This is a genomic window from Haloferula helveola (assembly GCF_037076345.1).
Classification (GTDB): Bacteria; Verrucomicrobiota; Verrucomicrobiia; order Verrucomicrobiales; family Akkermansiaceae; genus Haloferula; species Haloferula helveola.
In genome coordinates this window covers 2,364,173-2,421,843 of the sequence record NZ_AP024702.1, presented here as the reverse complement: position 1 = coordinate 2,421,843, position 57,671 = coordinate 2,364,173, and the positions used below count along the sequence as shown (strand labels likewise).

At 64.1% G+C, this 57,671-nt stretch carries 49 protein-coding genes and 1 other RNA gene (2 of these 50 running past the window's edge); 32 read left to right on the top strand and 18 right to left on the bottom strand.

Features of this window, described 5'->3' with window-relative positions; genetic code table 11:
- From HAHE_RS08890 to HAHE_RS08870, 5 genes are all read right to left on the bottom strand, one after another.
- A protein-coding gene (locus HAHE_RS08890) for a hypothetical protein (protein WP_338690304.1) crosses the window boundary here: on the bottom strand, nt 1-434 show its beginning. It extends 748 nt beyond the left edge of the window; only the first 434 of its 1,182 coding nucleotides appear in the window; its start codon is at nt 432-434; the stop codon falls past the left edge of the window.
- Nucleotides 435-565: 131 nt separating this feature from the next.
- Entirely contained in the window at nt 566-1,231 is a 666-nt protein-coding gene (locus HAHE_RS08885; RefSeq protein ID WP_338690303.1) for a hypothetical protein, read from the bottom strand.
- 14 nt (nt 1,232-1,245) lie between these two features.
- A complete protein-coding gene (locus HAHE_RS08880; RefSeq protein WP_338690302.1) occupies nt 1,246-2,232 on the bottom strand; it encodes an alpha-ketoacid dehydrogenase subunit beta in 987 nt (328 codons plus the stop codon).
- A 48-nt stretch (nt 2,233-2,280) separates the two neighbouring features.
- Nucleotides 2,281-3,363, bottom strand: coding sequence for a pyruvate dehydrogenase (acetyl-transferring) E1 component subunit alpha (gene pdhA / locus HAHE_RS08875; protein WP_338690300.1), 1,083 nt, complete (start codon nt 3,361-3,363; stop codon nt 2,281-2,283).
- A 44-nt stretch (nt 3,364-3,407) separates the two neighbouring features.
- Nucleotides 3,408-3,980 (bottom strand): DUF6580 family putative transport protein, encoded by a 573-nt coding sequence (locus tag HAHE_RS08870; RefSeq protein ID WP_338690298.1) that lies wholly within the window; start codon nt 3,978-3,980, stop codon nt 3,408-3,410.
- Nucleotides 3,981-4,060: 80 nt separating this feature from the next.
- On the opposite strand from HAHE_RS08870, the gene HAHE_RS08865 reads away from it, so the two are divergent.
- Together HAHE_RS08865 and mnmG are read left to right on the top strand one after the other, a co-directional pair.
- On the top strand, nt 4,061-4,450 hold the full coding sequence (locus tag HAHE_RS08865) for a cytidine deaminase (protein WP_338690297.1): 390 nt from the start codon (nt 4,061-4,063) through the stop codon (nt 4,448-4,450).
- 159 nt (nt 4,451-4,609) lie between these two features.
- Nucleotides 4,610-6,484, top strand: coding sequence for a tRNA uridine-5-carboxymethylaminomethyl(34) synthesis enzyme MnmG (gene mnmG / locus HAHE_RS08860; RefSeq protein ID WP_338690296.1), 1,875 nt, complete (start codon nt 4,610-4,612; stop codon nt 6,482-6,484).
- Nucleotides 6,485-7,086: 602 nt separating this feature from the next.
- On the opposite strand, the gene HAHE_RS08855 is transcribed toward mnmG, so the two are convergent.
- Nucleotides 7,087-7,506 carry a thioesterase family protein gene (locus HAHE_RS08855; RefSeq protein ID WP_338690295.1) on the bottom strand — a complete coding sequence of 140 codons (420 nt, stop codon included), beginning with the start codon at nt 7,504-7,506 and terminating at the stop codon, nt 7,087-7,089.
- Nucleotides 7,507-7,648: 142 nt separating this feature from the next.
- Between HAHE_RS08855 and HAHE_RS08850 the strand changes: the two genes are divergently transcribed.
- From HAHE_RS08850 to HAHE_RS08830, 5 genes are all read left to right on the top strand, one after another.
- Nucleotides 7,649-9,454 (top strand): hypothetical protein, encoded by a 1,806-nt coding sequence (locus HAHE_RS08850; protein ID WP_338690294.1) that lies wholly within the window; start codon nt 7,649-7,651, stop codon nt 9,452-9,454.
- Between the two features lie 51 nt (nt 9,455-9,505).
- Nucleotides 9,506-11,278, top strand: a complete 1,773-nt coding sequence (locus HAHE_RS08845; protein ID WP_338690293.1) for a S16 family serine protease — start codon at nt 9,506-9,508, stop codon at nt 11,276-11,278.
- 116 nt (nt 11,279-11,394) lie between these two features.
- Nucleotides 11,395-12,915, top strand: a complete 1,521-nt coding sequence (locus HAHE_RS08840) for a trypsin-like peptidase domain-containing protein (RefSeq protein ID WP_338690291.1) — start codon at nt 11,395-11,397, stop codon at nt 12,913-12,915.
- 63 nt (nt 12,916-12,978) lie between these two features.
- Entirely contained in the window at nt 12,979-14,319 is a 1,341-nt protein-coding gene (locus HAHE_RS08835; protein WP_338690289.1) for an OmpA family protein, read from the top strand.
- Nucleotides 14,320-14,338: 19 nt separating this feature from the next.
- On the top strand, nt 14,339-15,175 hold the full coding sequence (locus HAHE_RS08830; RefSeq protein ID WP_338690286.1) for a M23 family metallopeptidase: 837 nt from the start codon (nt 14,339-14,341) through the stop codon (nt 15,173-15,175).
- Nucleotides 15,176-15,177: 2 nt separating this feature from the next.
- Here the strand turns inward: HAHE_RS08830 and ffs are convergent.
- Nucleotides 15,178-15,272, bottom strand: an RNA gene (gene ffs, locus HAHE_RS08825) — signal recognition particle sRNA small type.
- A 241-nt stretch (nt 15,273-15,513) separates the two neighbouring features.
- Between ffs and HAHE_RS08820 the strand changes: the two genes are divergently transcribed.
- From HAHE_RS08820 to HAHE_RS08810, 3 genes are all read left to right on the top strand, one after another.
- Entirely contained in the window at nt 15,514-16,140 is a 627-nt protein-coding gene (locus tag HAHE_RS08820; protein WP_338690283.1) for a hypothetical protein, read from the top strand.
- Complete coding sequence (locus HAHE_RS08815; RefSeq protein ID WP_338690281.1) at nt 16,137-16,835, top strand: glycosyltransferase; 699 nt, start codon at nt 16,137-16,139, stop codon at nt 16,833-16,835. Before HAHE_RS08820 ends, HAHE_RS08815 begins: the two co-directional genes overlap by 4 nt.
- Before the next feature lie 75 nt (nt 16,836-16,910).
- Nucleotides 16,911-17,609 carry a sialate O-acetylesterase gene (locus tag HAHE_RS08810; RefSeq protein ID WP_338690279.1) on the top strand — a complete coding sequence of 233 codons (699 nt, stop codon included), beginning with the start codon at nt 16,911-16,913 and terminating at the stop codon, nt 17,607-17,609.
- 2 nt (nt 17,610-17,611) lie between these two features.
- On the opposite strand, the gene HAHE_RS08805 is transcribed toward HAHE_RS08810, so the two are convergent.
- A complete protein-coding gene (locus tag HAHE_RS08805) occupies nt 17,612-18,637 on the bottom strand; it encodes a helix-turn-helix transcriptional regulator (protein ID WP_338690278.1) in 1,026 nt (341 codons plus the stop codon).
- Between the two features lie 307 nt (nt 18,638-18,944).
- Between HAHE_RS08805 and HAHE_RS08800 the strand changes: the two genes are divergently transcribed.
- From HAHE_RS08800 to HAHE_RS08785, 4 genes are all read left to right on the top strand, one after another.
- On the top strand, nt 18,945-22,640 hold the full coding sequence (locus HAHE_RS08800) for an HYR domain-containing protein (protein ID WP_338690276.1): 3,696 nt from the start codon (nt 18,945-18,947) through the stop codon (nt 22,638-22,640).
- 433 nt (nt 22,641-23,073) lie between these two features.
- Entirely contained in the window at nt 23,074-27,501 is a 4,428-nt protein-coding gene (locus tag HAHE_RS08795) for an immunoglobulin-like domain-containing protein (protein ID WP_338690275.1), read from the top strand.
- A 137-nt stretch (nt 27,502-27,638) separates the two neighbouring features.
- Nucleotides 27,639-28,583, top strand: coding sequence for a hypothetical protein (locus tag HAHE_RS08790; RefSeq protein WP_338690274.1), 945 nt, complete (start codon nt 27,639-27,641; stop codon nt 28,581-28,583).
- The gene (locus HAHE_RS08785) at nt 28,564-29,388 is read left to right on the top strand and encodes a hypothetical protein (protein ID WP_338690273.1); all 825 of its coding nucleotides are present in this window, start codon (nt 28,564-28,566) and stop codon (nt 29,386-29,388) included. Before HAHE_RS08790 ends, HAHE_RS08785 begins: the two co-directional genes overlap by 20 nt.
- A gap of 232 nt (nt 29,389-29,620) precedes the next feature.
- Here the strand turns inward: HAHE_RS08785 and queA are convergent, their stop codons facing one another.
- From queA to HAHE_RS08770, 3 genes are read right to left on the bottom strand one after another with little or no spacing between them, the layout of a single operon-like run.
- Nucleotides 29,621-30,652 carry a tRNA preQ1(34) S-adenosylmethionine ribosyltransferase-isomerase QueA gene (gene queA / locus HAHE_RS08780; RefSeq protein ID WP_343218207.1) on the bottom strand — a complete coding sequence of 344 codons (1,032 nt, stop codon included), beginning with the start codon at nt 30,650-30,652 and terminating at the stop codon, nt 29,621-29,623.
- A 44-nt stretch (nt 30,653-30,696) separates the two neighbouring features.
- On the bottom strand, nt 30,697-31,398 hold the full coding sequence (locus tag HAHE_RS08775; RefSeq protein WP_338690271.1) for a methyltransferase domain-containing protein: 702 nt from the start codon (nt 31,396-31,398) through the stop codon (nt 30,697-30,699).
- A gap of 42 nt (nt 31,399-31,440) precedes the next feature.
- Nucleotides 31,441-33,498, bottom strand: a complete 2,058-nt coding sequence (locus HAHE_RS08770; RefSeq protein WP_338690269.1) for a glycosyltransferase — start codon at nt 33,496-33,498, stop codon at nt 31,441-31,443.
- 131 nt (nt 33,499-33,629) lie between these two features.
- Here HAHE_RS08770 and HAHE_RS08765 point away from each other — a divergent pair, with 131 nt between their 5' ends.
- From HAHE_RS08765 to HAHE_RS08750, 4 genes are read left to right on the top strand one after another with little or no spacing between them, the layout of a single operon-like run.
- Nucleotides 33,630-34,856, top strand: coding sequence for a Glu/Leu/Phe/Val dehydrogenase (locus HAHE_RS08765; RefSeq protein WP_343218206.1), 1,227 nt, complete (start codon nt 33,630-33,632; stop codon nt 34,854-34,856).
- Nucleotides 34,853-35,824, top strand: coding sequence for a 2-enoyl thioester reductase domain-containing protein (locus tag HAHE_RS08760; RefSeq protein WP_338690265.1), 972 nt, complete (start codon nt 34,853-34,855; stop codon nt 35,822-35,824). The genes HAHE_RS08765 and HAHE_RS08760 overlap by 4 nt, the downstream gene beginning before the upstream one ends.
- A gap of 3 nt (nt 35,825-35,827) precedes the next feature.
- On the top strand, nt 35,828-36,112 hold the full coding sequence (locus HAHE_RS08755) for a hypothetical protein (RefSeq protein WP_338690263.1): 285 nt from the start codon (nt 35,828-35,830) through the stop codon (nt 36,110-36,112).
- Nucleotides 36,109-36,483 (top strand): hypothetical protein, encoded by a 375-nt coding sequence (locus tag HAHE_RS08750; RefSeq protein ID WP_338690261.1) that lies wholly within the window; start codon nt 36,109-36,111, stop codon nt 36,481-36,483. The genes HAHE_RS08755 and HAHE_RS08750 overlap by 4 nt, the downstream gene beginning before the upstream one ends.
- A gap of 161 nt (nt 36,484-36,644) precedes the next feature.
- Here the strand turns inward: HAHE_RS08750 and HAHE_RS08745 are convergent, their stop codons facing one another.
- Nucleotides 36,645-37,145, bottom strand: coding sequence for a PH domain-containing protein (locus HAHE_RS08745; RefSeq protein ID WP_338690259.1), 501 nt, complete (start codon nt 37,143-37,145; stop codon nt 36,645-36,647).
- Nucleotides 37,146-37,269: 124 nt separating this feature from the next.
- On the opposite strand from HAHE_RS08745, the gene HAHE_RS08740 reads away from it, so the two are divergent.
- Nucleotides 37,270-37,815, top strand: coding sequence for a shikimate kinase (locus HAHE_RS08740; protein WP_338690257.1), 546 nt, complete (start codon nt 37,270-37,272; stop codon nt 37,813-37,815).
- A gap of 3 nt (nt 37,816-37,818) precedes the next feature.
- Here HAHE_RS08740 and HAHE_RS08735 read toward each other — a convergent pair whose 3' ends face one another.
- A complete protein-coding gene (locus HAHE_RS08735) occupies nt 37,819-38,727 on the bottom strand; it encodes an endonuclease/exonuclease/phosphatase family protein (RefSeq protein WP_338690255.1) in 909 nt (302 codons plus the stop codon).
- A gap of 126 nt (nt 38,728-38,853) precedes the next feature.
- Between HAHE_RS08735 and queG the strand changes: the two genes are divergently transcribed.
- Entirely contained in the window at nt 38,854-39,867 is a 1,014-nt protein-coding gene (gene queG / locus HAHE_RS08730) for a tRNA epoxyqueuosine(34) reductase QueG (RefSeq protein WP_338690253.1), read from the top strand.
- A gap of 147 nt (nt 39,868-40,014) precedes the next feature.
- Here the strand turns inward: queG and HAHE_RS08725 are convergent, their stop codons facing one another.
- Nucleotides 40,015-40,890 carry a LysR family transcriptional regulator gene (locus tag HAHE_RS08725; RefSeq protein ID WP_338690251.1) on the bottom strand — a complete coding sequence of 292 codons (876 nt, stop codon included), beginning with the start codon at nt 40,888-40,890 and terminating at the stop codon, nt 40,015-40,017.
- A gap of 82 nt (nt 40,891-40,972) precedes the next feature.
- Between HAHE_RS08725 and HAHE_RS08720 the strand changes: the two genes are divergently transcribed.
- From HAHE_RS08720 to chrA, 6 genes are all read left to right on the top strand, one after another.
- A complete protein-coding gene (locus HAHE_RS08720) occupies nt 40,973-41,917 on the top strand; it encodes a sterol desaturase family protein (protein ID WP_338690250.1) in 945 nt (314 codons plus the stop codon).
- Nucleotides 41,918-41,921: 4 nt separating this feature from the next.
- Entirely contained in the window at nt 41,922-42,380 is a 459-nt protein-coding gene (locus HAHE_RS08715; protein WP_338690249.1) for a hypothetical protein, read from the top strand.
- Complete coding sequence (locus HAHE_RS08710) at nt 42,377-43,555, top strand: DCC1-like thiol-disulfide oxidoreductase family protein (protein WP_338690248.1); 1,179 nt, start codon at nt 42,377-42,379, stop codon at nt 43,553-43,555. The genes HAHE_RS08715 and HAHE_RS08710 overlap by 4 nt, the downstream gene beginning before the upstream one ends.
- 87 nt (nt 43,556-43,642) lie before the next feature.
- On the top strand, nt 43,643-44,716 hold the full coding sequence (locus tag HAHE_RS08705; protein ID WP_338690247.1) for a permease: 1,074 nt from the start codon (nt 43,643-43,645) through the stop codon (nt 44,714-44,716).
- Nucleotides 44,713-45,531, top strand: a complete 819-nt coding sequence (locus tag HAHE_RS08700) for a DUF1980 domain-containing protein (protein WP_338690246.1) — start codon at nt 44,713-44,715, stop codon at nt 45,529-45,531. The genes HAHE_RS08705 and HAHE_RS08700 overlap by 4 nt, the downstream gene beginning before the upstream one ends.
- A gap of 277 nt (nt 45,532-45,808) precedes the next feature.
- Nucleotides 45,809-46,984, top strand: coding sequence for a chromate efflux transporter (gene chrA / locus HAHE_RS08695; RefSeq protein ID WP_338690244.1), 1,176 nt, complete (start codon nt 45,809-45,811; stop codon nt 46,982-46,984).
- A 14-nt stretch (nt 46,985-46,998) separates the two neighbouring features.
- On the opposite strand, the gene HAHE_RS08690 is transcribed toward chrA, so the two are convergent.
- Nucleotides 46,999-48,141: a hypothetical protein gene (locus HAHE_RS08690; RefSeq protein WP_338690243.1), complete on the bottom strand. Its 1,143-nt coding sequence runs from the start codon at nt 48,139-48,141 to the stop codon at nt 46,999-47,001.
- Between the two features lie 207 nt (nt 48,142-48,348).
- On the opposite strand from HAHE_RS08690, the gene HAHE_RS08685 reads away from it, so the two are divergent.
- The 3 genes from HAHE_RS08685 (at nt 48,349) to HAHE_RS08675 (ending at nt 50,316) form a co-directional block, all read left to right on the top strand.
- A complete protein-coding gene (locus HAHE_RS08685; RefSeq protein WP_338690242.1) occupies nt 48,349-48,873 on the top strand; it encodes a fasciclin domain-containing protein in 525 nt (174 codons plus the stop codon).
- 97 nt (nt 48,874-48,970) lie between these two features.
- Nucleotides 48,971-49,555 carry an RNA polymerase sigma factor gene (locus HAHE_RS08680; RefSeq protein ID WP_338690241.1) on the top strand — a complete coding sequence of 195 codons (585 nt, stop codon included), beginning with the start codon at nt 48,971-48,973 and terminating at the stop codon, nt 49,553-49,555.
- Nucleotides 49,552-50,316 carry an anti-sigma factor gene (locus HAHE_RS08675; protein ID WP_338690240.1) on the top strand — a complete coding sequence of 255 codons (765 nt, stop codon included), beginning with the start codon at nt 49,552-49,554 and terminating at the stop codon, nt 50,314-50,316. Before HAHE_RS08680 ends, HAHE_RS08675 begins: the two co-directional genes overlap by 4 nt.
- An 85-nt stretch (nt 50,317-50,401) precedes the next feature.
- Here HAHE_RS08675 and HAHE_RS08670 read toward each other — a convergent pair whose 3' ends face one another.
- Nucleotides 50,402-51,025 carry a L,D-transpeptidase gene (locus HAHE_RS08670; protein WP_338690238.1) on the bottom strand — a complete coding sequence of 208 codons (624 nt, stop codon included), beginning with the start codon at nt 51,023-51,025 and terminating at the stop codon, nt 50,402-50,404.
- 87 nt (nt 51,026-51,112) lie between these two features.
- Nucleotides 51,113-52,474, bottom strand: a complete 1,362-nt coding sequence (locus HAHE_RS08665; RefSeq protein WP_338690236.1) for a lamin tail domain-containing protein — start codon at nt 52,472-52,474, stop codon at nt 51,113-51,115.
- A 152-nt stretch (nt 52,475-52,626) separates the two neighbouring features.
- Between HAHE_RS08665 and HAHE_RS08660 the strand changes: the two genes are divergently transcribed.
- From HAHE_RS08660 to HAHE_RS08650, 3 genes are all read left to right on the top strand, one after another.
- Nucleotides 52,627-53,610 (top strand): alpha/beta hydrolase, encoded by a 984-nt coding sequence (locus tag HAHE_RS08660; protein ID WP_338690234.1) that lies wholly within the window; start codon nt 52,627-52,629, stop codon nt 53,608-53,610.
- A gap of 244 nt (nt 53,611-53,854) precedes the next feature.
- On the top strand, nt 53,855-54,658 hold the full coding sequence (locus HAHE_RS08655; RefSeq protein WP_338690232.1) for a PEP-CTERM sorting domain-containing protein: 804 nt from the start codon (nt 53,855-53,857) through the stop codon (nt 54,656-54,658).
- A 99-nt stretch (nt 54,659-54,757) separates the two neighbouring features.
- The gene (locus HAHE_RS08650) at nt 54,758-57,331 is read left to right on the top strand and encodes a BNR-4 repeat-containing protein (RefSeq protein WP_338690230.1); all 2,574 of its coding nucleotides are present in this window, start codon (nt 54,758-54,760) and stop codon (nt 57,329-57,331) included.
- A 28-nt stretch (nt 57,332-57,359) separates the two neighbouring features.
- Here HAHE_RS08650 and HAHE_RS08645 read toward each other — a convergent pair whose 3' ends face one another.
- Nucleotides 57,360-57,671: the final stretch of a DUF3500 domain-containing protein gene (locus tag HAHE_RS08645; RefSeq protein ID WP_338690229.1), read on the bottom strand. Its footprint extends 702 nt past the window's final position; the window shows 312 of its 1,014 coding nt (coding positions 703-1,014); its start codon lies off the right edge, out of view — the gene reads right to left on this strand; the stop codon is at nt 57,360-57,362.

Here is a 57,671-nt window from a genome sequence, read left to right as displayed (position 1 = left end):
GCCGCGTAGTGATCGCCCTTCGAGCCTTCGGGAACGGCCGGGATCAGCGACAGGGCTTCGGCGTCGTCGGGCGGGACCAAGGTGCCCGTCCAGCGGACCGGGGTCGGGCCGAAGAACATGTGGGTCTTCGGCGAAGGATAGACTTCGGTGATGGTCCCGCTCCGGTAGGTCGCCTCGACCGTGACTTCCCCGGCCTTCTCCGGGTAGAAGTAGATCACCGGTGTTTCCATCCGCACGCGGACGGGCATGCCCTTCAGCCGAAGTCCCTGGCCGTGGACGAATTTCGGCAGCTGGGACGGCTCGCGGTATGGCAGGTACCAAACGAGTGGATGACCGTCCGAACCGGAAAGCGTGGTGAAGGTTCCCCACTCGTGGACCTCAAGGGCCGGAGCGGAGGCGGTGAGCAGGACAGCGAGAGCGGCGACGTTCTTCATGACCGTCATGCTGACGGCCGCTTCCCCAGCCGTCCGTCAAGCGTCTGTAAATTCCGGCGCTCCTAGGTCCGAGGCTTGGCAGAGCCGGAGATAACTTCGGAAGACCGCCACCGGGGAGCAACTGCCGGGATTCATCCATCGGTGAGTTTGCTTGGTCGATAGGCGCGCCAGACCAATCCGCCCGACATTACCGTGCAGTAGAGTCCGAGATTCAGCCCGAAGAGCCAGCTGGACTGCTTGAGCTGGTCTTCGAGCATCGTGGTACTCCTCTCAAGGGAGACATTCGTAGCTAGTGTCGCTTGCCATCGTTCCTGCTGCTCCGGAGTCGGATGGAAATTCGTCAGTTCACCGGCTTCATTCTTCCAAATCGCTTGGACGCCGAACATCGAGTAGAGCAAGCCGGCTGCCTTGCCCCGGTGGTCGGAAGACTCCGCCGAGACGGCTTGATCCACGAGCCGCGCGATGATTTCGGAGTCCCTGTCGGATGCGCTCTCCAAGCTGAGTGCGGTCCGCGCGAGTATGTTCCCGCCGATTCCGTGGATCGCGATGTTGTAGAACCAGGGAAGCGAAGCAATGGCCAACAGCCCTAAACCGAATCTCCGGTCACCGGTTCCGAAGATGGAGCCGAGGGCAAGTAGGGTTACCGACGGGGTCAGGGCCGCAACGACAAGGGCGGCGGTCCATTGGATCTCCGGAATCCCGAACACCTCAGGCGCGAGCCGTTTGCCCTGTAATGGAATCAGCCAGAAACCCCAGAGGACGGTGGTGAGGATCGTGCCAACCTTGCGGATGCTCATGCTCCGCTGCGCTCTCAGGCGATCGTCAGCACCTTGTCGACGATCCGCTTGGGGTTCGGAAGCTGCTCGTTCTCGACGTGCTTCGAGTAGAAGGCCGGCGCATCGACGCTCGTGACGCGGCGGATCGGCGCGTCGAGGTGGTCGAAGGCTTCTTCCTGGATGATGTGCGAGACCATCGCGGAGACACCGCCGAAGCCTTTCGATTCGTCGACGAGGACCACGCGGTTGGTCTTGCGGACGGTGGCGAGGATCGCTTCGACATCGAGCGGACGGATCGAGCGGAGGTCGAGGACCTCGGCCGAGATGTTGTGATCGTTCTTCAGCGTTTCGGCGGCCTCGAGCGCGTGGAGCACCGAGCGGCCGTGGGCGATGAGCGAGATGTCGGAGCCCTCGCGTTTGAGGTCGGCCTTGCCGAGCGGCACGACGTGGTCGCCGTCGGCCGGATCCGGCACTTCGCCTTCGGTGCCGTAGAGAAGCGTGTTCTCCATCACGTAAACCGGATCGTTGTCGCGGATGGCGGCCTTCATCAGGCCCTTGGCGTCGGCCGGGGTCGCGGGCGCGCAGACTTTCAGACCCGGGAAAGCGGCGAACAGCCCTTCCGGAATGTGCGAGTGGGTGGCGCCGACATTGGTGCCGCCATTGGCGGGCCCGCGCATCACGATCGGCACGTTGATCAGGCCGCCGGACATGTAGCGCACGCAGGCGGCGTTGTTGACGAGTTGGTCGAAGGCGACCGAGTGGAACGACCAGAACATCAGCTCCATCACCGGACGCACGCCGAGCATCGAGGCGCCGATGCCCATGCCGATGAAGCCGGCTTCGGAGATCGGAGTGTCGACGATCCGCTTGTCGCCCCACTTGTCCCACAGGCCTTCGGTGACCTTGTAGGCGCCGTTGTACTGGGCGACTTCCTCACCCATGATCACGACGTTTTCGTCGCGGGTGAGTTCCTCGTCGAGAGCCTCGCGGATCGCGTGGCGGTAAAGCATCGTGCGGGACATGGAAGGGGTCGGTCGGGTCGTTGGTTAAACTACTATGCTTGCCGTAGTTCAGTCGTTGAAGAAGTGGCGGCCGATCTTCGAGGCCTCGGTATCGTTGTCGGTTTCCCAGTAAACGTCGTCCATGATCTCGGACACTTCGGGTGCCGGGGATTCCTCGGCGAACTGGACCGAAGCGGCGGCCTCCTCCTTGGCGGCGGTGTCGATCTCCTTGGCGGACTCCTCGGTCAGCACGCCTTCCTCGATGAGGCGGCGTTGCCAGAGGCTGATCGGATCGTGGTTCTTCTTGTAGTTCTCGATCTCCTCGGGAGTGCGGTACTTCTTGGCGTTGGCGTCGGCAACACTATGACCGTAGTAGCGGTAGGTCGTAATCTCGAGAACGGTCGGCTTGTGCTGCTTGCGGGCGCGCTCCATGGCGATGTTTGCCTTGGCCCGCACCTGATAAAGGTCGGATCCGTCGACGAGGTCCCAGTCCATGTCGTAGGCCTCGGCCCGTTGCGCGAGGCAGCCGCGGAAGGCGGATGAGCGCTTCTGGGAGGTGCCCATCGAATAGCCGTTGTTTTCGATGATGTAGACCACCGGAACTTCGAAAAGGGCGGCGATGTTGAGCGACTCGTGGAAGGCGCCCTGGTTGACGGCGCCGTCGCCCATGTAGCAGAGGGCGCAACCTTCCAAGCCCTTGTATTTCAGTCCGTAGCCGAGACCGAGGCCGAGCGGAGTCTGGCCGGCGACGATGCCGTGGCCGCCCCAGTAGTTTTTGTCCGGCGCGAAGAAGTGCATCGAGCCGCCCTTGCCCTTCGAGCAACCGGTGGCCTTGCCGAACAGCTCGGCCATGCACTCGTTCATGCTCATGCCGACCGCGAGCGCGTGGGCGTGGCAGCGGTAGGCGGTGATGTTGTGGTCGTTCGGGCCGCAGAGCGAGAGCGTGCCGACCGCGACCGATTCCTGACCGATGTAGAGGTGGAGGAATCCCCCCATCTTGCCGGCGTTGTAGTACTTCAGCGATGCCTGCTCGAAGCGCCGGATCCGGACCATCTTCCGATAGAGCTCGATCTTGTCATCAGCACTGAGGCTTTGGTTCACCGGTGAGCCGGCGAAGTCCAGGCGGGGTGTGTCGGCGGACGCTGGGGACATGGGCGGGGCGGGAATAGATGGTGTTCAGGATGGCGCGCAAGTCCTTATCGGGTCTTGGCGGGCAGGAGATTCGGTTCGGTGGTGATCGAGCACCAGGCGGGCCGGGCGGCGAGGAAAAGACCGGTGAAGAGGAGGTTCGCCGCAGCGAGGTTGCGGAGGAAGATCCAGGTCGGCGGGAAGCCCTGCGGTCCGGTCCATTGCGACTGGATGAAGCCGGTGACGTTCTTGGCGTAGAGCGGATCGCCGAGGAAGGAGAGCAGGTTGGTGACGAAATAGAAGAGGAAGGCGGCGCCCATCGAGCCCAACAAGACATTGGCATTGCTCGGGCGGCGGCGGAGCGCGAGGCCGAGCAGGACCGAGGCGAGCAGACCGACCGCGATCCCGACGTGGTGGGGACCGATCACCGGGTAGCCTTGGATGATGCTGACCAGCGGGTCGGTGACGACCCAGGCGAGAACCGGAAGCAGCCAGGCGCGGGTGCCGCGGAAGAAGATGATGCTGCAGAGGAAGAGGGCTGGCAGGGGCGAAAAGTTGGGCAGGAAACCGGCGGCACTGATGACCCGGAAGGCAATCAGCAGGCCGACCAGAAGGAGTCCGGCAATCCACGAAGCGCGCATGCCCCTTCCCTGCCCCATGACGCTGCGACGGGCGAGCCGAAAATGTTGCCAATCAAGGCGTGGCAAGGCATGCAGGGCCTATGGACTGGGAAGCGTTGACCAAGTTGGCCTGGGAAGCTCGGGAGCGAGCCTACGCTCCCTACTCGGGTTTTCAGGTCGGAGCGGTGCTGGTCGGAGCCGGTGGCGAGATTTTCACCGGATGCAACGTTGAGAATCTCTCCTATGGACTGACCCAATGCGCCGAGCGGGTCGCGATGGGTTCGGCCGTGGCCGCCGGCGTCCGGGAGATCGTGGCCGCGGTCGTGCTGGCCGATACCGAAAAACCGATCTCCCCCTGTGGCGCCTGCCGTCAGGTGCTGGCCGAATTCGGAGATCCGGAGCTCCTGCTGGTCGGGAAGAACGGAGCGGAGCACTTCCGGCTGAGTGAATTGCTGCCCCGGGCAAGCACGGGGATCCTCGACCGGGATTGAAAGTGTTCCACGTGGAACAGAGGTAGGGCTGAGCTCCCCAGCTCAGCCGCGCCGGTTTGATTGGAGGAGGGCCTTTTGGGGGCTTGGCGGCGGACCGAGGGCGGTCCGCCCTACCTTGTCTTGTGTCCGGCAAATCGCCTGCTAGCTTCGCGCGCCCCGATGTTTCGCTACCCTACCGCCTACGACGTTCTGGTGATCGGTGCCGGCCATGCCGGCATTGAGGCGGCGCTTGCCGCGGCTCGGCTGGGCTGTCGGGTCGCGATGCTCACCCAGAATCTCGATACCATCGGCCAGATGTCCTGCAATCCGGCGATCGGTGGATTGGCGAAGGGTCACATGGTGCGGGAGATCGACGCCTTGGGTGGGGCGATGGGCCTCAACACCGACGCGACCGGGATCCAGGCCCGAATGCTGAATGCCTCCAAGGGTCCCTCCGTCCGGGCACCGCGAACGCAGTGCGACAAGAAAGCCTACCAGTTCCGGATGAAGTGGCTGGTGGAGAGCACCGAGGGCATCGAGCTGCATCAGGGCAATGTGGCCGAGCTGGTGGTCGAGAACGGCCGCATCACCGGAATCCGCACTTCGCTGGGGATGGAGATCACCGCATCAAGTGTGGTGCTCTCCGCCGGGACCTTCATGAGAGGGCTGATGCACGTCGGTCTGAAGAACGAGAAAGGTGGCCGGATGGGCGACGCGATCTCAACCGTTTCCGACTCCCTCAAGTCGCTAGGGTTCCACGTGGAACGTTTCAAGACCGGAACCCCCTGCCGACTCCACGGACGTTCGCTCGATTTCTCCAAGTGCGAGCCTCAGGATGGTGACACCCCGCCTCCCCGGTTCTCATTCATGGCGGATATGCTGCGTCGGGGGCCCGACGATATCTTCACGCTGAACTCATGGGGTGATCCGATGTTCCACATGGAACAATTGCCCTGCTGGATCACCTACACCAACCCGGCGACCCACGACGTGATCCGCGGGAATCTGGACCAGTCCCCGATGTACTGCGGGGTGATCGAGGGCGTCGGCCCCCGCTACTGCCCGTCGATCGAGGACAAGGTGGTGCGCTTTGCGGAGAAGGACCGCCATCAGGTTTTCCTGGAGCCGGAGGGCCGCCACAGTCACGAGTACTACGTCAATGGCGTCTCGACCTCCCTCCCCTACGAAGTCCAGCTCGACTTCCTGCGCAGCATCGAAGGACTGGAGAACTGTGAGATCCTCCGGCCGGGCTACGCGGTCGAGTATGATTACTGTCCGCCGACCCAGCTTCACCCGACCTTGGAAACGAAGCAGGTCGAGGGGCTGTACTTTGCCGGCCAGATCAATGGCACCTCCGGCTACGAGGAAGCCGCGGGCCAAGGTCTGCTTGCCGGGGCGAACGCCGCGCTCAAGGTACTGGGTAGCGACCCGCTGGTGCTACGTCGCGACCAAGCCTACCTCGGGGTGATGATCGACGACCTCGTGACCAAGGGCTGCACCGAGCCCTACCGGATGTTCACCAGCCGCGCCGAATTCCGCCTGCTGCTCCGGCAGGACAATGCGGACCTCCGCCTCACGCCACTGGCTGCCGAGTTCGGACTCGCAAGCGGCGAGCGGGTCGAGCGGGCTGCCCACCGTCAGACCGAGCTCGACCGAGCCATGGACTGGGCGCGCAAGCAGAACCATGAGGGCATCAAACTCGATCACTGGTTCCGTCGCGGCGCCAACGAATGGTCCCAGCTCCCGTCCGAAATCCGCGAAATGTTCCATGTGGAACTTTGGCCGCTGATCGAGACCGAGCTGAAGTACGAGGGCCACCTCGAGCGGCAGCAGCAGCAGGTCGCGAAGATGTCGCGTCAGGAAAGCAAGCGGATCCCGACGGGTATCGACTACACTTCCATCCGCGGTCTGAAGACGGAGGCGCGCCAACGTTTCGCCGATCTTCAGCCGGCGACCTTGGGCCAAGCGGGACGCATCCCCGGCATCACCCCCGCCGATGTGGCGGTGCTGGCAGTGTGGTTGGAGAAAAGCAGTCGTCCGGTTTCCCCGGAGTGATTTGCGGGGATGAAGCGGAACCGCCAAGACGCCAAGACGCAAAGCTTGGATGAAGTTCAGGAAGCTGCCGGTGGTGGACCATGGTTTCGATCGTGCCTGCTATGGCTGGGATTCCTTGGTTTCGTGTTCCTTGCCTGGCTACACTTTTTCGTTCCGAATGCTTGGAAGTGTCTCTCCATCGAGGCCCCCAAGTTTCAGACATTGATAGGCATCCGGCAGCATTGCATCGTGATTCACCAGCGGCCGTTTTCGAGCCCCCCGCACTGGACAGGAATCAGGCTGCGCGAAGGTTTACTCCACGCACCCTCAGTCACGAACCAAACGTCCGGTCGGTCGCCTATCACGTGGCGATCAAAGTCCTACGGCTCGACCAGTGATGGCTGCACCGTGAGCATCGCGTTCTGGTTTGTAGGTGTCGCCTACCTGTCAGCCTGGCTCGTCTTGATCGGGCTCTGGGGGCGAAGGAAGAAGTCCGTCGCGAGGCTCAATCAGCCACTCGGATGAGACCGGGTTGAGCCCGGTTGCGTGACCACGCAAACGAAGCAGACAGACCTGTCTGATTCTTGTGAATGGAATCCTTTGCGCCTTGGCGTCTTGGCGGTTCAACTTTCTGCGTCACCAGCCAGCGAGAGCCACTCCTTGGGTAGCCTAACTGGCTTACCTTCAGGCATTTGAACAAGAGCAAGGGCCTGACGGCAGGTGATCAGGAGGTCATCACCGCTTTCCCGGCGGAGCTCGAACTCACACCAGAAACGCGCCCGCTGGACCTGACCGAGCTTGCCGTGGATTTGGAGCCAGTCGCCGAGTTTCGCAGGTCGCCGGTAGTCGATCTCGGTGCGGGTCACGACCGGGAACAGCTGCGTCTTCGACATGGTGACGAGGTCCATGCCCATCTTGGCGGCCAGCCGCGTGCGGCAGGTTTCGATCATCCGCAGGTAGGCGATGTTGTGCACCACCTGACCGCAGTCGGTGTCGAAGAACATGACCTCTTCCCGCGTGGTGACCTCGACCGGTTCGCTCATGCGCGTGATGCTCGGATGAGAACCCGGGCGGATCAATGGCCAATGCCGCAGCCGCTGCCCGCGGCCTTCGTCCCTGTTAGAAAAGTGCTTTCCAGCCTGACAGTGCTGCAAACCCCGCTTGTCGCGGCTCGTATCGGGAAGCATGATCCGATCGATGGAACGGCTGCTGTGGATTGGGCTGGCACTGGTTGGCACGGGCTTCGGGGCGTTCGTTCCGCCGGCGGAAGGTCCGGTGCCATTCCGCCGCGACAAGCTGCCGGTCGATGTGGCGACCATGACGAGCCTGTCGTCGCAACTGGTAAGTCTCGCGGCGCATTCGAACTCCGAGGATCCCGCGAAGGCCCGCACGCGGGCTCAGATGCTGGCCTTGGCGGCCGCGCTCGATCCTTCGAACACGCAGGCCGGCAAGGTCGTGGCGGCGCTTGCGAAGGGTGAGCCGATCGATGCTCCATCGATGGACGACGTCAAGATGGCGCGGACCCGGGCCTGGAATCTTCTCGGCTGGCTTGAGCAACCGGAAGCCGGCGAGGACGGACAGGCGCTCGGTGCCTGCCTCGGCGACGTGCTGATCCGGATCGATCCCGAGCACCCGCTCGCCAAGGACCGTTCCGGAAACGGCGAGAAGGGGGATTGGAACGGCTGGGTCGCCGCGGTCGCGGCCTTTCGGGATCGGGAGACGCCGAGCATGGAAGATGGCCCGGACGATGGCGGCACCGACGACCCCGCGCCCGAGTCGGACCGGGCGACGCTGGCGATGCGAAAGGCCACGGTGAACATTCCCCTTTGGTGCTACAACCGCGAGAGCCGCAAGACGACGCTGGAAGTCGCACCGCTGGAGCTCTCGGCCTGGATCAAGAAGAAGGATGACGACGAGGACAAAGGATCCGATGAGGAAGATTCCCACGACCCCGAGCGCTTGCGGATCCAGTTCGGGTGGAAAAGCCGGGGCGACGAGAGCGCCATCCTCGCGGAGCGACTGCAGCCGTGGTTGGCGAGCCGCTACGGGAAACTGCCGCGCGATCTCCAATTCCGGTTGGAGCTACCGAAGGATCTGACGCCCAGCATTCGCAACCACGGCAGCCTGAGTGGTGCGGTGGTAATCCTCGCCAATGCGGTCTTCAGCGGCGTGGAGCCCGAAGGCGCCGTGCTGGCGATGATCGGGGAGGAAGGCGACGTCCGCCTGCCGGCGAAATTCTGGCAGACCCTGCGGGCTTTGGCCGCGATGGAGGACCTGCCGGGTGAGCGCATCATTCTGCCGGCCGCGGCGCTCGAACTGCTGCCGTCGCTCCTGACACTCGACCAGTCCGAGTTCTTCATCCGTCAGGAGGTGCTTCTGGCGAAGGACATCGACTCGCTGCTGGCAGTGTCGTCGAGCCAACCGCCCGACGCGGTGACTGCGGCGCACGCGGCTTTTGAGGAAATCCGAACCGCTCGCGGGACCCGGTCGCTGGGCAGCTTCCTCGATTTCCAGTCGACCCAGCAACGCCTGACGAAACTGGTCGGGGATTGCCCGCAACATGCGTCCGGCCGGATGCTGGCGCTCCGGGGCACCTCCCAGTGGCCGCAGCGGCTGCCCCGGGCGATCTACGCGCGTGAAATCCGGGCGGCGATCGAACCGATGGGCGACGTGCTCCGCGTGCCGGCCGACAAGATCAAGCGAACCCAGCTTCAGGCGACCGAAGCCCGGTGCCGCGAGAGCTTGGGCAGGGTCGAGAAATTCTACAGCTCGGTCAGCGACCGCAGCGAGCTGCACGATCCGGCGACCAATACCGTCAAGCTGCTGACCGGGCTCGCGACCGACTTCAAACGCTCCGGAGACGAGTTCTTCAATCCCGCCGCCCGCGTCGCACCGATCTATCGCGAATACGTCGACACCCTGCGCCTGCTCACCAATGCCGCCGGAGACGCCGAGGAATACCCGCTTCCGAAGCTGGATAAGGGCAAGTAGGTGATGCTTTTTCGCCTTTCCATCACCCATATCGGGGAGTATCGGACCCTCATGAATCGACGCATTCCCTGTCTTATCGCGCTGTTCGTTACGGCGCTGTTCGGATCGCTGGCACTCGCGGACACGTACCGTGTGCCGGATCTCGAGAAGGAGATCTTCGACACGGAAGCCGTCGAGCTCGACCGTTTCGACCGGTCCGGAGCCGTCAGCTCGCTGGTGTCGGTCGCGCGGGACTTCGATGAGGAGGACGATGTCGACTACGAGCTGCGTGCCCACGCATTGGCGATCGCATCCCGCCTCGACGAGGACAACGACAAGGTGAAGTCGACGCTCGACCAGCTGAAGGACAACGGCGAGACGATCGGCGAATCGGCCGACAAGAGCCGTGTCACGCGTCGTCTTGCCAGCGCGGTCCGCGCGCTCAGCCGCAAGAAGGACAATGAGGACAACCTGAAGTGCGCGGCCTACATCGCCGACATCGGGATCCGCCTCGACCCGAAGGGCGACAACGCGGACAAGCTCGAGAAGTCCCGGGACGAACTCGAAGAAGACGGCCACAAGGCCGACTGGAAGGACATGCTGGGCCGTGCGATCCAGCACTCGCGCAATCCTTGGGAAGAGGAAGAGACGGTCTTCGAGAAGAAGGAAGTCGAGATGCCCGGTGGCAAGGGCGAGCGCTTCGCCCAACCGCAGAGCCGGGTCAACGGTCTGGTCGTCCGCCAGCTCGGCAACGGCAACCTCGCCGGCTCGGCCTCGACGGTCAACGCGACCGCGCTGAAGGAGGCGGACGTCGACGAGCTTCTTTTCACCTTCAACCAGGAAGTCGGCCCGATGATGGGCGGCTGCCTCGAGGAAGTGATCAAGTTCCTGCGCATCCGCTACGACAGCGAGCCGGAGAAGATCCCGAGCGGCTACAAGATCGAGCTCGGCTTCCAGGACAAGTATGTGCCGAAGGACGGTCCGTCCGCCGCGACCGCCTTCACGCTGCTGCTCGACTCGCTGTTCTCCGGTGAGGAGCTGGATGACGACTTCGCCTGCACCGGCGACATGACCGCCGACGGTCGCGTCCAGCGGATCGGTGGCGCCGCGGCCAAGATCCGTGGTGCGACGAAGCGCGGCTGCAAGATCGTCGGCATCCCGCTCGACAACGGCAAGGAGATCGGTGACGTGCTGCTGCTCGACGGTATCGACCAGCTTCTCGACATCCAGATCTTCACCCTCGAAACCTTCGACGAGGCCTACGCCGTCTCGCGCAAGGAGAAGTCTCCGGAAGTCGTCGAGACCCTCCAGCTGTTCAACGACGTTGCTTCTGTCGTTCGCGACGGTGATGAGTCCCTACTCGCGAATGCCGAGGTCCAGTCGCGCCTGCAGAAGGTCGTCGACCGCATGCCGAACCACCTTTCCGCCAAGCTGCTGCTCGAGAAGGGCAAGGGCGAGAACCCGAAGATCCTGACGGTCGGCGGCACCATCAACCAGATCGAGATCACGACCTCGGGGACGCTGCGCACGATCGGCCGCGCGGTCTTCTCGAGCAAGATGAGCGAAGATGACGACGGCGATTCTTTCGAGTTCGACAAGGAGACGACCAACGACGCGAAGACCGCCGTGGAGGAACTCGAGAAGCTTTCGAAGGCGATCGACCCCCGCCTTGAGAAGTATCACGAAGCCGTGCTCAAGGTCTGCAAGTCGGTGGCCGAGGGCCCCGACGACGACGAGAAGGCAAAGGCCTACGGCAAGCGGCTCGAAGAGGAGCTCGACTCCGTCCAATCGACCTATCGCAAGATGATCTCGGATCCCGAGATCCTCGAAGACATGGGAGGTTGATCCCGACCGCCTTCGGTACCGGGAGCGGTCGCTCCCGGTCGGCATGGTGAAGGGATTTCCTTGCAAATCGGCTTCGGAAGAGGCCCCTTTCGGATACACCCACCCTTACCTGCCCGATGAACGAAGGCATCCGCCGACTCTTTCCGCTGGCGGTCGTGTTCGTGGCCGCTTTCGCGGTCGTCTATGCGATCCGCAATGGCCCCGACGGCCTGAAGAAGCTGTTCTCCGGTGGCGAGACACCCTCGCATCGGCCCGAGACCTTCACACTGCCCGAGAAGCCGCCGCTCGAGCTCGACGACGTCGAGCTGTTGGCGCGGCTGAACGACGAATACGCGCGTCTGACCGATGCGGTCGTGCCGTCGGTGGTCAGCATCGATACCAGCGGTGTCCGTGCCCAGCGCATGCTCGATGGCTATGGCCGCCAGCTGATCCGTCCCGTCCCGACCCAGGGTCAGGGCTCCGGGGTGATCGTGACCCACGAGGGACACGTCGTGACCAACTACCATGTGGTGAAGGGTCAGCAGCAGATCCAGGTGACGATGCACAACGGACAGATCCATCCGGCGTCGTTGATCGGCAGCGACCCGCTGCTCGACATCGCGGTGCTCAAGGTCGAGGCCGACGTGGAATTCCAGCCGCTCAAGTTCGGCGACTCCGAATTGGTCAAGCGGGGCCAGATCGTTTTCGCAATCGGCAACCCCTTCGGTCTCGGTGAAACCGTCACGCAAGGCATCATCTCGGCCCTCGAGCGATCGCTGTCGGATACCCAGCGCGATCTGTTCCAGACCGATGCCGCGATCAATCCCGGCAACTCGGGCGGACCGCTGGTCAACCTTCAGGGCGAGATCATCGGCATCAACTCGGCGATCTACCGGCCGGATGACCGTGTGAACTCCGGCTTCCAGGGCGTCGGTTTCTCGATCCGTGGCAACGACGTGAAGGAGGCGCTCCATGCGATCCTCGAGCGTGGCCGGCCGATCCGCGGCTACCTCGGCGTCAGGATGCTCGACCTCGATCCGCGCTTCCGCCAGTTGATCGGTTACGATGGACCGGGTGCCGTGATCGTGGCGGTCGGCGAAGGGTCGCCGGCGGAAAAGGCCGGGCTCAAGCCACGCGACATCCTCACCCGCTATGGCGGTGAAACCATCGATTCGATGGCCGAGATCTTCACCTTGGTGCAGCGCTCCCGTGTCGGTGACAAGATCCCGATCGACGTCTGGCGCGACGGCGAAACGCTGACCCTTGAGGCGGTGATCGAAGAGGCCCGGATGGAGACCCCGACCGCACGGAAGAGCGTCAAGGACCGCGGCGTGACCGCACCTCCGGAGGAGGTTCTGCGAAAGGTCGGCATCCTGACCCGCGATCCGGCGCCGGGGCAGCTCGGCGTGACCGTGACCGAGATCCTTCCCGACTCCATCGCCGCCGGACGCATCATTGTCAGTGATCTGATTACCGCCGTGAACCAGACGCCGGTCCGGTCGGTCGAGGAGTTCGAACGGCAGGTCGCGGCATCCGCGGCGGCCCAGGCGACGTCATTCCAGATCGTGCGGAACGGGCGCACGGTCCGGGTTGTGCTTCAACCGTTGCCGCGGGAGGAATCCGGCGAAGACACGACGCCGACCCAGAGCCAACGATAAACCGAAGCGCCCCGGCGCGTTTCCTCTTTCGGGGTGTCCCGGCCCGCCACTTCCAGAACATCCATGTCGCGCTCGCAATTGCCGCTGCTCGCCGTCGCTCTCGTCATCGGAGCGCTGGCGACCCTTCTCATTCTCCTCCGCAACCACCGCCCGCCCGCCGAGGCCGAGAATCCGCCGCCCCCGCCGAAGGTCGATCGGCCGGTGATCGAGGTGCCGGAGAGCGACGCGCCGCCCATGCCGGAACTTGCCGAGCAGGAGGTCGATACGCCGGAGTCGCCGATGGACGCGCTCCAGAATGCCGGGGTCGGTCTGCGCAGTGCGAATCCCGGCGAGCTGATCGGGAAGATTGGCGAGGCCCTTGAGGCCGGCGATTTCGCCACCGCCGGGCGACTGATCGGAAAGGGCGCGCTCGATGCGGAAACCCGGGCCAAGCTCGCCGCGATGGCGGGCGCGGGTCCGCTGCGGTTTGCCAGGCCCGAGCCGGCGCGCGAGGTCGGGGAGATGGAAATCAACGCCCGTTCCCGCTGGGCGCTCTACCTCGATGGTGCCGAACCGGGCCGCGACCGGATCTTTTTCGACCTGGTCCGGGATCAGGGCCGCTGGGGAGTGCAGTCGATGACGTTGCCTCCCTCGGCCGACCAGCCCGTGCCCAAGGCGGTGCTGGTCGACTCGCTGGGAATCGCCGACGCCTTCCTGCAGGCGGTGCTGCGGCAGGAATTCGAGATGGCGAAGGAGTTCGTCGATTCCTCGAAAGTCTCCGACGCCAAGATTGCGGGGCTGTGCATCCTGTTTGAGGAAGGTGGCTACAAGCTGCGTCCCCAGAAGCCGCTGCGGGCGATGTTCCAGCGCGAGAACCTCTCGGGCTACCTGACGAATGTCCTGGCTGGTGACGGTTCGGAAATCGCCCAGTTCTCGATGACCCTCCAACGTCCGGAAGGAGAGCCGAACTGGAAGGTCGCTGAGATCAACCTGCAGCAGCTACTCGCCGACTACGCCCGCAGAATCGGCGGTGGCGACGTGCACTACACGCCGCTGCTCAAGAACCCGAAGGGCGGCGATACGCTGGTGCTCTATTTCGATTTCGATACCGCCACGCTCACGCCGCGCACGGAACGGCAGCTGGGCATCGTCGCGGACCTGCTCCGTACGGATCCCGGCAAGAAGTTGACGATTTCGGGTCACACCGACGCCCTGGGTACCGAAGACTACAACCAGAGCCTGTCCGGCCGGCGTGCGCGCAGCGTGAAGGAGTATCTCGTGACATCCGGCGTGGCGGAGGACCAGATCGAGACCGTGGCGGCAGGGCAGACAGCGCCACGGCAGCCGAATTTCACCGAGGACGGCGAGGACAATCCCGACGGCCGGCGGGTCAACCGGCGCAGCGAGATCTACCTCGATTTCTGAACCACGACGTTCCTAGTAGTTGAAGCTGTTCAATCCGATCACCCTGCTGCTGATCCTCATCGGTGCCGCGATGGTCGGATTCGTGTGGTTGCGGGGTCCGTCGCACGAGCTGCCGCCGGTCGAGTCGCTGGCGAATTTCCAGATGGCCGACGCCCCGCTCAAGCTGCCGGCCGACGGCCAGCCGCGTCACCGTTTGCACCGGATGAGCGCATGGGACCTTGCCACGCTGCCCCGGGCGGTCCGTTTCGATCCACCGATGGGCACCGAGCAGGCCGGCCTGACCTACAATGCCCAGAAGTTCTGGGAGATGAACAACGGCCGGGGCGGTCATCACACCGGCGACGATCTCAATGGCATCGGCGGGATGAACAGCGATCTCGGTGATCCGGTGTTCGCCGCCGCCGACGGTCGCGTGCTGTATGCCGGCGAGCCGTCTCCGGGGTGGGGAAATACCGTGGTTGTGGCCCACCACACCGCCGACGGTCGCGTGCTTCAGACGATGTATGCCCACTTGCAGAACATCGACGTCCCGGTCGGAGCCGCGGTGGCCCGGGGGCGCGTTATCGGCAGCGTCGGAACGGCGAACGGCTACTATCCCGCGCACCTTCATTTCGAGATGCGGGAGAGCGACGGCGTCGATATCGGAGCCGGCTACAGTATGAATCCGATGAACCGGCTGGATCCCGAGGCAACCATCGCCTCGATGCGCGGGGCTCCCGCCGACCGACCGTCGCCGGCCGTCCTGCCTGTCGCCCTCGACCGCGGCAACCCGTGGAACCAAGTCGAGCTCTCGCCCGAGGACGCGGCGAAGCTCGGTGAGATCCTGAAACGGGAACCGGCCGCGGATGGCGAGTGAGGTGCTGCCAGGGAACCGCGGCAAATCCGGACAAGCTACCGTTGCTCCGATCAAGGCCTGGCGGGATTCACCTGCCGAACCTCCACGGCCCCTGACAGCGGGCGCAGTGAACATCGGCCCCGTTCCAGGTGCAACGGTTTTCGGAAAGCGCACCGGCGTTCGCCTCCGTGCGGAGTGACCGCCAGAATCGATGCCATTGCTTTCCTTTGCGTCCTCGGCGACTTGGCGTTTCCATCCATTGCCATCGGAAAGAGTCAGATCATTCTCCCGAGTTCGTACGGGGTCATGCCCGACTGTGGTTGGAATCCCTTTCCGGACGATTGCCTTCCTTCCCCGCGATGAGCCGCCGCATCTTCATCATCGGTAACGGCGAGGTCTCTCGGGACCTCTCCGACGAGATTGACGCCTCGGACTTCGTCATCCGGTTCAACCAGCCGAAACGGTCGATCGGGATGACCGGAACACGGACGGACCTTCTTTTCGTCAACGCCTGCGATATTCCGATGAAGCGTCGTCTCGACGACTCCGACTACTGGCGGAGCCCGATCGTCGGTGCCGCCGGAGAGGTGATCCTGAACTACAACTGGTTGAGCTTGCGGCTGTATGGCGTTCCGCTGCGCAGATGGATCCGGGAACGGCGGCGCTATGACTGGATCGAGCCGACCATCGCCGCCTTCCAGGCGATGGGGAAGCCGGTCCGGTGCCTGACGACACGGGAATACCGGGCGGCCCTTCGCGATCTCCGGACGGGTGGGGAGAATCCGTGCCCGAGTACAGGATATCTCGGTATACATCACTTCCTCACGCGGTTGTCGGTTCCTGACGACCGGATCACCATCTGCGGGTTCTCGTTCGAGGGATGGAGAGGCCACCAGTGGGATCTTGAGAAAAACTGGCTGCGGGCCCGTTGCCGGCGGTACGATATCGCCATCATGGAGACGTCATTCCGAGCGGAGGGATCATGAAGGATCTGAGGGCGTTCATCGGCTGGGATTCGCGGGAAGCGATTGCTTACGAAGTGGCGCGCGCCTCGTTGCTGGCGAACGCCTCGGTGCCGGTAATGATCGAGCCGATCAAGCTGGACGACCTGCTGGCGCGTGGAGTTTACGAGCGTGAGATCGATCCGCTCGCTTCAACGGAGTTCACCTACTCGCGCTTCTTCACTCCTTGGCTGGCGGGCTACTCGGGCTGGGCCTTGTTTTGCGACTGCGACTTCCTGTTCTTCGGAGATGTGGCGAAGCTGGCGGAATACCAGGATCCCTCGAAGGCGGTCGTCTGCGTGCATCATGACTACCGGCCGACGGCGACCACCAAGATGGACGGCAGGGCCCAGTCGGTTTACCCACGCAAGAACTGGTCGTCGTTCATGCTGATCAATTGCAGCCACCCGTCTGCCCGGCGGCTGACTCCGGACCGGATCAACCGCGAGAGCGCGGCCTATCTGCACCGCTTGCAGTGGGCGGCCTGCACCGAAATCGGCGAGCTTCCGGGCTCGTGGAACTGGCTGGAAGGATGGGATGACCGGCCGAAAGAGGGAGTTCCCGACGCCGTCCACTTCACCAGTGGCGGGCCGTGGTTCGAGAACTGCCGGGACGTGGACTACGGGCCCGAGTGGACCGTCTGGGCGGATCGGGTGGACCCCGGATGGAGACCGTCCTGAGGCCCGGCCGCGAAACTCGACGGCAAGGATTTGGCAGGATGCGCGTAATCGACCTGAGGCCGCGCCTTGAAAATCATGAGAATCCTCCACTTTATCCTGCCGTTCGCATTCTTCGTCCTGCCCGCCGCCGCCGAGCGTCACCTGTTCATTCTCTCCGGGCAGTCGAACATGGCCGGGCTCAAGCCTGAGATTTCGTTCACGCCGACGGTCGAGGAAGCGTTCGGAAAGGAGAACGTCGTGGTGATCAAGGATGCGCAGGGCGGCCAGCCGATCCGGCGCTGGTTCAAAGCGTGGAAGCCGGCCGAGGGCGAGGGACCGGAGGCAACCGGCGACCTCTATGACCGGATGATGACCAAGGTCACCGCGGCGACGAAGGACCAGAAGTTCGACACGGTGACCTTCGTCTGGATGCAGGGGGAACGCGACGCGAAGGAAAGCCACGGGTCGGTCTATTCCGCCAGCATGCGGGGGCTGATCGACCAGCTGGGCAAGGACCTGAAGCGGGACGATATCCATTTCGTCATCGGCCGGCTGAGCGACTTCGACATGGACAACAAGCGCTACCCTCACTGGACCATGGTCCGCGATGCCCAGGTGGCGGTCGCCGAGGCCGATCCCAAGGGCGCTTGGGTCGACACCGATGATCTCAACGACAAGCCCGTCAAAGAGGGCGAGGGCACAAGGGACGACCTTCACTACTCCGGCGAAGGGTACAAGACCCTCGGCAAGCGATTCGCCGACAGCGCGATCGGGCTGATCCGAAAGCCGGAGTGACCCTACTCGTGCCGGCCGCAGGCGAGCTCGACCAGCGCTTCGTGAAGGCCGGAGACGCCGAGCTTCACGTAGGTGTGCTCAAGGTGCTTGTCGACCGTCCGCTTCGAGACACCGAGCTGGCTGGCCACCTCACTGCGGCTTCGGCCGGTCCCCATCAGGCGCATCACTTCCCGCTCGCGCCGGGTGAGTGCCGGATGGTCCGTCACGGCTCCGTTCGTTGACGGCTTGAGTGCGATCAGGATCCGGTTGGTCCGATCACAGAGGAAGCTCCGGATCTCGAGTCCCGGTTTCGGTACTCCCGGGCAGGAGATGGTGCCGGACCCATGATCGCCCTCGATGCACCGGCGCAGCCGACGGGGAATCACGCCTGCGGACTCGTCGAGTTCGCGCAGTGCGGCGAGCCAACCCTCCGCCGGGCCCTCGATCCTCACCGGCCGCCACGTTCGGCGGTCGACTTCCACCCACCCGCAGACCAGCGAGCCTGCGGCCATCGAACGGCTCACCGAGAGTGCGGAGAAAAGCGGTCCGAAACGGGCATCGGCAACCTTCAGGATCTGGACGATCTCGTTGACCAAGGCCATCTCCCTCACGTCGAAGTCTTCACGCTCGTGAATCAAGACAAGGGTCACCGCATATTCGGAGGACGTGGACACCCGCCGATGGAGTTGGCTCCTCGTTTCTGCCGCCTTGGCCCGTCCCTTCGGAGAAGAATCGCGCTTCCTCGATTTGCTGTCATTCGCCCACAGGGAAGCAGCTTCGTGGCCTTGCTCCTCCCGAACCCGAAACCCTTTCCAGCCGGGACTTGCGACCTCCCAGAGAAGCTTCCCACAAGGGTCGAGCTTGCGCAGCACCACGCCCACCCGTTCCTCGAACAGCCCGGGGATTCGCTGCACGGCTTGCGCGGCGAGCTCCCGAAAGCACGGCTGCGTGCCGACTTGGTGACTCAGGTGGAGCAACGCCTTCAGATCCGCAGCCGACAGGACCTGCGGATCGGCCTGGGAATCGATCCGGGGGGAAACGGGGGACATGGATTTGCCTCTGTTTAAAACACCGTGGCCCGTGAGGGCAAGCCTCCGCAGAAATACGCACGGAAGCGTATTTCCACGTAGGGAGGTGCTGTGGATGATCGATATTTGTGGTCCCTCCACGAAATCCCCCTGATTCCCCCCTGCGCCGGTCCCTTCCGACCGACGCTGTAGGCGTCCCTTGTTCCGACGCGATCTCCACCCCGGGCCTGCGCCCGGTTCCCATGCGGGTCTTCCCCTGAGAACTGCATTTCCGATTCCCATTCTGATTCCCATTCCCACCTCCAACTCCTCCAAAGCCATGTTTCCCATGCGATTCGCACGAATCCTGGTCGCCGCCGCAGCGCTCCTGCTGCCCGCGACCGCCCTCGCCCAACTGCAGGTCTCGGTGATGCCGAGCTACTCGCAGAACACTTCCTACGCCAACGCGGAAATCAACCAGCCGATCCAGGTCTGGGGCCGAGCTTGGGGCGGTACTCCTCCCTACACTTACTCCCTCAGCTTCGGCGACGGCACCCCCGATGCCGGAGGCGCCGTGGGCAATCCGGATGACATCGGTGCTGCCCACAGCTACACCACCGCCGGCCTGAAGACCTTCACGCTGACGGTGACGGATGCTGCCAGTGCTTCGGTCAGCCGCTCGGGCACGATCCGGGTGTTCGGGAGCCCAACCAAGGACCAGTTGGTGAACATGGCGATCGAGAAGGGGCTGCGTTTCCTTTACCTGAACCAGCATCCGGCCGGTCCCGACCAGTGCCTATGGCAGGGATCCAACAACAACAGCACCAGGAATGAGTACACGGTGGGGTCAACGGGTGCGGCAGTCCTCGCCTTCGAGGAAAATGGACACCTCCCGGGAAATGACCCGGTGCAGGACATCTACGCTCCGACCGTTGACTGCGGACTCAATTGGCTCACGAATTTCGCGACGACCTATCCCATCTCGGTGCAGACCGCGGGGGATCCCGACAGCAACGGAAACGGAGTCGGGGTCTACTTCTGGGCCGGCGGTCACGAGACCTATTCGAACTGTCTCGCCGGACTGGCGCTGATCGCATCGGAAACCTCGGCGGCGGATGCCCAGGCGCGTACGATCCCCGCCGGTCCGCTGGCTGGAACCAGCTACTACGATGCCATCCAGGACTTCCTGGATCTCCTCGCATTCTCCCAAACGGATGGCGGTACTTCAGGAGGATGGGTGTATAGCATCCGGACTTCGAACTCGGGAGGGAACGACGGCTCGGCAATGCAATGGCCGGCTCTGGTTTCCCGTGCCGCCGAGGACCTCTGGGGTTTGTCGACGCCCGCGTGGGTGAAGGAACGCAACGCCGGAGCGTACCGTACACTTCAGAACGCCAGCGGCGGAGTCGGCTACAGGTCCAACGTTCAATGGCTGAATGCCGTGAAGACCGGAGGGGCGCTGGTGGCACTCCAGGTCGCGGGCTACGACACCTCGGACCCGGACGTGCAACAGGGTATCAACTACATCGGAAGTGTCTGGGCCAATGACAGCGGCAGCGGAACGTTCTTCAACAATGGTGGAACCTTCGGCCAGTGGTACGGAATGTATGGCGTCAAGAAGGGCCTTCAGTTGCAGGGGGTCTCTACGCTCAATACGAGTGCGGGACCTCGCGACTGGCAGTCGGACTACGACTGTTGGCTACTCGGTGACGCGTCGGGTCTCGATCCTTCCGCTTCCCCCAGCCGGCGGAACACCAACTCCATGTTCGGACAGCTCGCCAACGGTTCTTGGTTGAGCACCACACAATGGCCGGGCACTTCGGTAAGCGATGCGGAGATCGCCACGGCCCACGGCGTGCTGATTCTTACCCGCAGCGTGACGGTGGCCCTCCCGGTGGCGGTGATCGCCGACTGCGGCGAAGTCAGCACCAAGCCGGGCCAGCGCGCTTTCCAGATGGACGGCACCGGCTCGTTCCACTCGGATCCGGATCTCTCGATCCAGGAGTACCGCTGGGACTTCGACGCCAGTGACGGGGTCGACTTCGACAATCCCGACGCCGTCGGCGCAATCGTCACCAACCCCGGCTACTCGGTGGTTGGCAACTACACGATCTCGCTGCAGGTGCGCGACAACTCCGATCCCCAGCGCGTCGGCCAGACCAGTGAAGTCTGCGCAGCGGTCGATACTGATATCGCTCCCATCGCTGTGGCCATTCCCGCGGGCCGCCCGTCCTACAACTGCAGGGTCGGTGAAGAGATCACCCTTGATGGCTCCGAGTCCTTTGATCCCGACGGTGATGAAATCACCCTCTTCGAGTGGGACCTCGATGGCGATGGCCAGTTCGATGACGCCACGGGTCAGACCCCTACCTTCTCATGCGATACCGAAGGGGCGGTTGCGGTGCGCCTGCGGGTGACGGCCCTCGGCAAGACGGGCGTCAGCCAGGAGGTTATCCTGGTGGCCTCGCCGAACGATCTGGCGGTGGCCAGCCTGAGCGCCAGCGACATCGATCCCGGCGTCTCCGCGGACGTGACGGTCGGGATTTCCAATGACCCGGCATCTGGCAACGGCTTCACCGATGTGCTCGTGCGCTTCTACAACGGCAATCCGTTGACCGGTGGTGCGCAGCTCGGGGGGAACTACCTCGTCGACATCCCGGCTGGTGCCACGGTTTCGCTGACGGCCGACGACCTCCCGCTCGGCGGCACCGAACTGGTGTGGGTATACATCGATGCCAACCTGCAGGTACCGGAGTACGAAGAGGACAACAACATCGACGCGGTTAACGTGACCAATCAGCCGCCGATCGCGGTAGCCCAGGATCTGATCGTGCCAGCAAACGCGAATTGCGAGGGAATTGCCTCCGCCTCGGACTTCGATGGCGGCTCATCGGATCCGGATGGTGACCCGCTGACCTTGAGTATCGCTCCGGCCGGCCCGTATCCGCTCGGAGTGACTCCGGTTACCCTGACGGTCACCGATCCGCTCGGTGAATCGGATACCGACACCGCGACGATCACGGTTGTTGATGCCACGCCGCCGGTGCTGACGCTGAATGGAGCTGCCGACGTCACCCTTGAATGCGGAGTCGACAGCTACACGGAACTTGGAGCGGGAGTGACGGACAACTGTGATGCGGGAGTGTCGGTGGTCATCGGCGGCGACGCCGTGGCGGATACCCCGGGTGTCTACGTGGTCACCTACGATGCGACCGACGCTTCGGGGAACGCGGCGACCCAGCTGGTCCGGACCGTGACGGTGGTGGACACCACTCCACCGGTGATCACCTGCCCGGGCGACATGGAGGTTCCGACCCTGGGCCCGCTGGGCGTGGTGGTGAACTTCAGCGTCACCGCGACGGACGCCTGCGATCCGGCACCGGTGATCGTGTGCACGCCCGCGTCGGGGACGGTCTTCCCGGTGGGCGAAACCTTGGTGACTTGTACGGCGATCGATGCGGCCGGGCTGGAGGACACCTGCACGTTCACCGTCAAGGTGCTCTCGGCCGAGGAGCTGCTGTGCGCGCTGATCGAGTGCGTCGAGCAGATGGACATCCACCACGGCATCAAGAACGCCCTGCTCGCCAAGCTGCGGAACTCGAAGAGCAGCCTGCGTCGCGGTCGTATGAACGCGGCGATCAACCAGTTGGAGGCCTTCATGAGCCACGTTGAGAGCCAGCGGGGGAAGAAGCTGACCGACGAGCAGGCCGACCACCTGTTGGCGAAGGCGGCGGTGGTGCATGCGGCGATGACGGGTGTCCCCTACGGAGACCCGTATCTTGCGACGATCGATCTGCCGCCCGGATTCCAGATGTATCTGGGTGCGGGCGTGGTCCAGGGCAAACTGATGATCTACCCCGAACAGGTCGAAGGTTTGGGCGGCAGCAGCACGCTTCTGCAGCTGGTCTGGAACGGCCTGGGCGTTCTGGAAAGTGCGGAGGATCCCTCGGGTCCATGGGAAGAGGTGGAAATCGCCGACCCGCCGTACTGGCACGCGGTGACGCCTGAGGAGCCGGTGAAGTTCTTCCGGGTCAACCAGCCGTAGCTGGCGGGAGCCGACCCGGACCGGAGAGTGGGAATCAACCGGTGCGCGGACACGATCCGCGCATCGGTAGGCCCACCGCGACCTGCTGCGGCTCCGAGGCAGTCCACCGAGGGCCGGGAACTGTTGGGGCCCTCACAACCGGAAAACCACCCCCTCGCTACCAGCATCGGTTTCGTCCACCCCCTCCCGGTTGAAATACGCTTAGATGCGTATTTTCGCGTAGGCCCTCGCTGTGAATGATTCACGATCGTGGTCCCCCCACTGAATCCCCTCGGCCTCCGTCTTCCCGGAGGCACCTCGAAGGAACTCTTCGGAGTCCCGCGCGGTGTGCGCACTTTGAGCGTACGACCGCACTCTGCGCGGCTGGCGTCCCGCCATTTGACGCTGCGTTCCCATTCCTAACCCCACCCCAACCTCCCAAGTCATGTCCCCCATGCGATTCGCACGAACCCTGGTCGCCGCGGCAGCCTTCCTGCTACCCGCGACAGCCCTCGCCCAACTGCAGGTCTCGGTGATGCCGAGCTACTCGCAGAATACCTCCTACGGCAATGCCGGTCTCAACCAGCCGATCCAGGTCTGGGGCCGAGCCTGGGGAGGAACCGCTCCCTACACCTACTCGCTGAACTTCGGGGACGGAACCCCGGATGCCGGAGGCGCCGTGGGCAACCCGGACGACATCGGTACAACCCACACCTACACCACCGCCGGGGTGAAGACCTTCACGCTGACGGTGACCGACGCCGCAAGCACGGTGGTCAGCCGTTCGGGCACGATCCGGGTCTTTTCCACCCCGACGCAGGACCAGCGGGTGAACATGGCGATCGAGAAGGCGTTGAGGTACTTGTATCTGAACCAGAATCAGGTCGCCGCCGATCAAAGCGTTTGGCACGCTTACCCGGCTGGAAGCAGCAACCGGAGCGAGTTCACGGTCGGATCGACAGGTGCCACCGTTCTGGCCTTCGAGGAGAACGGCCACCTTCCGGGCAACGACCCGGTCGGAGACATCTACGCGCCGACCACTCAGCGGGGCTTGAACTGGCTGACCGTCGCCGCAGGCGATGTTTCAATCTCCCCCCAGCCTTTCGGAGATCCGGACACCAACGGCAACGGTGTCGGCACCTATCTTTATGCCGGAGGCCACGAGTCATATGCGAACAGCTTCGCGGCTCTTGCCTTGATCGCTTCGGAGCAGTCGGCCGCCGCCGCCCAAGCACGCACCATCCCCTCCGGGCCGCTTGCCGGAAAGTCCTACTACGAAACAGTTCAGGACATCATCGATCTCTTCAACTACTCGCAGTCGGACGGTGCCGGCAGTGGAGGTTGGCTCTACAATATCAGGACTTCGAACTCCGGTGGCCTTGACGGTTCCGCGATGCAATGGCCGGCGCTTGTCTCAAGGGCGGCGGAGGATCTTTGGGGCATCACGACGCCGTCCTGGGTGACGGACCGCAACGCCGCAGGCTTCAAAGCCTTGCAGAACGCCAACGGTGGCATCGGCTACCGGGCGAACAATTCGTGGCTCAACTCCGGCAAAACGGGAGGTGCGCTGGTGGCCTGGCAAGTGGCGGGCCTCACACCGGGCAACGATCCCGATGTGGCGAGAGGTTTGGATTTCATCGAGGCCAGCTTCCATGTGAATTCGACCGGCAGCAGCGATGCGGCATCTACCGGAACCTTCGGCCAGTGGTACGGGATGTACGGGCTTAAGAAAGGCCTTCAACTCCAGGAGGTCAGCACCCTTCAAACTCCGACGGGTCCGCGTGACTGGCAGGCCGACTACGACTCCTGGCTGCTTGGGGAAGCGGCGGGTATCGCCCCCACCACCGCCACAGGCTATCGCAACACCAACAGCATGTTCGGCCAGCGCCCGGATGGCTCTTGGGCGAGCACCAATCAGTGGCCTGGAACCTACATCACGGACCCGGACATCGCCACCGCCCACGGGGTGCTGATTCTCACCCGCAGCGTGACCGTGGCCCTCCCGGTGGCGGTGATCGCCGAGGTGGATGAAGTCAGCACCAAGCCCGGCCAACGTTCCTTCCAGATGGACGGCACCGGCTCTTTCCACTCGGATCCGGCGCTTTCGATCTCCGAATACCGCTGGGACTTCGACGCCAGTGACGGGGTCGACTTCGACAACCCGGACGCGGTCGGCGCGATCGTCACCAACCCGGGCTACTCGGTCGTCGGCAACTACACCGTCTCGCTGCAGGTCCGCGATAATTCGGATCCCCAGCGCGTCGGCCAGACGACCGAGCTGGTAGTGGCTGTCGATACCGACGTCGCTCCCACCGCGATTGGCATTCCGGCCGGACAAATCTCGTACAACGCCAAGCCCGGCGACACCGTCACTTTCGACGGCACCGAGTCCTTCGACCCGGACGGCGATCCGATCACGCTCTACGAGTGGGACCTTGATGGCGACGGTCAGTTCGACGACGCGACCGGCGCGACGCCTGAGATCGTCGCCGGGCCTCCCGCGTCGGTTTCGATCCGTTTGCGTGTCACCGCCCTTGGCAAAACCGGTATCAGTCCGGAAGTACCCTTCGTGGTTTCGCTGAATGACCTCTCGGTCGGCAGCCTGACCGCCAGTGACATCGATCCCGGTGTTTCCGCCGACATCACGGTAGTCATCGACAACGACCCCGGGTCGGGAAATGCGTTCAGCAATGTCCTTGTACGCTTCTATGACGGCAACCCTCTTGCGGGTGGAGCCCAGCTCGGCGGTAATTTCAACGTCGACCTTCCTGCAGGTGCATCGGTTCCGCTGACCGCGGATGACCTGCCGCTTGGAGGAGCGGAGTTCGTGTGGGTCTACATCGACGCCAACGGCCAGGTTCCGGAGTGTGACGAGGGCAACAACATCGCGTCGGTCAATGCCACCAACCAGCCGCCGGTCGCGGTGGCCCAGAGCATCACGGTTCCCGCCAACGCCAACTGCGAGGGTGTTGCAACGGCAGCCGACTTCGATGGCGGATCCTCGGATCCGGACGGCGACCCGATCACTCTCAGCGTCACGCCCGCAGGTCCCTATCCGCTCGGAGTCACCCCGGTCACGCTTACCGTCACCGATCCGCTTGGCGAGACCGATACCGACACCGCCACGATCACCGTGGTCGATACGACTCCGCCGGTGATCCTTTTGGTCGGTGACGATCCCCAAACGATCGAGTGCGGTGCCGCATACGAGGAACTCGGTGCGACGGCGGCGGACCACTGCGACGGCGACGTGACGGCATCGATCGTGATCGACACCAACGCGGTGGATACCTCGGCTCTGGGTTCCTACCTGGTCGCCTACGATGTGTCTGACGCTGCCGGCAACTCGGCGGTCACGGTATTCCGCACGATCAACGTCGTCGACAGCACCCCCCCGGTGCTGACCTTGAACGGACCGCCCACGATGACCCTCGAATGCGGGGTCGACATCTATTCGGAGCTCGGTGCGACCGCGGCGGACGAATGTGATCCGGACGTGGGAGTGATCATTGGCGGCGACACGGTGAATGTGCACACGCCGGGGATCTATGTCGTGACCTACGATGCCACCGACGCTTCGGGCAACGCGGCGGCGCCACTGACCCGGGTGGTGACGGTCGCGGACTCGACGCCGCCGGTGATCGTGCTCAACGGCGACAGTCCGCAACGGGTCGAATGCGGTGCGGCTTACGTCGAAGCGGGAGCGACCGCGGCGGACATTTGCGATGGCGATCTAACTCCGGCGATCGTGATCGACAGCAGCTGGGTCGACACTGGGGTATTGGGTTCGTATCTGGTGACCTACGATGTGACCGATGCCGCCGGCAATGTGGCGGTCACGGTGTTCCGGACTGTGATTGTTGAGGACACCACGCCGCCTGTGTTGACGCTGAACGGAGCTGCTGACGTCACCCTCGAATGCGGGGTCGACAGCTACACGGAACTCGGAGCGGGAGTGACGGACAACTGTGATGCGGGAGTGTCGGTGGTCATCGGAGGCGACGCGGTGGCGGACAGCCCGGGTGTCTACGTGGTCACTTACGATGCGACCGATGCTTCGGGAAATGCCGCGACCCAGTTGGTCAGGACCGTGACGGTGGTGGACACCACTCCACCGGTGATCACCTGCCCGGGCGACATGGAGGTCCCGACCCTGGGCCCGCTGGGCGTGGTGGTGAACTTCAGCGTCACCGCGACGGACGCCTGCGATCCGGCACCGGTGGTCGTGTGCACGCCCGCGTCGGGGACGGTCTTCCCGGTGGGCGAAACCTTGGTGACCTGTACGGCGATCGATGCGGCCGGGCTGGAGGACACCTGCACGTTCACCGTCAAGGTGCTCTCGGCCGAGGAGCTGCTGTGCGCGCTGATCGAGTGCGTCGAGCAGATGGACATCCACCACGGCATCAAGAACGCCCTGCTCGCCAAGCTGCGGAACTCGAAGAGCAGCCTGCGGCGCGGGCGGATGAACGCTGCGATCAACCAGTTGGAGGCCTTCATGAGCCACGTTGAGAGCCAGCGGGGGAAGAAGCTGACCGACGAGCAGGCCGACCACCTGTTGGCGAAGGCGGCGGTGGTGCATGCGGCGATGACGGGCGTCCCTTACGGAGATCCGTATCTTGCGACGATCGATCTGCCGCCCGGATTCCAGATGTATCTGGGTGCGGGCGTGGTCCAGGGCAAACTGATGATCTACCCCGAACAGGTCGAAGGTTTGGGCGGCAGCAGCACGCTTCTGCAGCTGGTCTGGAACGGCCTGGGCGTTCTGGAAAGTGCGGAGGATCCCTCGGGTCCATGGGAAGAGGTGGAAATCGCCGACCCGCCGTACTGGCACGCCGTGACGCCCGAGGAGCCGGTGAAGTTCTTCCGGGTCAACCAGCCGTAGCCGGCGGGAGCCGACCCGTGCCGGAGAGTGGGAATGACCGGTGCGCGGACACGATCCGCGCATCGGTTTCCCGGCCCTCTGTCTCCTGATGAGATTGGACTGGCGCCCGGTGGGAGAGATGGAATAAGCACCTCGTAGTGAATCGAGCCCGATCCAGCGTTTTGGGAGCCTTGCTGATGGGATCATCGGCGGTTCCTGCGTTCGGACTCGAGGGGATCCTTCGTCCCGATTTCGAGATCATCCCGAGGTCTCCCTTCGAGACTCTTTCAGCGGAATTCCCCGACTCCTCCCTCTCCGATCCGCCGGTTGCCTTCAGCATCACCGTCAATTATTCAGGCGATGCGGCTTTCGAGTCGGCCTTTGAGGATGCCGCGGCGATCTGGGAAAGCATCATTCCGTACTACGTCGATGGCAACCAGGGTGCTGCCCAGTTCAGCGGCGTCGTCATCAACGCCTCGGTGGTGAGCATCGATGGCTCGGGTGGCATTCTCGGATCCGCGGGACCTTCGACAGGTGGTTACGACGACTCGGGATACCTCCTGGCAACGACCGGCACGATGCAATTCGATGCCGATGACTTCAGCAGCCCGACCGGTTCATTCGAAGCGGTTGTGCTTCACGAAATGGCCCACGTGCTCGGGATCGGGACACTCTGGTCCTTCAATGGACTCTATGATGCATCCGATCCGTCGGTCATCGATCCGAATAACGGGCAGACCGTAGGTCAGTACAACGGTGCGTTCGGACTGCTGGGATGGCAGGCTGAATTCGATTCCGATGCGACCTACGTCCCGGTGGAAAAGGGCGGCGGATCGGGAACCGCCAACGGCCACTGGAACGAGGGCGACGGAGGTGCCCCGACCGGCTACACTTCTTCGATCACCGGGCAGGACTCACGATTTGAACTCATGACCGGATGGCTCAATGGCGGAAGCTACATCGGTGAGGTGACCAAGGGCAGCCTTCGCGACCTGGGTTACGAGGTCACGGTTGTGCCTGAACCCACCGTCTGGCTCACGGGAAGCCTGCTGGGCATGGGCCTGCTGCTGCGCCGTCGTCGCCATGGTTTCCGAGCCCGCTAGTCCGGAGCCGGAATCCGGATACGGGAGTCCCCGAAAAGCGGACGTCACGACCATTCTCATCGCCTGCGCCATCGGCCTTGCCGCTATCCTCGGGGTCTGGATGCTGATTCTCGGAGGAATCCTTATCGATCCCGAACCGGCTCCGGAGCCGGGGGCTTCGTCCTCCGAGTCTGTTGCCGGACGTCCGGACGATCCCGACCAGTGCAGGAGGTTGGCGATAGAGGTCTGGACGCGCTACGTCGAGGCGACGGACATGGAGGATAAGGCACGGGAAGTGAAGGACCCGGACCGTGTACTGCCCCTGATGCAAGACTACTACGAACGCCGTAGCCATCCATTTCTCAGCATGGCGGACGTGTCAGCCGGTGAAATCGCCGCAAGTGCCGTGCGGGAGGCGTTGATCTTCGTGGTCGAGCCATTCTCCGGACCGGAATACGCCGTCGCGCTCGAGTGGATCGACGGGCGCTACCGGATCGATTGGGAATCACTCGTCGCCTACGGCACTGCCGATTGGTACGAGTTGACCGAAGGCAAGACTGGAGACATCGAACGAATGCGCGTTTTCCTCAGCCCCCTCAAGGAACGCTGGCAGAACCCGGCGATGGCTCCCGGAGCGGTCGGCTATCTCATGGAGCACCGGGACTATCCTGACCCGGTGGTCGCGGTCTCCCTGGCCCCCGAGTCGGAACGGGTCGATCCCCGGGTCACGGGACCCCGCACGCCGCTGCGGGTGGCGGTGCGGTGGGACGCCGAGCTTGAGGCGTTCCGGATCATCGGGATCCCGGAAGTGGGTTGGAGCGACTGATCGGTGACCGGGTCTGACCGTCCTTCACGCCGCGGCGCACCGAGGACGGTCCGCCCTACCTTTGGCAGAGGACCGCGCGGCTCCGACCGCGCCCCGGAACCCGGGCAGATAGGGTCGACCGCCCCCGGTCGACCGCATCGGTTCTTCCGGCCCCCACCGTCTTTCACGCTACGGCGGACCGAGGGCGGTCCGCCCTACCCATTGGATCCGCGAACGAGGAGGACCCACCCGTTCAAACCACCAGCATGCAGTCGCCGTAGCTGTAGAACCGGTAGCGCTCACGAACCGCTTCGCGATAGGCGGCCAGAACCTTTTCCCGCCCTGCCAGAGCGCTTACCAGCATGATCAGTGTGCTCTCGGGCAGGTGGAAATTCGTCAGCAGCACGTCCACCACCCGAAACCGGTAAGGCGGATAGATGAAGATGTCGGTTTCGCCCCGATGCTCCGTTTCCTCCAACCGCAAAGGTAGGGACGAGCACCCTTGCTCGTCCGCGGGCATCCCCCCGGGTTGCTCCGTTTCCCTCCCCAGATGTTCCAGCACCCGCGTCACGGTCGTCCCGACCGCCACCACCCTCCCGGCGGCATTGATCCGCTTCGCCGACTGCTCTGTTAGAACGTAGCGCTCGGAGTGCATCTCGTGTTCCTCGGGCGTCTCGACACTCACCGGCCGGAAGGTGCCGACGCCGACGTGGAGCGTCAGGAACGCGTGATCGATGTCGGCAAGCATCTCTGGAGTGAAGTGGAGGCCGGCGGTCGGAGCGGCGATCGCTCCTTCCTCCCTGGCGAACACCGTCTGGTAGCGGTCGCGGTCGGATGCCTCGTCATCTCGACCCATGTAGTGGGGAAGCGCGAGGTGGCCGTGTTCGTCCAGACTGACTTCCCGGTCCCAGCGAACAAGCCGGTCACCGTTTTCGAATACTTCTACGACGGTCCCCGTAGCTCCGCCGACCGTTACCGTCCGGCCCTCGCGCATCTTCTTGCCCGGCTTCACCAGACACCGCCACTCGGTGTTCGAGGGCCGGTCGAGGCAGAGCAACTCGATCTTGCCGTCGTCAGAAAAGACCCGGGCCGGAATGACCTTGGTGTCGTTGAGCATCAGCAGATCGTCCGGCCGGAGATAGTCCGGAAGATCGCGGAACATCCGGTGCTCGATCTCGCCGGTGTCCCGGTGCAGCACCAGCATCCGCGAGGCGGCACGCTCCTCGAGCGGCCTGGAGGCGATCAGCTCCTCCGGCAGGTCGTAGTGAAAGTCGCTGGTTCTCAGGCCCACACGCGGCGTTTAGCCGGTCGCCCGGCTGACTTCAAGGGTCAGGGCGCCGCGGGTTTCGAGAAGCGGAGGAAGTAGTTCTCCTCCAGCCCCGGGACCTCGACCTTCTCCTCGAACTTCAGTCCGGCGGTCTCGATCTCCTTGCGGAAGACCTCCTCGCCCGCCCTGACGTGACCGAGCACCCAGTCGGTCGACTCGCCCTCAATCCGCTTGAAATCGACCACCACGAAGGTGCCGCCCGGCTTGAGGGCGCGGAGCAGCGAGGCGAGCGTAGACATCGGATACTCGAAGTGGTGGTAGGTGTCGCAGGCGAAGGCCACATCGATCGAGTTCGGCGGCAGCGAGACCGAATCCTCCGGGCAGAGGATCGCCGAGATGTTGGCGTGGCCCTCCTGTTTCGCCCGCGCCTGGATGTGGTGCAGAAACGCTCCGTTGATGTCGACCGCATAGACCCAGCCGTCTTTGCCCACAGCGTCCGCGAACATCCGGGTGTAGAGTCCGGTGCCGGCTCCGATATCCGCGACACGCATGCCCGGCTTGATCTTGCAGGCGGCGAGCACCGCATCGCGGGCGTGGAAAACTTCTCGGCTCTCGACTTCGAACCGCTTCAGCCAATCGTCGACCTTGAGCTCCGGATCGAGGAACTTCTCGTTGATTCCCGGGCGGACGCTTTCCTCTTTCGGAGCTTGGGCCGCGACCGGGATAACGAGCGAAAATGCCAGCAGGAGTACGTTCCAATTCATGCAAACAGCATGCGCATGCCGGGCGCGCGTGCCAGCCGGATTTCAGGCTCCGATGCTGTCGAAGTCGGGAAGCCGCGACCCATCGCCCCAAACCCGGATCCTCAGGCGGCTCGCCCCGTCATCGAAGTGTTCGCACGCAACCAGTACCCGGGTGCCATCCTTCTGCACGTCCCAGCCGTCGGTCGGCCCTCCGGCCTCCCAGCCGAGGTCCAGCAGCTTCCGGAGCACGGATTCTCGTCCGCCCGACACATAGATGGCGAGCTCCGCGTCGGGGGTTTCGGTGAGCGTCCCTTGGGGCGGTAGCGGTCCGCGAAATCTCCCGATCCGCGCTTGGGAACGGAGCCGGGGCGCGATCCACGTCAGCAGCTTGAGCAGCAGCCGGCACGCCGGACGGTCGAAGCGCCCGAAAAGCGGCCGCAGGGGTTGCATCCGGGTGATCACCCCTTGGTAGCCCGCCATTCCCATCGAACCATGGTAGATCACGGCCTCGCCTTCGACCCGCACCGGGCCTCCGCCGTAGATGACGCCCTTCCAGATCGCGTCTCCCGAAGGTGAGAAACGGCGGGGATGCTTGCGCATCAGCAGCGCCTCAGCCTTGCCGTAGCCGATCTGCTGCCGGAGGTAGCCGCTGGCGCAGGGACGCCGGTGGTGCCAGACGAATCCGTTGGGAGCGAAACCGATCCGCATGCCGGCGTCGCGCAATCGCCAGCAAAAGTCGACATCGTCACCTGCGGTCCGGAATGCCGGATCGAACCCGCCGATCGCGAAGTACGTCGTGCGTCGTACCGCGAGATTGCATCCAGGCACGTGCTCGGCCTCAAGGTCATCGAGCATCACGTGGCTGGCGGCCCCGGGGGCGGAGGCAATCACCGCCTCGAACGCGTTCGACGGCGGAGGCGGCAGGTTGGGACCGCCCACCGCGTCCCAGCCGGACTCGAAGCAATGTCCGAGTTCGATCAACCAGTCGGGGTCGACCTCGCAGTCGTCGTCGGTGAATGCGACGATCTCGCGGCTGGCGGCGGCGGCACCGGCATTGCGGGCCGCGCTGAGGCCGCCGGCTTCGAGGCGCACCAGCCGGACTTCCGGGAATCTCGTTTCGACGAGCTCGCCGGTTCCATCGGTAGAGCCGTCGTCGACCACGATCACCTCCGGCTCGGGCCCGTTCAGCATCCTCAGCGACTCGAGACAGCGGCCGATCCGTTCACGACCGTCCCTGCAGCAAACGATCACGCTGAATGCCGACGTTTCCGGGACGGGTTCCGGGTCGGCCGCGAATGCCTCGGTCACCGCTCCCAGCGCCGGCTTCGCCTCACCTTGGCGGTCGATCAGTCCGAATGACCAATCCTTCACCTCGGCGCCGGCATTCCACCAGCGGTCGCTCCACGCGTAGGCCGCAACACCGGCAGTCCCGAGTTCGCGGCACGCCCGGATGCCCCAGCCCAGCGCCTCGGCCTGCCGTTCCTCTCCATTCCTCATCGAATCGAGGCCGAACTCCGACACCATCAGCGGTCGGTCGCCCGCCACGTGATGAAGTCGCCGCAGGTAAGCCCGGAAATCCGGCTCCCGTTCGAGGTAGACATTCATCGCGGTGAAATCCGCGTTGCCCGGTTCGAGATACTCGGTGCTCGGGTAGTTCGCGTAAGCCCAGAGCAGATGCGGCCAGCGTTCTTTGCCGGAGTGAATCAGCGCCTCAAGCGCCTCACGGACCCGCTCGGCGCCCATCCACCGGACCAGATCGGCCGGAACCTCATTGGCTACGAACACACCCGCCAGCGCGGGATGGTGACCATTCTCGATGCAGGCGTCCTCCATCGCACGCAGCCCCGGTGCGATGCCGCCATTTCCTAGGAAGTCGCAGGCATGAGGCCACTCGAGACCTTGAAACACCCGGAGCCCGCAGCTTTTCGCCGCATCGAGCAATCGCCGGGGCGCGTGCTGGTAGAGCCGGATTGCATCAGCCCCGGTGGCCGCGATCCGCTTGAAATCGCCCTCAAAGTCCTCCGGCCAACCGCCGGGGAGCGGACCATAGGTGATCAGCTGCAGGAAGACCCGCTCGTCGCCGAGCCGGAAAAACCTGCCGTCCACCATGAGTCGCTCCATCGGGGCGAGGATAGGGTCCGCATTGGGGCGTCCGCCAGCCCTTAGCCCTCCAGCTTTCTCTGGCGCCGACCCGTTGGCGCGGTTATCCAAGGACCGTGAGATCCGAACTTCTGCAAAACCCGGTTTTCGCCATGGCGGCGGAACAGTTCGATCAGGTTGCCGACTTCCTCGAGCTTAATGACGAGCTCCGCGAGCGCTGCAAGTGGCCGAAACGCCTGATCACCGTCACCATCCCCGTGCGACACGACGACGGATCGACCCAGGTCTACTTCGGCCACCGGGTGCAGCACCACCTGACCCGCGGGCCGGTGAAGGGCGGCCTGCGCTTCCATCCGGACGTCGAGCTCGGCGAAGTCGCGGCGCTGGCGATGTGGATGAACTGGAAGTGCGCGCTGATGGACCTGCCGTTCGGCGGCGGCAAGGGCGGCGTCAATTGCGACCCGCGCCACCTTTCCCTCGGCGAGCAGGAGCGGATCACCCGTCGCTACACGATGGAAATGATCCCGTTCATTGGCGAGGAGATCGATGTCATGGCGCCCGACATGGGAACCAACGAGCAGACGATGGCATGGATGCTCGACACCTACTCGACCCACGCCGGCCATCTCGTTCCCGGCATCGTCACCGGCAAGCCGATCAACCTCCAAGGCTCCGCCGGCCGCACGCGCGCCACCGGCCACGGCGTCGCCTTCCTCGCCTCGCGGGCGCTCAACAAGCTCGGCGTCGCATTGCGCTCGGCATCGGCGGTCGTCCAGGGATTCGGAAACGTCGGTCTCCACACCGCCCTGACGCTCGCGTCATATGGCGTCGATGTCCGGGGCATCTCGGACGTCACCGGAGCGCTGTGGAGCGAAAAGGGCATCGACGTGCAGAAGCTTTCCGACCATGTCGCCAAGACCGGCGGGGTGGTCGGCTTCGACGGTGCGGACGCCATCGATCCTGCGGAGATGCTCTGCCAGCCGTGCGACGTGCTCGCGCCGGCGGCGTGCGGCATGGTGATTACCGGAGCGAACGCGCCAAGGCTCCAGTGCAAGGTGCTGGTCGAGGGCGCCAACGGTCCGACGACCCCCGAGGCGGATGCGGTTTTCGAGAAACGCGGCGACATCTTCGTCGTGCCCGACGTCCTCGCCAATGCGGGCGGCGTCACGGTGTCCTACTTCGAGTGGGTGCAGAACCTGCAGCGCTACCGGTGGACCGAGCGCGAGGTGCTGACCCGCCTCGAAACCATTCTTGAGGGCGCGTTCAACCGGGTCCTGCAGTTCGCGGAACGCCACGGGCTCGCCCATCGCACGGCGGCCCAGGCGCTGGCCATCCAGACCGTCGCCGAAGTCAAAAGCCAGCGCGGCATGTTCCCATGAAGATCCTCCGTTTCTCAACCTTCGGCCAAGCCGCCGATGTTCTCTCACTCGAAGACCACGAGCCCGCCTCACTCAACGACGGCGACGTGCGGCTGCGCGTGCTGGCCTCGCCGATCAATCCCGCCGACCTGAATTTCATCGAGGGCACGTACGGCGTGAAACCCGAACTGCCGGCGGTAGCGGGAATCGAAGGCTGCGCCGAGGTGACCGAAAGCCGCTCGGCGGAGTTCGCCCCCGGCGACCGTTGCATCTTCATCGCCCAGGCCGAACTCTGGGCCGAGGAAACGGTCGTGCCGGCCTCGACTCTCGTGAAGCTTCCCGCGGGCATCGATCCGGTGCAGGCCGCCATGCTGAAGGTGAACCCGGCGACCGCATGGCAAATGCTGACCGGCTTCGCCACCTTGCCGGAAGGCTCGTGGGTGGTGCAGAACGCCGCCAACTCGGGCGTGGGCCAATCGGTCATCCAGCTCGCCCCGCTGCTCGGGCTTCGTACGATCAATCTCGTACGTCGCGAGTCGCTCTTCGACGAACTGAAGGCGCTCGGCGCCGACCACGTGCTGCTCGATGATTCCGATGGTGTCGATGCCGCCAAGTCGATCTGCGGTTCCGACCGTCCGGCTCTCGCGCTGAATGCCGTCGGAGGGGACAGCGCGCTGCGCCTGATGAACATCCTCGGCCCCGGCGGCATCCATGTCACCTATGGCGCGATGGGGCGCAAGCCGCTCAAGGTTCCGAACGGCCTGCTCATATTCAAGAACCTCCAGCTCCGCGGCTTCTGGCTGACCGAGTGGCTTCGTCACGCGTCGGTCGACGAGGTGCGCGGCGTTTACCAACGCCTTGCCGAGGTGATGGCCGACGGGAAGCTGAAGCTACCGGTCGACTCGACCCATCCGCTTGCCGACTTCGCCGCGGCTTTCGCACGCAACGGATCGCCTGAGCGTGACGGCAAGGTACTGTTTGTCCCGTAAGACATGGAGCTCAAGTTCACTCCCTTGCGGGTCGCCATGTTCGTCGTGTTCATGGTCGGCTTCGGGCTGGCGGGCGGCTACGTCTTTCCTCCGGATCTGCCCTACCGCTCCACCCGCGCCCTGGCGCTTGCGATCCTTCTCTTCACCCTGAGTGCCGTCTCGGCAACCGTCGTCGACCACTGGGTCGGCAATCTCGATCGGAGCAACCTCCGCTGGTTCTACATCATCGCCGGTGTCTGCGGGATGGCGATCGCGGTGGTGATCCGCTTCAATGTGATACCACGATGAACGAACGACCGATCGGCGCCGCACGGCTCGAAGCCAAGGAACTGGTCGAGGATCTGGCGCTGAAGGGCGCGACCAACTCGACGATCAAGAAGGCGCTCGACCAGAAGGACCTCGACGGGTTGCTCGACGAGGTGGAGGTCGAGATGCTGGCGGAAAAGGCGCGTGCGGCCTTGGCGATGCTTCCCCCGCCGCGCCCGAAAAACCGCATCCGCCTGCTGGGCATCATCGCGATCTTGCTGGGCGTCGGCGCGATCTGGGTGGGAGGCGGATCAGGTCGCGGCCGCTACTCTCCGGGCAAGTATGGCATCTGGGCGATCGTGCTCGGCAGCATCCTCGTCCTCAAACCGAGTGCCGGAAGCGAGGAGCTGTAGGCTTCAGCCCACTTTCCCAAACAATACTGACGCCGCTTGATTCACCGCCAAGTCGCCAAGAACGCCAAGGAACGCGCTATTCTCCATCTTTGCGTCCTTGGCGCCTTGGCGGTTCCAGCAGTGGGAAGTTGACCAAGTCGGCTCATTCCCTGGAAACTGGATCAGATATCGAGGCCGTCACCTTCCATGTCGTCGCCATCCTCGAAGTCGACCTCGCGCACCCGCTTGCGGTCGCGCCAGTGTTCGACCTGCTTGCGCAATGTCTCGCGCAGGTTCACACCGTCGGCAATCGCCTCGAGATCGACCTTCGGATGCGAGCGGTCGGAGGTGTCGAGGTGCAAGGTCGACAAGCCGAACATGCGGAACCAGAACGGCCGGTCCATGGTGGTGTCCTTGACCCGGTAGAGCTCGAGTTCGTCAATCGTCTGGTTGAGCACGCCGTCGTAGAGACGGAGCCGCTCGTTGGTCAGCTCGTAGACCCGGCAGCGCACCTTGAGGTAGTTCCACAGCATCCACAGCAGCGGCAAAGGGATCGCGAACCAGACCGGCGGGAAGAATGCTCCCCCGACACCGATGCCCGCCAGCAGCAGCACACCGACGAGGTGCTTGCCGAGGTTCAGAATTTGGGACGGGCTGCCTTTCCAGAGAATGTCCTCGCTCATGGCCCGATACTCGTGCCGCCCGCGCGGGGCCGCCAGTGTAGAAATGGGGCACGCTTGGAACGCGGTGGCCGGGTAATTGGTCTCCTTCCTTCCCGCCGGACCCGCTCCGGGTTAGCGTCGGTCCATGAGCTCGGAAATTCCGAAAAACATCATCCTCGTCGGCTTCATGGGCTGCGGGAAGTCGACCATCGGCCGACGGCTCGGCCAGATGCTCGGCTATCCGTTTGTCGATACTGACGATCTGATCGAGTCGAAGGCCGGTATGCCGATCACCGAGATCTTCGAGAGGCGCGGCGAGGAAATGTTCCGCCAGCTCGAAGCGGCTGTGCTCCAGGAGCTCGGATCGAAGGATGCTGGGCGCGCGATCATCGCCACCGGCGGAGGGATCATCGGCCGACGCCGCAACCGACGCCTGCTCAAGGAGCTGGGCTTCGTCGTCTGGCTGCAGGTTTCGCCCGATACGATCATCGCCCGCACCAAACGCAATCGGGACCGGCCGCTGCTGGCCACCGACAACCCGCGCGAAAGGATCGACCGTCTGCTCGCCGAGCGCGAGCCGCTGTATCGGGAGGTCGCGGATCTCGAGCTCGATACTTCCGAGCTTGATGCCGAGGAAATCGCGTGCGGCATCCTCGAGAGCGCCCGTTACCACTTCACCGGCGGCGCCTGAAGGTCAGCGGGTCTCCACCAGCACCGGATAGTGGTCCGAAGGCAGGCGGATCTCGAAGTCGCCGAATTTCACCTCCTTCGGGAAATTGCCCGACGTCTGATCGGCAGCCTCACTTGATTTCGCGACCCGGTAGGTATCGGTCAGGATGCCGAAGCGCGCGATGGCCGCGCCTTCCGGAGCGAAGACATGGTCGATCCTGCTGGACGTCATCGATGCCGCGTCGAATCGGTTGGCGGTGCCATTCGGAGCGAATCGGAATTCCGAGGTGCGGAAGGTGTCGGCCAGCCGTGGAGAGTCCTCGAGGAGCCGGTAGGTCGTGCTGTTCTGATCCGCATTGAAGTCGCCGAGGACGAAGGCCGGGGCATTTCCGGCGATCTCATCGACCTTTGCCAGCAGCAGCTTCGCACTTTCCTGCCGCGCCTGTTCGCCGCGGTGGTCGAAGTGGACGCTGAAGACGTAGAACGGATCGCCACCCGACTTCGGCTTGAATTGGGCCCAGCCGCAAATCCGTCGCAGCCCCGCGTCCCAGCCTTTGCTTGGCTTGTCGGGAGTTTCGGAGAGCCAGAAGCAGCCATCGGCCGCCAGCTCGTAGAGGTCCTTCTTGAAGAAGATGGCGATCTGTTCGCCTTGCTCCGCACCGTTGTCCCGGCCGTGGGTAGAGCAGAGGTGGTCGGGGAGCAGCTTGCGGAGGTCGTCGACCTGATGGCGGAAGCCCTCCTGGGTGCCGACGATGTCGAAGTCGTGGAAACGGATGATGCCGGCCACGACCGGTGCCCTTTGCTCCCACGCGTTGCCCGACTTGCGGTCTCCGGGATTGTCGTAGCGGATGTTGTAGGTGCCGATCCGGTCCGCGTTTGCTCCGCTCACCAAAGTCAGGAGTGTGGCCATCGCGGCATACCATCGATTGATCATGCCGCCGCTACAGGGCCGATCCGTCCCGCTTGTCAGGAGAGCCGGTCATGTTCGGACATGCCCGGGCTTCGGAAAGAACTCTTCCCTTGGCGGTCTTGGCGACTTGGCGGTTCAATGCCCTCCAGCATGACGCCCGCCGAATCGATCAAGTCCGCCGCCGCCGAGCTCGGCTTCGACGACTGCCGGATCGCGGCCGCGTCGAGGGCAAGCCATGCCGATGCCTTCGAGTCGTGGATTGATGACGGCTGCCATGGCGACATGGGCTGGATGGAACGCACGCCGCACCGGCGCTGCGACCCGCGCGAAGTGCTTCCCGGCTGCAGGTCGGTGGTCACCCTCGCCCTGAACTACTATCCCGGCCCCAACCCGGACACCGGCTGGAGGATCGCGCGCTACTCGTGGAACGACGACTACCACGACCTGATCGAGAAAAAGCTCAAGCAGCTCGACGCTGCGATGTCGGAACTCGGCGGCACCCAGCGCTACTACGTCGATACCGGCCCGGTGCTCGAGCGCGACTTCGCGACCGACGCCGGACTCGGATGGAACGGCAAGTCGACCGTGCAGATCCATCGCCACCTCGGCACCTGGTTCTTCCTCGCCGAACTTCTGACCACCCTTGACCTGCCGCCTGACCAACCCTTCGGCGATCATTGCGGCAAGTGCACCCGATGCATCGACGCCTGCCCGACCGATGCCATTACGGCGCCGCACCGCGTCGACGCCCGCCGTTGCATTTCCTACCTCACCATCGAGCACAAGGGCCCGATTCCGGAAGAGTTCCGTGCCGCAATCGGCGACCGGCTCTACGGCTGCGACGAGTGCCTTGAGGTCTGCCCGTGGAACCGCTTCGCCAGGCTTTCCCGTGAGGCGAGCTTCCATGCGCGGGAGGAGGTCTTTGCTCTGAAGGCACGCGACTTCCTGTCGCTGAACGACGAGGAGTTCCGTACTTTGTTTCGGAAGAGCCCGATCAAACGCATCAAGCGCCCGCGGTTCCTGAGGAACGTATGCGTTGTGCTCGGAAATACGGGCACCGAAGACGACCTGCCGGCATTGAGGCAGGCTGCGACAGATGCGGACCCGTTGATTGCGGAGCACGCCGAGTGGGCTCTGCGCAGGCTGTCGGAACGCGGAGTCTGAGAAACCACCGAGGCCCGGGAACTGCTCTTCCGCTGTCGGGTCCGGGGGCTCTTCGGTGAAGTCTGGGGAGAACTCGTCCGCATCGGCGGGCGCCCGGATCGCGAAGACGAGCAGCACGGCGCCTGAAAGACGCCGCTCCTTGTGGCATCACCGCCGGGCCCGCTCTTTGAGAGCACCCAGCACCTTCTCCGCCAGCGGGCCGAGTTTTCCACGCCACAGGCCGGCGATCTTCAGTTCGGGAAAGCCGTCGAGCGCCACCGCGGCGACACCCTTCGGCAGCTTTACGCCGGGCACCATCACGCTGAGGCCGGCTCCGAATCCGCGCGCGACGTAGGCTTCGACCAACTCCAGGGTGCTGACCTCGATCCGCGACGGCCAGTGGATGCCGGCGCGGCTCAGGCCCTTGGCAAACAGGCGCGACATGGACGTGTCGTCGGCCGGCCGGATCAAGGGCTTCGAAGCCGCGAGTTCCTCGAGGCCGAGACCGGCCCGCTTCCAAGCGACCGGCACCAGAAGTACGAGAGGCATCGTAATGAGAAGCTCGCTGTGCGTCCCCGACGGCGGCTTGTCCTCGAGCTCGGCGATCGCCAGATCGACTTCCTCGCGCTCGAGCCGTCCGTGGATCGTCCGCTGGTCGGCATCGAAGAGCGACAGTTCGAGCTCGGGGCAATCCTTGCGCACCGCCTCGAGGACCGACGGGAGGTGCTCGCGGATCACGGTGGCCGGCGCGGCGAGCCTCAGATGCTTCGACGCCTTGCCGGCGATCCTCTCCGCCACCACGCCGAGTCCACCGAAGAACGGAGCACTGAATTCGTACAGCTCCCGTCCGGCCGGTGTGAGCTGGAACGGCCGCCGCTGGAACAGGCGCACGCCGAGGTCCTTCTCAAGCTGGCTGATCTGGCCGCTCACCGCCGGCTGCTGGATGCCGTAGGGCATCGAGCGCACCGCCGCGGTGATGCCCCCGGCCTTGGCCACATGGTAGAACAACTCGAGGTGGTGGAGGTTCGGGAGGGGTTGGGGCATTGCGGCGTGTATCAGTTTTGTCGATGTTTTGGCAAATCCATTCGACTCACGCTCGATGTCGATTTCGGGGCATGGTGCCACGGTGATTCTCATTCTCGTCATTGTCGCGACCCTGATGGTCGCCATTGAGCGCCTCTGGCCGGGCCAGAAGCTGCCCACCGTCCGCTGGTGGTGGTTGCGGATCCTGTTCGTGAACGTCGCCCAGCTGGGCATCGTCATCGTCGCGGGTCTGAGCTGGGACCGCTGGCTTTCCTCGGTCTCGCTGCTCCGCCTCAGCGAGTGGATGAACCCATGGGCCGCCGCCGGGATCGCCTACTTCGTCTCAAGCTTCATCTACTACTTCTGGCACCGGCTGCGTCACGAGTCGGACTTCTTCTGGCGGCTCTGCCACCAACTTCACCATTCGCCGCGGCGGATCGAACTGCTCGCCAGCTTCTACAAGCACCCGGTGGAGATCCTGATCAACTCGGTCCTCTCGGCGCTGATCGTCTACACGCTGCTCGGCCTGTCGGTGCAGGCGGCCGCGATCTACACCGGCATCACCGCGATCGCCGAGTACTTCTACCACTGGAATGTCCGCACGCCGCGATGGGTTGGCTGGATCATCCAGCGGCCGGAGAGCCACCGGGTGCATCACCAGTACAAGCATCACAGCCAGAACTACGCCGATCTCCCCCTGTTCGACTGGTTGTTCGGAACCTTGAAGAACCCGTCGGCATCACCGAAGCGCTGCGGCTTCACCCCCCGGGGCGAGCAGCGTTTCGGTGAAATGCTGGCCTTCCGCGACATCCACAAGACCCCCCTGCCCCCGACCTGCTTCGGCTGCCGCAAACGCTGGGCCTGCTACGCCTCGGCCCAGGAGCAGGAGTCCGGCGGGATCTGCGGCGCATCGCAGCGAGAGGAAGGCCTTCCGAACGCGGGCCGAAAGCACAAGCAGCCTTGCACGGTCGGCGGCCGCGACGGCGCGCGGACTCCGGTCCGTATCATCCCGGAACCACCAAGCGGACTGAAGTCCGCGCACCATTGAACCCATGAAAACCCGCAACCGCATCGCCATCGTCCTGCTCGTGCTCGGCATGCTGCAGATGACCGGCTACCTCGTCGGCTCGAAAGTCATGCGCGGCCTCGGGCTCGCGACCGGCATCGCGCCGTTTCCCAAGGTCTTCTGCGAGGCCGACGGCTACGAGGCCTTCGCCGCAAGCTTCCGGCTCGAGGGACGGCAGGCTGACGGAACGGCATGGACCTGCGACCTCGACCCCGAGCGCTACGCCCGGCTCGAAGGGCCCTACAACCGTCGCAACGTCTACGGCGCCACGCTGGCCTTCGCGCCGCGTCTCCCCGAGGACCTGCGCGATCCGCTGCTGGCCGAGGCGCTCGATCCGTCATCCACTTTGCGACGCGAACTGGACATCCCGGCGGATGTGGCCGATTTGCGGGTAACGATCACGCCGCGCGACGGCGAAGCCGAGGGCCCCTGGACCTACCCATGAAAGCGATGTCCCCATGGCAGTTCACGATCTTCCGGATCCTTTTCGGAAGCTACCTCTGCGTGCACTTCCTGCACCTCGCGCCGTGGGCCGGCGAGTTGTTCGGAGCGGGCGGGCTGATCGGTGATCCGTCGATCAACCCGGCGCACGGCCTGTTCCCGAATCCCCTCGACCTGCCGATCCCCGACGGCTGGCTTACGGCGATTGTCGTACTTCTCGCGGGCTCCTCGCTGCTCTTCACCGCCGGTGTCTGGCGCAAGCCGGCGGCGCTGGTGCTGTGGTTCGGTTGGACCGCCCTCTTCCACCGCAACAACCTGATCTCGAACCCATCGGTGCCCTACATCGGCCTCCTGCTCGTGCTCTCGCTGCTGGTGCCCGGTGGCGAGCCGTGGAGCCGCGGACCCCGCAATGCCGACTGGGCGATGCCGAAGTGGGTTTTCCGCTGTGCGTGGATCCTGATGGCGGCCGGCTACACCTTTTCCGGCATCACCAAGCTCAGTTCGCCGAGCTGGACCGACGGCTCGGCCATGAGATTTCTGTTAGAGAACCCCTTGGCCCGTCCCGGCTGGATGCGCGACCTGATGCTTTCGCTGCCCGAAGGCCTGCTCAAGGTCATGACCTGGGGCACGCTCGCAGCCGAGCTGCTGTTCCTGCCGCTGGCGCTGTGGTCGCGGACCCGGCCGTGGATCTGGCTGACGCTGGTGCTGATGCATTTCGGCATCGTGGCGGTCGTCGACTTCGCCGATCTCAGTCTCGGGATGTTGATGATCCACCTCTTCACCTTCGACCCGGCCTGGCTGAAGCCGAAGGCGAAACGACCGCTGCTGGTGCGCTTCGACGGCGAGTGTCTGATGTGCTCGAACACCATCCGTTTCGTCGCCGATGAGGACCGCGAGAAGCTGGTCCGGTTCACCAAGCTCGAGACGGATGGCAACCGCGCGCCCGAGACCATGCTGGTCGAGACCGGCGAGCGCACGCTCGACCGCTCCGACGGCGTGCTGGCGATCCTCGACGCGCTCGGCGGCCATTGGCGGGCATTCGCCATCGCCGGCCGCCTTATCCCCCGCCCTCTCCGCAATGCGCTCTACAACTTCATCGCCCGGCACCGCTACCGTTGGTTCGGCAAAGGCGACGCCTGCGCCCTGCCGAGCGAAGCGTTGAGGGAGAGGCTGGAGTGACAAACAAGCGGCTCCGGAAACTTTCGCGTCCCTTCGCGTTTTTCGCTGTTCCCCTCCCCCCACTCCGACGTTGCATCCCCCGCTTCCGTGGCCATCCTTCCGGCCGTGTCCGGAGACGCCCGACAGGACTTCGCTTTCGCCTTCCTGAGCATCCTTTTCGAAGGGGCGCCGTTCATTCTGCTCGGAACGCTGATCAGCGGCTTCATCGATATCTACCTGCCGGCCAATACCATGGACCGGCTGCTGCCGAAGCGGACGCTTCCGGCGGTGCTGGTCGCCGGTCTGTTAGGCGGGATCCTGCCGGTCTGCGAGTGCGCGGTGGTTCCGGTGATCCGGCGGCTGGTGAAGAAGGGCCTGCCGGTGTCGTGCGCGCTGACCTACATGCTCGCCGCGCCGATCGTGAACCCGATCACGGCGCTCTCAACCTGGAAGGCCTTCAAGGGCCCGATGGTTTCGCTGGGCGAACTCGGCACCGCCAGTGCCAGCACGGTGATGACGGTCTCCCGGCTCGGGCTGGGATTCCTGGTGGCGGTCGGGGTCGGACTGCTGATCGCCCGCCTCCCGCTTCGCAAAATCCTGCGCCAGCGCCTGCTCGATTCCCTGTCGAAGGAGGAACCCGAAAGCGACAAGCACGACCATCACGATTGCGGTCACGATCATTCCCATGATCACGATCATCACGATGGTTGCTGCGGTCACGATCATCATCACGACGACCACTCCCATGACCACGAGCATGGCAGCCGGATGATCGCGGCGTTCCGTTCGGCGATGCGCGACTTCACCGACGTGGGTGTCTATTTCGTGGTCGGCGTGGCGATCACCGCGCTGTTCAACACCGGCATCGCGCCGGGCGCGAAGTGGCTCGACGGTCTCGCCGAAAATCCGTGGCAGGCACCGGCAGCGCTGATGGTGCTGGCCTTCGTGCTGAGCCTCTGCAGCACCTCGGACGCCTTCATCGCGGCGACCTTGGACAAGTTCACTTGGGGCGCGAAGCTGGCGTTCCTGACCTTCGGTCCGATGATGGACGTGAAGCTGATTTTCCTCTACCAGACGGTGCTCAAGCGCCGTTTCATCCTACTTCTCTGCCTCGGCCTGTTCCTCGCGATCGGCCTCGGCGCCATCGCCTGGCAGTTCGGCATCAACGCGCTCAACCCGTGAAGAACCGAGTCCTCAGCCGCGCCCTCCGGTCCATCGCCCTGATCAGTTGGGGCGGCGTGCTGGTTTACTTCTACACCAGCAACCGGTTGGTGAAGTACCTGGCGCCGGACTTCCGCCTGATCGCCTTCGCCGGTGGCCTCGGGCTGATCGTCATGGGGCTGTTCACCCTGCTGACCGCCCGCGAGGTGGCAAGTTGCGGTCACGATCACGGACCCGAGGACGAGCATGATCACGAGACGCTGGACGTACACCCACTGGCCGCATTTCTGATCATGGTCGTCCCGCTGTTCCTCGGAGTCGCGTGGACCAAGGACCAGTATTCGATTGCGGCGCTGTCGCGAAAGGGCCTCAACGATTCGCCGTCCGACGCCGGCTCGTTGTTTCTCTCCTCGGTCCTGCCGCCACTGACCAAGGAGATCATCGAGAAGCAGCACCCGCCCGATGAGAACGGCTACAGGAAGTTCCCGCTGATGGAGCTGTTCTTCAGCAGCGCCGATCCGGAAATGCGCGAGCTGGTCGAGGGCATGTCGGTCGTCACCGAGGGCCGTCTGGTCGCCGATGCCGATGGCAAACCTGGCGAATACCGGCTCTATCGGCTGTTCATCACCTGCTGCGCCGCCGACAGCCGCCCGATCCCGATCATCGCCCGATTCAAGCCCGAGGCCCTGCCGCAGGTGGAAAACAACACCTGGATGACCCTCTCGGGTACGATCACCTTTCCCGATGAAGGGGAAGGTCCCCAGCCGGTGCTCGTCGTCGATTTCGGCGAAGCCACCGAGGCTCCGTTTGAGGAGTCATTTATGCGGGGTTTTTAGGCATTTAGTGCCTCAAGATGCCAAAAAGGGCCGAATTGAGGAAGAGCTGTGCCCCCAAGGTGACACCGGCGTCACAGAAATTGTCACAATCGGGAGGTTGTTGTGACAGGACCGTCACATTACGGTTAGATCATGAAACTCACCGATTCCTTTGACGCCCTGCTCGTCTTCTTCGTTCTGGCGATCTGCATCGCGGCGATTGCGGGAGTCGTGATGGTTCTGGTCGGCTGAGTCCGGGGATGGACCTTGGGGGTTCGCCCGGTCATCGTTCGCCCCGATGCAGCGGCCGCTAGGCGAGATATTCACCGCGTTCCTGAAGCTGGGCCTGATCTCGTTCGGCGGCCCGGTCGCGCATCTCGGTTACTTCCACGAGGAATTCGTCGTCCGCCGCAAATGGCTCAACGAGGAGGCGTATGCGGACCTCGTCGCCCTCTGCCAGTTCCTTCCTGGCCCGGCGAGTAGCCAGGTCGTTTTTGCACTGGGCCTCCGCCGGGGCGGACTTCCCGGCGGTCTGATTGCATCACTGTGTTTCACGCTGCCTTCGGCGATGCTGCTGATTCTCTTCGCCTTGGGAGTCTCGTCACTCGGTGAGATCGGTAACGCCGGTTGGCTCCAAGGGCTCAAACTCGCGGCGGTGGCGGTGGTGGCCCATGCGGTGGTCGGAATGGCGACCAAGCTCTGTCCCGACTGGCCGCGACGCACCCTCGCTCTCGTGCTCGCCGCGGCCTTGCTCAGTTGGCCGGGCGTGGTCGGGCAGCTCGGCGCGATTGGCATCGGCGCGACCTTTGGCTGGATCGTCTATCGTCGGCGTGAAAAGGGGAATCTGCCCGCCCCTGGGCCGGCTGCGAGTCGATCCGGGGCGATTGCACTGACGCTCTTCGCGATCCTCTTGATCGGTCTGCCGTTCGCGGCGATCTGGACCGATTCCGCCGGCCTCACGGTTTTCGACCGCTTCTACCGCGCAGGATCGCTGGTTTTCGGGGGTGGCCATGTCGTCCTGCCGTTGCTCCGGGCGGAAGTCGTCCCACCGGGCTGGATCAGAGATGAATCTTTCCTCGCCGGCTACGGCGCCGCCCAAGCCGTCCCGGGACCGCTTTTCACCTTCGCGGCCTATCTTGGAGCCGGACTCGAGTACGGACCCAGCGGCTGGGGCGGGGGACTGCTCTGCCTGGTCGCGATCTTCCTCCCGGCACTGCTGCTGGTCGGAGGCGCTTTACCCTTTTGGGAACTCCTGCGTGCCCGGCCTGAGGCGCGGGCCGCACTGACCGGCACCAACGCGGCGGTGGTGGGCATCCTGCTCGCCGCTTTCGTCAATCCGGTCTGGATGGAGGGCGTCCGGGGAGCGGTTCACTTCGGCATCGCCCTTGCTGCCTTTGCGGCTCTGACCTTCGCCAAAGCGCCGTCGTGGCTGGTGGTCGTCGGATGTGCCGGCGTCGGAGCGGCGCTTCTCTAGTCACCGCCCGGTCTTCACTCCCAGTCGACCTTCACGGTCGCGTAGATCCCTCCCGATTTACGGATCTGCTGCAGGGCCTCAGGGGCTGTGAGCCACATCCGCTCGCGGCCGTTGTCGAACTCGAGGGTCGGTGTTTTCGGGCGGTCGGCGTCGGTGGCAAGGTAGCGGGTGAGCGCCCACGGCCGGCCGTCCATCATCACGACGGGAAGCAGGGGACGCCGCTTGAGGTGCCAGGTGTTCAGGGTGAACTTGGCGAGATGCAGCACGCCGCCGAGTTCGGAGGCCTTGACGTCGCGCCCGATCACGCTGCGCACCGTACCTTCCTTGGTTCCGGGCACGGCGGCGAAGTCGAGATCCGGGAAGGCGTCGATGCAGTTCGCCAGCTCCGGCTTCCGCTCACCGAGCCTTTCCGTATTCAGCGCTTCGGCCAGTTGCGACCGCTGGTTCGCCGAGAGCCTGGCCTCGAGCGTGCCTGGCAGCGAGCGGATGGGGGAGGGGAGTCCCGCGGCGCGCTCGGACAACGGCACGGTCAGGTAGTGGGTCACGTAGATCTTCTTGCCGCGGTTCTTCTTCGATGTGGAACGCACGAGCATCAGGGTCGCGAGCTCGTCGAGTGTCGGCTTGCGGATGACTCCGGGGTACGGGTCATGTAGTAGATAGCGGTCGTCTTCGCGCCCCATGAGCAGGCCGTTGTGCGGTCCTTCGAAAACACCGCGGATGCGCAGCGAGTACACGTTTCCGTCGTCGAGTCCTTGGTGAAAGGTGTCCTTGATGATCTTGCGGACTGCGGGCAGCAGTGAATCGACAGGCGCGGGCGGGTGTTCGATCTCGGCCGTCTCGTAAGGCAGCGAGAACAGCTCGAAGAACATCCGCTTGTCGAACGAGCGCTGGTAGCGGAAGTCACCTCGACGCAGGCCGTAGATCGACGAGACGAACGGCTTTGACCCGGTCATGTCGATCCCGGTCGCAAGCGTGACCGCCGGGACGTTGGCGAAGAATCCGCAGGACGGGCCGGTTTGCTTGGCAACCGGCAGCGATTCGTCGGTCGGCGCGTGGATGGCGCCTTGGCACGCCAGCGCCAGCCCGACGGCAAACGCGATGGCCCTGCCGGGCGATGGCACGACTCGCGGGCGTCGACGGTGGAGGGAAGGGCTCATCCTTCGGGCAAAATAGACCGGGAAACCCGCTTGGTCAGGTGGAATCGGGCGTCGATTCCGGGCGGAAATGGCCGGGAATTCGGGCGGCGGCGGAAAAAACCGAATCTTTTTGAATCCAATTCCACGAGTGGTGCGAAGGCCCCCGATGACAGCCGCGATGAGTTCGACTCGTGGCACTCAACCCCGAAACCAAACAACACAGACATCATGAAGACATCCCTCAAGTTCCTGTTCGCCGGAGTCACCGCCACCGCTCTCAGCCTGCCTTCCGCCATCGCTGGTGAGGAAGAGAAGGCCGAAGCCAAGCCGAAGATGGATATCGTCGAGACCGCCGCGTCGGTTGAGACGTTCAGCACGCTGGTCGCCGCCGTGAAGGCCGCTGACCTCGTCGAAGCGCTCAAGGGCGACGGACCGTTCACCGTGTTCGCGCCGACCGACGACGCTTTCGCCGCACTTCCCGAAGGTACTGTCGAAACGCTCCTCAAGCCGGAAAACAAGGGCAAGCTCGTCGACATCCTTACCTACCACGTCGTGGCCGGTAAGGTGCCTGCGAGCGAAGCGGTGAAGCTGAGTGAGGCCACCGCTCTCAACAAGAAGGCGATCGCGCTCAAGGTGACCGACGGCAAGCTGATGCTCAACGAGAGCGCCACTGTCGTGAAGACCGACATCATGACCACCAACGGCGTGATCCACGTGATCGACGCGGTCATCCTGCCGCCGTCGGAAGAGTAATCGTTGCGCGATCCGCGATCTGGCGGACGGGTCCCTGCGGATCCGTCCGCCTTTCGTTCATGAAGGCTTCCTCCGGTCTCCAACCGATGCCTTTCCCGTGCCAGAACCTCCCGAAGCACAGTCCCAGCAACACTCGCTCCTCGAAAGGATCGGGGCGGGGGATGCGTCGGCCATGAAGGAAGCGATCCACCAGTTCGGCGGGCTCGTGTGGCACATCACCCGCAAGTACTTGCGCGACCGCACGGCTGCCGAGGATACGGTTCAGGAGATCTTCACCGAGATCTGGCAGAAGGCCGGTCGGTTCGAGCCTTCGCTGTCGTCGCCGAACACTTTTGTCGGGATGATCGCGCGACGACGTGCGATCGACTGCCTGCGCCGGCAGTCGAGGCAGCCCGTCTTCGAACCGATCGACGAGGCGCCTCTTGCAGCTGCTTCGAGCCCAAGTCCGGCGAACGAATCCGTGCCGGGTGATCCCGACGCGGCGATGAACGCGCTGAAGGAACTGCCGGACGAAACGCGAAACCTCTTCGAGCTGCATTTCCGGCTGGGATTGACCCACGGTGAGATTGCCGAGAAAACCGGGCTGCCCCTTGGGACAGTCAAGACCCGCCTCCGCCGCGGACTGATCGCACTGCGCGATCGGATGAGCGCACGGACGCCAACCATCGAGCCCGCATCATGAATCCCGACTCGCAGGAAGACCGCTTTGCGGAGCTTAGCGCCGGACTCGCGCTTGGGGATCTCGATGCCGCAGAAACCCGCGAGCTCGAGGAGCTGTGTGAAAAGCTCGGCCGCACGCCGGACGGCTCCCTGATGATGACGGCCGCCGCATTGGATGTCGCGCTCGGCGAGAGTGAAGAGATGCCCCCAGAGCTCGCGGACAGGCTCTGGGATCTCGCCGGGGAGAAGGAGGCTCCGGGCGGCGCTACCATCGTTGAGCCGGCCGTTTCCCCGTGGCACAGGATCGTCCGCCATCCCGCTTCCGGCTGGGCGATCGCCGCGGTGTTGGTCCTGCTGCTGGCCCTCCAAGGCATGCGGGGAGGAAATGGCTCTGCTCAACGCCTAACCGCCGACCGGCTCGTAGCGGAGTCATCCGACCTCCTTCGGCTCGGCTTCAGCGGGCTCGGGGAATTTGAAGCCGCGGGTGGCGAGGTACTTTGGAGCGACGATCGCCAGCAAGGCTTCATGCGTCTCACCGGCATTCCGGTCAATGACCCGACGGTCGCGCAGTACCAGCTCTGGATTGTCGACCCGCAGCGGGACGCCGATTCGCCGGTCGACGGTGGTGTCTTCGACATCGATGCGCGCTCGCACGAGGTCCTCATCCCGATCGATGCCAAGCTGCCAATCAACGAACCGAAGGCGTTCGTGATCACCTTGGAACAGCCCGGCGGCGTCGTGAAGTCCAAGCAGGAGACCGTGGTCGCCTTGGCGAAACTTTAGGCCGCGACGAGCGAAGCGGTGAGTTAGAAAAAAGGGCGGCCCTTCCGGGTCGCCCTTCGTCGATAGAGTGAGGCTGCGCCTTTCCTCAGAAGTTCCACATCTTGCCCTGCTCGGCATCCCGGAACACCTGCGGGCTGTGCATGTAGGAATTTGGCGGATTCGGCAGCGCGGAGTCGTCGAGCCGCGGAAGACTTGCGCCGATCGTGGAATCCCACGGTTGGCTGGTCGATACGTTGACCGGAGTGCCGACGCTCACCATGTCGAACACCTTGCGTGCCGAGTTAAGTGGCATGCGTACGCATCCGTGGGTGCAGGGGTAGGGTTTCACGAAGCCCCAGTGCATGCCGTAGGAGGCGCTGTAGAAGGACATCCAGTAGGTCATCGGATAGCCGGCACCGGGATTGCTCGCGCGGCGGCGGTGGCGGGTCTTGCTGAGAATCCGGTGGTTGCCTTTCGGGGTGGGTGTCGATGCCGTGCCGACCGAGCAGGGGGTGGCCAGCAGGACCTTGTCACCCTCGACCACGTAGATCCGTTGGGCACTGGTGCTGATCTTGACCTTCACCGCCGAGCGGTTGGTCGGCTGCGTTACCGAAGGGTTGTAAGAGAAAGCCGTGCCGGGACTACCGGTGTTCATGGTCTCGCAGGAGGAGAAGGCGATCGCGACAAACGCGAACCCGGCGGCGGTGAGGATGCTTCGGAGGTGTTTCATGAGGTCGTTTTCTCGGAGATACCCGCGCAGTATCCACGACTTTCGGCAGGAATCAACCGAGCGGATGAGGCGAATTCGGGAAGAGCTTCAGGGGCCGGACTCCAACACCCGGAGGAACGCCCTGTCAGGCACCGGGCTGAGCGTGACCGATACGGTCGTCGTGCCGGCCGGAAGTGCTACCGTCGACTCCGGCTGCCAGCTGCTTGGAGCGAGGTTGCCGCTGGACTCGATGTCGACCGAGGCCGCCGTCGCCAGGGTGATCTCGAGCTGCACGGTGCCGGTGGTGGTGTTGACCGAAAGGATCCGTACGCCGGTGACCGGATCGCCGAAGGCAAAGGCAGCGATACCGGGTGTCGGTGTGTTCTGGATCTGCCAGGCACCGGCGAGATTGATCCGCACGATCGACTGCCCGGAAGCGGCGTCACCGACATCGACGGTGCCGATCGCGCCGGTCTCGTCGATGAGGTTGTTGGAATTGGTGCCCCCGTAGATGACCACGTCGACAGGCACCGTGCTGGCGGAAACGGAGCTCGCCGGAAGATTGAAGAGCGCGACCGCGTCGGCGGCGGCACCGGAGTTCTGGAGATCCGGATTCAAATCAACGGCGAGATCGAAGCTGGGATTCTGGTTGGCCGCGCTCGATACCGGCCCGCCTACCACGATCGTCGCTCCAGCCGCAATGGTGCCACTCAGCTGAAGTTGCCCGTAGACCAGGTTGAGCCCTCCCCAACCGAGGCTCCAGCTCGAGAGATCGACAGCAGTGCTGCCGGGATTGATGATCTCGACCCATTCCAGCCCGTCGTCGCCGGTACCAACCGGATCGTAGAAGACCTCCGACAGCAGCAGCGTGTCGCTGCCAAGTCCGAATGCGAGGGTACCCGGACTGGGAAATTCGTTCTGCGCCCAGGTGCCTTCGAGATCGATCCGCTGGATCGACCATCCATTGGTCACGTCGGCGACATCCGTCGCTCCCGGGTTGCCGGTCTCGTCGAGCAGGTTGTTGGTGTTCGTCCCGGCGTAGATCACCGCGTCCACGGGAATGCTGGCGGCTTTGATGTCTTCCGCCACGACATCGAAGAGTGCGATCCCGTCCGCCGACGCTCCACCGTTCTGGATGTCCGGATCGAAGTCGATGGCCAGATCGTAGGTCGGATTGGCGTTCACTGGATCCGAAATCGGACCACCCACCACGAAGGTCGCTCCCGGTGCGATCGTGCCCGAGAGTTGCAGCGTGCCGTAGGTGTAGTCGGACCCGCCCCAACCGAGACTCCAAGTGGACAGATCGACGGTCGTGGTTCCGACGTTGGCGATTTCCACCCATTCATATCCGTTATCACTGCCCACGTGATCGTAGTAGACCTCGGAAAGGATGAGCTGGCCGGCCAAGTGTGTCGGAAACCCGATTACGAACGCCGCGAAGACTGTGCGAAGGAGGGAGAAGGGGGACATGGCGGGAGTGGGAGACTAGGCTAGCCTAGGATCGCCGGGAGGAACCGAGCGAGCTCCAAATCGGCTCGCTTTTTCCCCGATGGTCCAAGCAGGAATCATCGTACCCAAGTGACCGGTCGCGACCTTCGGAGATTCGGGGAGTTGAATCGGACATGACACGACTTCGCAATTCGCTGTGGCTGTGGACATCCTCTGCGCTTTTGTCCTCTGTTGCCGCCCAAGAGCGACCGCTTGCGAACTTGCGGCTGGCGGAATCGGTCGAGGTAACCCGCGATGTGAGCTACGCCGATACCGACAATCCGAGACAACGCCTTGACCTGGTTCTGCCGAAGGCTCGGGAGGGAAAGAAGCCACTGCCGGTGGTCGTCTTCGTCCACGGAGGCGGATGGCAGAGCGGCGACAAGCGCCAGGCGGTGCGACGCCTGGTGCCTCTGGTGGCTTCCGGCGACTATGCCGGAGTTTCGGTCGGCTACCGCCTCACCGACGAGGCGCAATGGCCGGCCCAGATGCACGACTGCAAGGCGGCCATCCGCTGGATCCGCGCCAACGCGGACAAGCATGGACTCGACCCGGACAAGATCGCGGTGTGGGGGACTTCCGCCGGCGGGCATCTGGTTGCGGTGCTCGGAACGTCTGCCGGAGTCGAGGCGATGGACGGCAAGCTCGGTCCGAATACCGCGGAATCGACAAAGGTAACGTGTGTTGTCGACTTCTTCGGCCCCACCGACTTTTCGAAAATGTCCGCGGCATCCGACGGGAAGGGGCCGATCGATCACGACGCCCCGAACTCACCCGAGTCGAAGCTGGTCGGTGGTGCGATCCAGGAGCATCCCGACAAGGTGGCAGCCGCAAATCCGATCACCTACGTCGATGCCGGCGATCCGCCCTTCCTGATCATTCACGGCACCAAGGACCCGCTTGTGCCCTTCAACCAGTCCGAGCTTCTCGATGTCGCGCTGGAGAAGGTCGAAGTCCCAAGTACGCTGGTTGCCGTAAAAGATGCCGGCCACGGCCAGGGATTCGGCCCCGAGACCAACCAGCTCGTATCCCGTTTCCTCAAGCACCACCTCCGAGGCGAGAAGTCCGAGTGGAAGGACCACGAGGTGCCCGCGGGTCCCATGCGCCCTCGGCGGTGATCACGGCATCGCCCGACGTCGGGATCAGGAGAATGAGCGGGGCGGAGAGCCAACCGCTGGTAGGCAAGGACGGGAAAACCGGGCGACGGGGCGAGCACGAAAGTCTCGGGAAAGCGGGCAGGCGAGGGGATCAGGCGGCCTCCAGGGTCGGAAAATCCTTGCCGGGAGTGAGGTGACTTCCTTGTTTGTAGATCGCCCGAAGGGCGGATTTCCCATCAACCCGCTCCGGTTTCTCGAAGATTCCATGAATAGACCCAGCGTTTTGCTTCCGATCGCCATTCTGGCGGCAGCGATGCCGGCGAGCCGGGCCGCGACGATTTTCTCGGACAATTTCGATGGTGACGGCAGCGATCTCGATGGGGCGACTCCCGACGTGACGACAGGCGTCAACTGGGTCGCCAGCGCGAACTTCAATCGCAACGGCACAACGGGCGATGGACCGGGAAGCGCGACCCTTGCCTTCACTCCGGCCAACGGATTCACCTACACCCTCGACGCCACCTACGGCGGTCTCTCGGCCAATTCGGGCGATACCGACTGGTTCGCGGTAGGATTCGTGAACGGGCAGTCGAGCGCGTCCGGCACGAACGAGCGTTTCATTACCGGCAATGTGGTCGGTAGCGCATGGATGATGGCTCGCGGAGACTTCAACCTGACCACCAACAACACTTTTCTGGGAACCGGCCAGCTTGGCTCGGGGAACTACGGCCTCGGCGAGGGAGGCGGCGACAACACCGGCCAATCGTGGTCACTTTCGCCACCGGAGAGCACGGTCGACCTGCGCATCGTGCTGGATACCACCGGCGGCACCGGCAACTGGACCGCCACTTGGTACGCCAAACGCCCTAGCGACGGGAGCTACACCTTGGTCCGTTCGACCGAGTCCCTTCTGACGGGAGCGACGATCACGGCCGTGGGTCTCGCCCGTTCGAATCCCGGCGTCAGCGGCACGGTGGAGAGCTTCTCGTTGGTCTCGGCGGTGCCCGAACCGTCGACGGTCCTGCTGTTGGCCCTCGCCGGCATACCCCTGCTTCGCCGCCGCCGCTGAAGTGATGGCGATCGATGAAAGGGTTCCGGGTGACCGGCTTGGTATCGATCGCCTTGGGCTCCGGCAGGAGGCAGGTTTTCCAGACAGAGAGACTGAATCATGCGTGGCCCCAGCCTGAGATCCGCGACGATCCTCGTGCCGCTTCTGGCCGTTGGAATCGTCGCCGCTCGCGCGGAGTTGTTGTTCTTCGATGACTTCGACGGCGACGGTAGCGACCTCCACGGGTCCGTGCCCGACACCAGCCTCGGTGGTGCCGCTTGGACGGCGAGCAGCCACTTCAATCGCGATGGAAGCACCGGCGACGGGCCGGGCAGCGCCACCTTGCCTTTCACTCCGGTCGACGGGCGGGTCTATGCCCTCGATGCCCGCTATGTGGAGCTGTCCGCCGTCCCGGGTGACACCGACTGGTTTGCAGTCGGTTTCGTCAACGGGCAGTCGGCCGCATCCGGAACCAACGACCGCTTCATCACCGGCAACGTGGTGGGCGTGGCGTGGGCGCTGGCGCGCGGCGACTTCAACCTGACGAACAACAACACGTTCTTGGGAACCGGGCAGACCGGATCCGGCAACCATGGAATCCCGGACGGTCTTGGCTGGTCGCTGTCGCCGGCCGAGAACGCTGTCGATCTGCGTGTGGTACTCGATACCACCGCTGGTGCCGGCAACTGGACCGCCACCTTTTACGCGAAACGACCGGTCGAAACCGACTACACCCTGATCCGGGCGACTGAGCCGCTGCTGTCGGGCGCGGCCATCGGTGCGGTGGGCCTCGCCCGTTCGAATCCGGGCGTCAGCGGCATGGTAGAGAGCTTCTCGCTGACCCTGATCGGGACTTCGGATTCCGACGAGGACGGGTTGACGGATACCTGGGAAATCCTTCACTTCCGCGAAGACCCCGGCGAATCCGACGGCGAGATCCTTTCGAAGTACGCCGGAACCGACGATCCGGACAACGACGGCTTTGACAACGCGGCCGAGGAAACCGCCGGCACCGACCCGAACGAACCGCTCGACCGCCCCATGGTCGCGTTCATCCCGGTGACCGACGGCAACCCCGCGACCGACGAGAACGGCTACGCCGGATCCTCGATCAACTCGGTGGCCTTCCTGCAGAACAACCTGATCACGGTCGGCGACCAACAGTTCATCGCCTACTACCGCCGGCACGCGAGTGACCCGGGCGACGTAGCGAACAACACGATCGCCATCGGACGCCGCAACCTCGATGGACCGCAGTGGGAGATCTTCCCCACGACCTTCCTGTCGAACAACATCAATGACGCCCACGATGTCATCAGCTGCGCGATCGATGGTGACGGGTTCCTCCACATGAGCTGGGGCATGCATGCCGACGCGTTCCACTATGCGAAGAGCGACTCGCCTGTCCTCGGGGCCGCGCCGATCGTGATGATCGAGCAAGCGATGACCGGACAGGAGAATGCCGTGACCTATCCGAAGTTCCAGACGTTGCCGGACGGTGACGTGCTCTATTTCTTCCGTGAGGGTGGATCGGGAAACGGTGACTGGTTCCTGAACCGCTACGACATCGCGACCGACGCATGGGCGCCGGTGCATGCCGACGGCGGGGGCACCCAGGTGGCGTTGATGAGGGGCAGGGGCGACTCGCCCGACAACTGTTTCTACCCCGACCGCATGACACTTGGGCCGGACGGCATGCTGCATCTGGCGGGTGTGTTCCGCTACAACGGAGACTCGCTTGCGGGCGAGTCAGGCTATCAGACGAACCATCGCTATGTGTATCTGCGGTCACCGGACGATGGAGTGAGCTGGGAGCGGTCCGACGGCACGCCGATCGACCTGCCGGTCGTCGAGGCCGACTGGTTCCTCGGGCTCGGTGCGAGCCATGTCCCCGAGATCATCGAGGACATCCCGGAAGGCTACAGCATCATCAACGAGTCGGGCATGACCACCGACAGCGAAGGGCGTCCGGTGGTTGCGACCTGGTGGGCGACCGGGGCGGGGACGGGCGACCACACCCGTCAGTATCAGGTTCTTTTCCATGACGGCTCCTCGTGGCAGCGGCGGACGATCTCGGCTCGCGACATCGACGACCCGGCGACCAAGTTTTCGGAAGGCCAACTGGGTAGCAGCCGGATGGGCCGCCCGGTGGTGCTGACCGATTCGGAGGACCGCATCATCGTGATCTACAACGACAATCGGGCGGACGGCATCACGGCGGTGTTCTCGCTGCCCAAGGCAACCGATCCCGGTCGCAACCAGTGGACCCGCATGAATCTCACACACGAGAATCTCGGCAACTGGGAGACCACCTACGATGAATCCCGTTGGAAGCGCGACGAAGTGCTGCACATCTTCTATCAGAAGCTTCCTGGAATGGGTGCCAGCTACTCCGGCCAGAATCTCTCGACCCCGGTTTCCGTGCTGGAGTGGGACGTGGAGGCCTACTTCGGCGACCCGGTGCATTGGAAATTCGACACGTCGTCCGTGCCGGGTCAGGCCGTGATTTCGGCCCCCACACGCGCCGGCTTCCGCTACGACCTTCGGACCTCGACGGATCTCCTCTTCACCGATCCGCCGGCCGCCACCCTTCCGGGCAACGGAGCATGGCAGGAGTTCGGAAGCTGGCCGCTGAACGAAGGGCGGCGCTTCTGGCAGTTGGAGCGGGTTGAAGAGGCTGCGAACGACCTGTGAAGCCGACCGGCCAACATCAGCGCACTTGTCAACCTACGCCAGGCTCCCGGATGTGGAGCCATGCGTGGACGTGCGGCTTGCCGCGGAAATAGGAAATCATGTTGGGGCCCTCGATTTGCCAGACGTCCCAGACTTCGTCCTTGCCGATGTTTTCACCTTTGTAGAAGGCGAGGTGGAGGTTGTCGATGCCACCCGCTTCCACCTGCTTGAGAGCCTCGTCCGCGTCGCGTTTGCGGAAGGGAGCGAGCAGGTCGGCGAGGACCTTGCGGACGTGGTCCTTCTGGTCGTGGGTGAGGTCGGCAACGCGGATTCCATCGAGACCTTCCTTCTTCCCGGTCAA

Excerpts from the sequence above, each read along its gene's own strand:
- HAHE_RS08885 (WP_338690303.1), bottom strand. The coding sequence starts at position 1,231 with ATGAGCATCCGCAAGGTTGGCACGATCCTCACCACCGTCCTCTGGGGT.
- HAHE_RS08880 (WP_338690302.1), bottom strand. The coding sequence starts at position 2,232 with ATGTCCCGCACGATGCTTTACCGCCACGCGATCCGCGAGGCTCTCGAC.
- pdhA (WP_338690300.1), bottom strand. The coding sequence starts at position 3,363 with ATGTCCCCAGCGTCCGCCGACACACCCCGCCTGGACTTCGCCGGCTCA.
- HAHE_RS08870 (WP_338690298.1), bottom strand. The coding sequence starts at position 3,980 with ATGCGCGCTTCGTGGATTGCCGGACTCCTTCTGGTCGGCCTGCTGATT.
- HAHE_RS08865 (WP_338690297.1), top strand. The coding sequence starts at position 4,061 with ATGGACTGGGAAGCGTTGACCAAGTTGGCCTGGGAAGCTCGGGAGCGA.
- mnmG (WP_338690296.1), top strand. The coding sequence starts at position 4,610 with ATGTTTCGCTACCCTACCGCCTACGACGTTCTGGTGATCGGTGCCGGC.
- HAHE_RS08855 (WP_338690295.1), bottom strand. The coding sequence starts at position 7,506 with ATGAGCGAACCGGTCGAGGTCACCACGCGGGAAGAGGTCATGTTCTTC.
- HAHE_RS08850 (WP_338690294.1), top strand. The coding sequence starts at position 7,649 with ATGATCCGATCGATGGAACGGCTGCTGTGGATTGGGCTGGCACTGGTT.
- HAHE_RS08845 (WP_338690293.1), top strand. The coding sequence starts at position 9,506 with ATGAATCGACGCATTCCCTGTCTTATCGCGCTGTTCGTTACGGCGCTG.
- HAHE_RS08840 (WP_338690291.1), top strand. The coding sequence starts at position 11,395 with ATGAACGAAGGCATCCGCCGACTCTTTCCGCTGGCGGTCGTGTTCGTG.
- HAHE_RS08835 (WP_338690289.1), top strand. The coding sequence starts at position 12,979 with ATGTCGCGCTCGCAATTGCCGCTGCTCGCCGTCGCTCTCGTCATCGGA.
- HAHE_RS08820 (WP_338690283.1), top strand. The coding sequence starts at position 15,514 with ATGAGCCGCCGCATCTTCATCATCGGTAACGGCGAGGTCTCTCGGGAC.
- HAHE_RS08815 (WP_338690281.1), top strand. The coding sequence starts at position 16,137 with ATGAAGGATCTGAGGGCGTTCATCGGCTGGGATTCGCGGGAAGCGATT.
- HAHE_RS08810 (WP_338690279.1), top strand. The coding sequence starts at position 16,911 with ATGAGAATCCTCCACTTTATCCTGCCGTTCGCATTCTTCGTCCTGCCC.
- HAHE_RS08805 (WP_338690278.1), bottom strand. The coding sequence starts at position 18,637 with ATGTCCCCCGTTTCCCCCCGGATCGATTCCCAGGCCGATCCGCAGGTC.
- HAHE_RS08800 (WP_338690276.1), top strand. The coding sequence starts at position 18,945 with ATGCGATTCGCACGAATCCTGGTCGCCGCCGCAGCGCTCCTGCTGCCC.
- HAHE_RS08795 (WP_338690275.1), top strand. The coding sequence starts at position 23,074 with ATGCGATTCGCACGAACCCTGGTCGCCGCGGCAGCCTTCCTGCTACCC.
- HAHE_RS08785 (WP_338690273.1), top strand. The coding sequence starts at position 28,564 with ATGGTTTCCGAGCCCGCTAGTCCGGAGCCGGAATCCGGATACGGGAGT.
- HAHE_RS08775 (WP_338690271.1), bottom strand. The coding sequence starts at position 31,398 with ATGAATTGGAACGTACTCCTGCTGGCATTTTCGCTCGTTATCCCGGTC.
- HAHE_RS08770 (WP_338690269.1), bottom strand. The coding sequence starts at position 33,498 with ATGGAGCGACTCATGGTGGACGGCAGGTTTTTCCGGCTCGGCGACGAG.
- HAHE_RS08765 (WP_343218206.1), top strand. The coding sequence starts at position 33,630 with ATGGCGGCGGAACAGTTCGATCAGGTTGCCGACTTCCTCGAGCTTAAT.
- HAHE_RS08760 (WP_338690265.1), top strand. The coding sequence starts at position 34,853 with ATGAAGATCCTCCGTTTCTCAACCTTCGGCCAAGCCGCCGATGTTCTC.
- HAHE_RS08755 (WP_338690263.1), top strand. The coding sequence starts at position 35,828 with ATGGAGCTCAAGTTCACTCCCTTGCGGGTCGCCATGTTCGTCGTGTTC.
- HAHE_RS08750 (WP_338690261.1), top strand. The coding sequence starts at position 36,109 with ATGAACGAACGACCGATCGGCGCCGCACGGCTCGAAGCCAAGGAACTG.
- HAHE_RS08745 (WP_338690259.1), bottom strand. The coding sequence starts at position 37,145 with ATGAGCGAGGACATTCTCTGGAAAGGCAGCCCGTCCCAAATTCTGAAC.
- HAHE_RS08740 (WP_338690257.1), top strand. The coding sequence starts at position 37,270 with ATGAGCTCGGAAATTCCGAAAAACATCATCCTCGTCGGCTTCATGGGC.
- HAHE_RS08735 (WP_338690255.1), bottom strand. The coding sequence starts at position 38,727 with ATGATCAATCGATGGTATGCCGCGATGGCCACACTCCTGACTTTGGTG.
- queG (WP_338690253.1), top strand. The coding sequence starts at position 38,854 with ATGACGCCCGCCGAATCGATCAAGTCCGCCGCCGCCGAGCTCGGCTTC.
- HAHE_RS08725 (WP_338690251.1), bottom strand. The coding sequence starts at position 40,890 with ATGCCCCAACCCCTCCCGAACCTCCACCACCTCGAGTTGTTCTACCAT.
- HAHE_RS08715 (WP_338690249.1), top strand. The coding sequence starts at position 41,922 with ATGAAAACCCGCAACCGCATCGCCATCGTCCTGCTCGTGCTCGGCATG.
- HAHE_RS08710 (WP_338690248.1), top strand. The coding sequence starts at position 42,377 with ATGAAAGCGATGTCCCCATGGCAGTTCACGATCTTCCGGATCCTTTTC.
- chrA (WP_338690244.1), top strand. The coding sequence starts at position 45,809 with ATGCAGCGGCCGCTAGGCGAGATATTCACCGCGTTCCTGAAGCTGGGC.
- HAHE_RS08690 (WP_338690243.1), bottom strand. The coding sequence starts at position 48,141 with ATGAGCCCTTCCCTCCACCGTCGACGCCCGCGAGTCGTGCCATCGCCC.
- HAHE_RS08685 (WP_338690242.1), top strand. The coding sequence starts at position 48,349 with ATGAAGACATCCCTCAAGTTCCTGTTCGCCGGAGTCACCGCCACCGCT.
- HAHE_RS08675 (WP_338690240.1), top strand. The coding sequence starts at position 49,552 with ATGAATCCCGACTCGCAGGAAGACCGCTTTGCGGAGCTTAGCGCCGGA.
- HAHE_RS08670 (WP_338690238.1), bottom strand. The coding sequence starts at position 51,025 with ATGAAACACCTCCGAAGCATCCTCACCGCCGCCGGGTTCGCGTTTGTC.
- HAHE_RS08665 (WP_338690236.1), bottom strand. The coding sequence starts at position 52,474 with ATGTCCCCCTTCTCCCTCCTTCGCACAGTCTTCGCGGCGTTCGTAATC.
- HAHE_RS08660 (WP_338690234.1), top strand. The coding sequence starts at position 52,627 with ATGACACGACTTCGCAATTCGCTGTGGCTGTGGACATCCTCTGCGCTT.
- HAHE_RS08655 (WP_338690232.1), top strand. The coding sequence starts at position 53,855 with ATGAATAGACCCAGCGTTTTGCTTCCGATCGCCATTCTGGCGGCAGCG.
- HAHE_RS08650 (WP_338690230.1), top strand. The coding sequence starts at position 54,758 with ATGCGTGGCCCCAGCCTGAGATCCGCGACGATCCTCGTGCCGCTTCTG.